The organism is Microcoleus sp. S1D4, assembly GCF_036700765.1.
Classification (GTDB): Bacteria; Cyanobacteriota; Cyanobacteriia; order Cyanobacteriales; family Microcoleaceae; genus Microcoleus.
The window spans coordinates 1-57,671 of record NZ_JAUBPP010000028.1; the positions used below are offsets into that span (position 1 = coordinate 1).

The window sequence follows — 57,671 nt, forward strand, 5'->3', positions numbered from 1 at the left end:
TTTTTGGCTGGCATACACTATAACTAATGATTGCTTATTTTTTTATATTATACAATCTAGCTGCGTCTCAGCTTAGTGAAGAGTTTGATCCGTACATTATTCGGTGTAAAACTAAGGCTGAAGCTGAAAAAATAATTAAAACAATTAATAAGTTTTGTCCGCCCTATATTCAAAGTTGGTGGATAGATACTCAGGATGAATTAGTTCGAGAGGGGACGAATATTCGCGAAAAATTGGCAATAATAATTCAAGAAGATATTCAAGAAATATCAGATGAATTATCTAATTATCTTGGTGATGCTTTAGAAGTAAAACTGAACATAAACCCGATTCAGTTTCCAAGTTTTGATTTTCCCGGAATTGATGCAAGAATTAAAGATGTACAAGTAGCCGTGGTAGAAATAGAAAGGAAAAAAGGTAAAAAAAGTCGTTGTTGTGACTCCGATCAAGTCTATTTTACTGATGAACCTGTTACCAAAAATCGCAATTTCTTTGAAGTTAATTTACGAGAAACATTAGAGTCAATAAATCTAAAAATAGATCGGCAAACTTTTAGAAACAGAGATTTGTTAGAACGAGTTATTAACAAACAGGTTTCTACTGATTTCAGAAGTGCTGAACGCCAAATCAATGATTACATCAACAGGTTTCAAAATGACTTCGATAGCGTTTTGAAGGAACGGGAAACGAAAGAAGCAGAAGCGCCGGAAATTCTGGCTCGTCTTGAGTATCAAAAAGCCAAGCTTATTGAGTACCTCAGTCAATTAAGTTCGATTCGGGAATCTCTCAATAGTTGGAAGCCAGTTACGTAAAGTTAGAGAAAGTACGAGCTCCCTTTTTCCCCGAAACAACCAAAAGGGCTCTCGCCTTTCCCATGCTGAATCCCAAAGTACGCGCGTGCGAAGCTATCGCGTAGGGAATCGCCCTTATTGTCCGTGCATTGCGAGATTCCTCCCCTAATTTACCGCACGTTTGAGAATGTGACCGACAACTCCCTACCTGTCGCCAACCAATCCATCAAGTTCGTGTTCGATATCTTCCAACCAGCCAAGCTTACTCGTCCACTTACCATTAGGCAATTGTCTGGCTGCATGAGTTGGAATACCCTTGGAATCAACATAGAGCCCTATTTTCTGATATCCAACTTCTAATCTATCGCCTTTACAAATTTCATATCCCAGCATTTCATAAGCCTGAATATACGCTTCTAGAGTCTCCTCTTGTGGCACGCCGTCAGGCCAATAAAATTGCTCTCCAGGTATCGGTTGCCACCAACGATCCTCTTCCCCAGCAGCCCCTGCAAAGCAGTTATATTCTTGAGATTTGGGGCTAGTAATTTGATAATCCGTGCGATACAAATTCGGCCACTTAAATTCAAATTCGGGTCTTCTATACATTCTCTTCAATCGCGTAGCCTTGATTTATACCCCACTCAATCCAAGCTGAAGCCATCTGTTTTATCCTTCCCCTTTGTTCTGGTTTAATCGGATTTTCCCCCGTAATTGCACCCAAAGCCGACAACCAGTAAACAGGATTTTTTTTCAATTCTGATAGCAACAGCGGTAGGATTTTAGTTCCCATACTAATAATTTCCTGATAGGCAGGATGCTGAGACATTTGGGCAGTTGAAGACAGTCCAGCAACATCTTCCTCCCAATCCGAGGCTAGTGCATAAAATTTGTTAACTATCTCTGGGGAGATTTCAGCCTTTTTGTTGAGAATATTTTGAGCGGTATTTTGTGAAGAAACTTTTTCCTGTGCGAGTAAGTTTTCTATGCCTATTAAAACTAACTCTTCTATCGAGACATTTAAGTTGTTCGCGAGTTTTTGTAATTTTAGTAGGCGTTCATCTGAAAGGGCGATCGCGATCGTGTTCATCTGATTTACCAACTAGCATTATGCCTAAAGTATAACAAATAAATTATAGTTTCACGTTTTTTTTAGGGCAGCTTTCACAGCAGGATGAATCAATTCTTCGGGAATTCGATTGCGCTCAATATAAGTATTTATTTCTTCCTGCTTATCCAAATAAAAGCTCAATGCGTCAAAAATTTGAGCTAATTTCAGATGAGGTAATTGCATCGGAATTTCTTCAGGAGTAATACCCAAACGCGACAATTCACGGAAGTTCTCGTTCCCGCGATAATTGGTTCCCCTTGCAAGATTTCAGGGTGAGGTGCGACATAACGCGAAGCAGATTGTGTAGTCATGGGAGATTAACCGGACAGATCGATCTTGATTATAACTTACCCTACAACGCCGTCAGACTAATTGTAGTTTAACATGACCTAATATTCACTTTTCAAATGTTAAGCAGATTTTACTATTTGTGGCGAGATCCCTTTTCCCCCAAATAACCAAAAGGGATCTTGGCTTTCCCATGATGAATCCCAAAGTACGCGCGTGCGAAGCTATCCCGTAGGGAATCGCCCTTATTGTCCGTGCATTGCGAGATCCCTTTTCTCCGAAACAACCAAAAGGGATCTCGCCTTTCCTTAAGTTAAAATATAAGTTGTCAGATTAGATAATATAACTTATCAGATTAAACAAGGACAAGTTATGCCTGTAAACTGGAGAGAACATATCGTTAGTACCCCCGATGTACTGCGAGGTAAACCAAGAATCAAAGGAACTAGAATTCCCGTTAGTCTAATTTTAGGATATTTAACATCCAATAACACTGTCGAACAAATCATAGATGAGTTTCCAGATATCGCCAAAGAACAGATAGCTGCTTGTCTTGATTATGCTCGCGATTTGTCGAATTTTGAAACAGTTGCCTAATGAGTTTAAGATTCTTTATTGACCAATGCGTTCCTAAGTCTATTATTCAAATCCTTCGCGATAACGAACATGAAGTTTTTGTAGGGGGAGATTACATTCCAATTGAATCTCCAGATACTATTGTCATTGTCAAAGCTCAGGAATTAAATACCATACTTGTTTCTCTCAATGGAGACTTCGCAGATATTGTGACTTATCCGCCAAGTTCATATTAAGGAATCATTTCTCTTCAACTGAGAAATCACCCGGAAATAATTCCTCAGTTGATGGCAAGGCTAACAGAATACTTATCATTGCACGATAGTGAGGAGCATTATCGAGGTAAATTACTACTGGTAGAAGTTTACAGAATTCGCATTCGAGAGTAAAGATTGATAGCGCTATCCCTTTTTTCCCCAAACAACCAAAAGGGATATCGCCTTTTCCATGTCGAATCCCTGCATTGCGAGATCCCTTATTGTCCGAAAGTGCGAGATCCCTTATCCAACTTTCATTCCCCTCACATTACTAAGCAACTGCAAGTTCATATTGCGGAATTAAAATTTCATATACCTTCAAAATAGCCATAGCATATTCAATCCCTTGACTATCAGCAAATTCCACTAAATACTGACATTCTCTTCCCGTATCATAGACTTCAACAACAGTTTCCACAAGTCCTACTGGCAAACTAGAAAGCAATTCTCTGGACGGGTAAAGCAATGATTTATCGCTTCACTTACCCGCCCCAAACTAAAATTCACGCCCTACTTATACCTTAACTTCCCCCCGCTAAACTCAGAAGCAACAATCATCGAGCCAATCCCCGCATCCGTAAATATTTCTTGCAGCAAAGCATGAGGAATTCGCCCGTCAATAATGTGAGCGCCCTTCACACCCTGAGCCAAACTTCGCACACAACAATTAACCTTCGGAATCATCCCCCCAGACACAACTCCCGACTCAACTAACTGTCTCGCTTCTTGAATATCCAACTTAGCAATCAGACTCTCCGGCTTGTGATAATCCTCCAAAATTCCCGCAGTATCAGTCATCAAAATCAACTTTTCTGCATCCAAACCAGCCGCAATTTCCCCGGCTACGGTGTCAGCATTAATGTTGTAAGATTGACCGCGTTCATCCGCCGCCACGCTCGATACCACGGGAATATAACCGCTGTTCACCAAGGACTCCAAAATGTTGGTGTCCACGCCGCTAACTTCACCAACAAATCCAATTCCCTCGCGGCCATCTGGACGAGCTTGAATCAGATTCGCATCCTTGCCGCACAATCCCACTGCTTTGCCGCCTGCTTGGTTGATTAACGAAACAATTTCCTTATTTACTTTCCCCACTAAAACCATTTCTACGACTTCCATTGTGGCCGCATCAGTTACTCGCAAACCATCCTTAAATTGCGGCTCAATTCCCAATTTTTCCAGCCAAATATTAATTTCTGGGCCGCCGCCGTGAACTACAACCGGACGCATCCCCACGCAAGCTAGGAGCACAATATCCCGAACTACTTTGTCTTTGAGAGTGCTATCTTTCATCGCTGCACCGCCATATTTGACTACAATTGTGCGGCCAGCAAAGTTTTGAATGTAAGGTAGTGCTTCGGAAAGCACCTCTACTCGATTAGTGTCTGGATTCCTAACAAAATCGCTTTGTTTGAGCATGGGTAATTTACAAAAGACTAAAAACTTAATTCTAAACTTTAATGGCTAAAGCAAATATCAACAGCTACAAAAATCACTTTTTCCCTGGAATTTATCGACGATTTGCCCGATCGCCCTTTTTGAGAGCTATCCTCATAATTATCATAGGTTTTTTTAATGATATAGCTTGAAATTTTGTCTTATAACTTATAAAATTCTTGGTAAAGTCAAGAAATGTATCGTTATCCTTGATTTACTGAACCTTATATGTTAACTGCTGTCGCCCCCAATTCCGAAAACCCTCAGTACACGCTACCATCAGAGGCTGACTCGTCCCCCCGAATAACGGTATTTTGCGATTTAGACGGGCCGATTGTCGATGTGTCCGATCGCTACTACAGCACTTACAAACAGGGATTAGCCGACACTCAAGCAGCCTGTAGCGAGCGAGGAATCAGCCTCAACCTGCAAATCCTCAGCAAACAGCAGTTTTGGCAAATGAAACAAAATCGAGTCCCCGATGCTGAAATAGCCAAATCTTCCGGCTTGTCGGGAGAAGAAATTCACGTTTTTCTCGGATGCGTGAGTCGGATTGTCAATCAGCCAGACTTATTGCACCTAGATCGCATCCAGCCGGGAGTGCAATGGGCGATCGCGCTTTTGCACTCCCGCGGCGTGCGGCTGATTTTAGTCACCCTGCGGCCGAGACATCAAGCCGTTCAACTGTTGCAAAATTACGGTTTAGCCAGACTGTTTACCAGCATTCGCGGCACTCAAATGCCGGATGCTGCCTACCACAACTATACAGCCTTAAAAACCGAATTGTTAGCTGAAGTTGCCGAAGAATTTGAGTCATCTCTCGGTTCGGCTTGGATGATCGGAGATACCGAAGCAGATATCCTCGCAGGACAAGCATTGGGAATACCTACAATTGCCGTTACCTGTGGCATTCGCAGCCGCCATCAACTGCAAAAACACCAGCCTAATTTCATTCTCAGCGACTTGATTATTGCCGTTCATCACTTATTAGGAGCGGCCCCAAAGGCGATCGTTGAGTGACAACAGTTAACTGTTGACTGTTAACTGTTGACTGTTAACTGTTGACTGCTGACTGTTAACTGTTGACTGCTGACTGTTGTTAGTTGTCGGATGACTGTTATTAGTTGTCGGTTGCTAGTTATTAGTTTTTAGTTTTTGGTTGTTATTAGCTAATGCTTTCAGACCAACTGCCAACAACCAACTGCCAATGACTAATGACTAATGACCAATGACCAATGACTACTGACTACTGACTACTGACTACTGACTACTGACTACTGACTAAGATTTTTCTAAACTCCTAGTCATTTCCCACAAGTGATTGAGGGGAAAATAAATCACCGGAGCCCAAAGACTGCTGAGAATAGCAGAACACAAAGCCACTCGCTGGTGATCGCTCCAAATTTCTACTAAACCCCGATCGCCCATAGCCAAAAATTGTAGCCCCATTACCGTTTCCGCCACCACCGCCATCGCAAACACAATTAGGGCGATCGGAATCGGATCTCTCTCAACAATATCCGCCGGAATCGACCAGGTTTTGAGCAAAACAACCGTTAAGACTCCTACAATAACTAGACTCACAGCGTGGCTAGGATGAGGAGCAGTCATCGCATCTTGAAGAAACCCCAAAACCACGCCCATGCTAGCGGCTCCCCAAACTGTACGTTTCCGCTTAATGCTCCAAGCTACTAACCAAATTAACAGCCAGTTAGGGCTAATTCCCAGCAATTCCATTCCCGGCATCCGAGCAGGCAATATTAGTAAGCACAGCAGCACAGAAGCAAATGTAACGCCAAAGTTGAGAAATTTGCGCGATCGCCCAAACATTCTAGATAAAGCCTTCATTACTGCTTTTCTCCCCCATCCGGCGTAGAAGATTCACCAGCAGCATTCTTTTGTTCAACTTCCTTAGAGTGAGGGTAAATCACCGCCCATTCCAGAGAATTCATCGGTGCAGAAAACTCAACAATAGCTTCAGGAGCCGGAGTTTTATTCATATCCACGGAAACGATTTTTCCTACCGGCAAACCAGCAGGGAACAACTGACTGAAAGAAGAAGTTGAAACCACATCCCCAGGTTTGACATTGGGAACATTATCAAAAAACTCCATCACAGCCTGATTTCCGCCTTTACCGCGCATAAAACCCATGTTGCGACTGCGAGTAATTCCCACACCCAATTGACTCGTAGGATCGCTGACTAAAAGCACCAAGCTAGTATTAGGAGTAACGCTGACAACTCGACCTACCAAACCGCCAGGGCCCATCACAGTAAAATCTGTTTTTATGCCATCATTACTGCCGCGTCCCAAAGTAATTTGCTGCCACCAGTGGTCAGCGCTGCGGCCGACAATAGGAGCGACAATTCCTTTAGGTTGTTTAGCAGAAACATAACCTAAAAGCTCTTTTAGCTTTTGATTTTGAGCTTCCGATTCTAATAGTCGCGCTTGCAATTCTTGAGTCCGCGCCGAGATGAGTTGCTCTTGTCCTGAGCCGTTGGCTTGAAAAGGACGAGACACCCAATTGTAAACTTCAAACAGTGGAGCACCTTGTGTTTGTCTAACTCCCCAAGCAGCAGTTACAGCTAAACCTAAAAGAGCTATTGGTAGACGCAGATCCCACCACCTGCGGATTGTGTTTTTTAGCATAATCTCAGTAATGTAAAATTGTTATGTCAGGATTTTAGATTTGAGATGGCAGCCCTATTTCTAAATCCAAAATCCCAAATTTGTTAACTACATATTGCGCGACGACTGCCCGCTGAAAACCCGTTCCAATTGTTTGTTTTCCAAGACCCTACCCGTGCCCAAAACCACGCAGCACAGAGGATCGGCTGCCACATGAGTGACAATTCCTGTTTCGTGACTGATCAGAGTATCTAAACCTTTCATCAGCGCCCCGCCGCCGGCCAGCATAATTCCCCTGTCAATAATATCTGCTGCTAATTCCGGGGGGGTGCGTTCCAAAGTACGCTTGACAGCTTCCACAATTACTGAAAGCGGTTCCGACATACTTTCGCGAATTTCTGGGCCTTTGATTGTCACAGTTCGCGGCAGACCGGAGAGCAAGTGCAAGCCCCGCACTTCCATAATTACGTCGTCATCCTCAGTCGTCGGATATGCAGAGCCCACTTGAATTTTAATTTCTTCAGCAGTGCGTTCGCCGATGACCAAATTGTGAACTTTTTTCATGTATTGGACGATCGACTCATTGAGTTCGTCACCCGCTACCCGCACAGACTCGCTGATCACCGTACCTTGCAAGCTCAAAACGGCAACTTCCGTCGTACCCCCGCCGATATCTATAATCATATTGCCAGTCGCCTCAGCAACAGGCAGTCCGGCCCCGATCGCCGCAGCGATAGGTTCATCAATTAAACGTACTTCTCTAGCGCCAGCCTGAGTAGCCGCTTCAATGACCGCCCGCCTCTCCACTCCGGTGACACCGCTGGGGATGCCAATAATTATCCGGGGCGAAACCAAGCTTCGGCCTTCGTGAACCCTGCGGATAAAAGTCTTGAGCATGAGTTCGGCAGTATCGAAGTCTGCGATTACCCCGTCGCGAAGCGGGCGCAGTGCTATAACGTTCCCTGGCGTGCGCCCGAGCATTTTTTTAGCATCTTCTCCGACAGCCAGCGGTATTTTTAAGTCTTGGTCGATCGCCACTACAGACGGTTCTTGCAGAACAATACCTTTGCCGGATACATAAACGAGCGTGTTAGCAGTACCGAGGTCGATACCCATATCTCTAGATAAGGAAAATCGATTGAGAAGACCCACTGATTTGTACCCCCCCCCAAACTAAAATACTAATGTGTGCAATAATGTTGTTACAAAAGTGTAACCGAGGTGGATTCTATTACGTTTTTCATTCTGAGTCTAGTCAGAAACGTACATTGTCGATCGCGAGTTGAGTGAAGACTCGCCAATCATCCACAATCAATATGTTCTGGTAAGTGGGTGTAAAATCAGGATGAAGCCCTGATTCGCGCTGTTACAAGTTAAGCTGGCAGACGATCGCGAGTCCAGGAGAGTTTAACTACACCACCAATCGAGCACATTCCCGAAAAAGTTTATGAGTCTTAATGTTGTGACTTTAGTAGGCCGCGTCGGCGGCGACCCGGACGTAAAATATTTTGAGTCGGGTACAGTTAAGTGTAATTTGACGCTGGCAGTCAATCGCCGAACCAAAAACAGCGATCAGCCAGACTGGTTCAATCTGGAAATCTGGGGTAAAACAGCTCAGATTGCTGCTGACTACGTTCGCAAAGGTTCTCTCATTGGCGTAACAGGCTCTTTGAAGTTCGATCGCTGGCAAGACCGCAATACCGGTTCAAATCGCTCGAAGCCGGTAATTAAGGTAGACCAGTTAGACTTGCTGGGTTCCAAACGGGACAATGAATCGGGTATGTCGCAAAACAACAGCGAATTCTAGTGTTTGGGGCATTTGGGAAGTAATATGTGTCAATTGGGTGGGTGCTGGTGACTTCAGAAAAGTTAGAAATTGTTCAAACTGAGTATAAAGCAGGCCAAGTAGCTTTTGAGAGCGGCCGCTACGCTCAAGCTATCCAGAGTTTAGAAACAGCTACCGGTTTGGTTGATCGCACTTCCCGGTTGGGCGGCGAGGTGCAAATGTGGCTGGTGACGGCCTACGAAGCCTCTGGCGATACAGAAAGGGCGATCGAGCTTTGCCGCAAACTCACCCGCCATCCCCGCCAAGAAACCCGCCAGCAAGCAAAGCGCTTGCTATTCATACTCGAAGCCCCCAAACTCACCATCCCTCCCGAATGGATGGTCAAAATCCCCGATTTAGCAGCTTTGGATGAAAATCAATCAATCAGTTTTCAAGCCAATCCCAAGGCTGATATCAAATACGCCAAACCCAAATTAGTTGCACCGGAACCTGTTGATTTGAGCCAGGTTAATACGAAAGATAATAGGTTTATTTGGGTGGCATTAATTGCAACAATTATAATTTTTTGCTCTTTAGTATGGCTAAGTTAGGCTAACTTCTACTTAATGCAAACAACCCTAACCCAGCCGCGCTTAGCGCATTTCAATACTTGACGATCGTTTACATAGTTCCTTTTTACAGGGCCTATCTACTTAAACGGTGAAAAAATATTAATTTCCAACCCTTAGCAAAGGGTTACTCTTGCTGAGTGTAAAAAATTGTATCAAAATTCAGCATTTCCGATCGTCCATGACAAAATAGGCAGCAACAGTTCGATCTATCGCTCAGGGTTATTTTTTGTCCCGTAATGGCAACATTACTTGCCAAAGCTTGTTAAGGATGCCATTATTACCTGGACTTTTCAGAAAAATTTCCCTACAAATACTGCTAATTGTTCCATTTGTTGTCCAAACAGTTGGAGCAGTGGCTGTTGTTGGTTATCTTTCCTATAGAAACGGTCAAAAAGCAGTAAATGATGTAGCTACTCAGTTGCGGAATGATACTAGCGATCGCATCAAGCAAAATCTAACTTATCTGGTTGCTATTCCCTTTCAATCCTTTGAAACCTATGATGCAGCCCTGCTCCAAAACCGTATCAATCTTAATAATGGGAGAGACGTAGAGAAGTTTCTATGGGGACAACTCCCTGCCTTTCCCCTGATTGCTGCCGCAGCTTTTGTTACCCCAAATCAGGAGTTTTTTGCTGGTGAGCGGCAGGATGATGGCGCGATCGTCATCCGTACTTCGGAGGTAGAAAATAACCACACTTTGACGACCTATACCACCAGTCCTTCAGGGGAACGCCGAGAAATTATCAACGCCGGGAAACCTAACTTTGACCCCCGCAACCGCCCCTACTATAAAATTCCAGTGCAGCAAAAGCAAGCTGTTTGGGCAAAACTGTATCCTCACATTACAGGTAAATACCTATACATTGCCGCTGGGAAACCCATATATACCAAGACTGGAGCTCTCCAAGGAGTGTGGATGGCAAGCTTAAATCTGGTAATGTTTGGGGACTTTTTAAGTAAACTCAAAATTGGTAAAACTGGGCAAAGTTTTATTCTGGAACGTTCTGGAGAAATGATTGCCACCTCTACAGGGGAAAAGCCCTTTCAATATTACCCAGACAAGGTTGTCCAACTGCCAGAACAACGAATTGAACGACTCAACGTTGTCAATAGTAGCAATGCCCTCACCAAAAAAGCGAGTCAAGCTTTGCTAGAGCAGTTTCATGATTTTCAAAATATCCAAGCATCTCATCAACTGAAATTTACCGTCGCTGGTAAAAATTATTTCGTCCAAGTCGATCCTTTTCGAGATGGTAAAGGTATTGACTGGTTGGTGGTGGTGACTATTCCAGAAGCAGACTTTATGAATCAGATTCATGCTAATACTCAGACTACAATCCTGCTCTGTTTAGCAACTTTGATTTTGGCAATTTTGTTGGGTATTCTGACCGCTCGCCGGATTATCCGTCCTGTGGAGCGGATCACCACTGCTTCGGAAGCGATCGCTGGGGGCAATCTCAACCAACAAGTCGAGGTTAGTTCCATCGTTGAACTTGGCAAATTAGCCAACGTTTTTAACGGCATGACCCAACAACTGAAGGATTCTCTAGATGCCCTCCATTTGGCAAATGAAGAGTTGGAAGATAGAGTGGAGCAAAGAACTGGAGAACTGCGCCAAGAAAAAGAAAGGTCAGAACAATTACTTTTGAATATCTTACCTGCAGAAATTGCCGATCGCCTCATGCGAACTAATGAATCCCCTGCTGAACATTTTGAAGAAGCCACGATTTTGTTTGCGGATATCGTAGGTTTTACTGGGATCTCGGCTCGGATAGAGCCGATGCAATTGGTAGCAGGTTTGAACCAAATTTTCTCTGCCTTCGATCAACTCACTGAAAAGTATGGTTTAGAGAAAATTAAAACCATTGGGGATGCCTACATGGTAGTTGGTGGTTTACCCGTTTCTCGAACGGATCATGCCGAAGCGATCGCCAACATGGCGTTGGATATGCACGCCTATATGCAAGAGGTGGAGAATATTTTTGGGGAATCTCTACAAATTCGGATCGGGATTAATACGGGGCCTGTAATTGCGGGAGTAATTGGGATTAAGAAATTTATCTATGACCTCTGGGGTGATGCGGTGAATATCGCCTCAAGGATGGAATCCCACGGTAAACCGGGATACATTCAAGTCTCCGATGCGACTTATCTCAAATTACAGCATAAATACTTACTAGAGCCAAGGGGTACGATCCAGGTCAAGGGAAGAGGAGAAATGATGACCTATTGGCTTTTGGGTCGGGGGGGGATCAATATTAGCCACTAGCATTCGATAGGTGAATAACTGTTAACTTGTTCTTCCAGCCAGGGAAAAGTTTTGGCGCTATAAAATGCTTCGGAAGATGAATTCTATCAAGCGATGGATGGTTTTACGATCCGGTGTCGAGAAACCGGTTTTTTTTTTTTGCGAATCTGTCGGCTACAGCGCGTCTTCTCAGTAAAAACCAGGTTTCTAAGTCTTTGCGAGTTCTGGTCACACCCAAAATCAAACAAACCGGGTTTTTCGCAGTTTTTCGGCGGTGTATCGATATTTTGGGAAAAAACCCGGTTTCTGGCCACATCCAAAATCGCTAAAATAAAACAAAGACCAACCAGAAAGGCGATTATTGTGAGCGATTCCACCATAGAACAGATATTGAAATTGGCCTCTCAGCGAGCCTCGGCCGCTGAAGTATACTACCTGTCGAGTCAAGACACGCCGATCGAATTTGAAAACAATCGCCTCAAATCCCTGCAAACCAAAGCACTGCAAGGCGTAGCACTCCGGCTGATTTACAATGGCAAAATCGGTTTTGCCAGTTCCACAGACTTAACCCGGATAGACGATTTAGTAGATGCAGCCATTCAAACTGCCGAAATCGGCGATCCCGCAGAATTTGAACTCGCCTCCAACTTCCACCTAAAAGGCCCGGAAACCACCTACACTCCGCCCACAACTGCCGAATTAGTCGAAAACGGCAAAAACCTCATCGAGCAAGTTCACGCCTACAATCCCGATATTATGGTAGATGTAGGCTTTCACGTCCGCAGCGGCCGCGTCAAAATTGCCACGACGCGAGATGTGTATGCCGAAAGAAGCAGCCAAATAGTCAGTGGTACTATTGCTGGCAATTTGGTCAAAGGAGAAGACTTTATGCAAGCATACAGTTACGATGTCGCGCGCGATCGGGCGATCGACACCAACAGCATCCTCCAATCACTCCTCGAAAAATACCGCCTCGCCGAACATCCAGCCACCATCGCCAGCGGTTCCTACCCAGTATTGTTCACCCCCAGAGCCGCCGCCAGCACATTAGGAAGTTTGTTTGATACCATCCTTTCAGGTCAAGCAGTCGTCCAAAAAGCCTCTCCCCTAGCCGACAAAATCGGCGAAACCTTATTTGATGAACGCTTCACCTTTTTTGAAGACCCTACTTTAGGCCCTTCCGCCTGTCCCTTCGACGACGAAGGTACGCCCACCACCCGCAAAGTCTTGATAGACAAAGGCACCGTCACCGGATTTTATTGGGATCGCAGGTGGGCCGCTCGCGCCGGTGTACAATCAACCGGCAACGGTTTTCGCGGTGGATTGTCGCGCCCAGGCCCAGATTTGACTAACTTCTGCATTTCCCCAGGAAACACCAGCATCCAAGACTTGATTGCTAGCATGGATGAAGGTCTAATAGTAGAGCAAGTTTTAGGTGCCGGTCAATCCAATCAGTTAGCAGGAGAATTTTCAGTCAATTTAGACTTAGGCTATAAAGTAGAAAAAGGCAAAATTGTCGGTCGCGTCAAGAATACAATGGTGGCAGGCAGCATTTTTGAAGCCTTTAAAAATTTGGCAGATTTGAGCAGCGAAGCCGAATGGGTAGGCGGTGCGGCCTATTTGCCGAGTATGCTGTTTCAACAGTTGGGTGTCGCTTCAAGGCAATAAGTTGAGTGCTCCTAGAAAAACTTTTGCCATAAAAATGTTATGACGCTTGACCCCAAAAACCCGGTTTCTGCCAAAAACCGTCGGTGAAATCGCCAATACTGTTAAGAAACCGGGTTTTTATTCCGCAGTGCGTAATATCGTTTCCCGTTGCATCGGAATGATGTTAACCGTCAACAGTCAACAGTCAACAGTCAACGCCTGAATTTACTATTCCGATCAAGAGAGGATTTGATATAAGTTGAGAGTTGTCAGAAAAAAACAGAAACTGTGTCGGCAAATTATCGCTTTGCTAAGTCATGCAAATAGGAAAAAATAGGGAAAAGGTACAATGAAAGAGCAAAATGTCAAGGATAGAACTGGGAAGAAGAAAAAGCACTTTTTCTTTCTTTTACCTTTTGTTCTTTGCCTTTTAACTCTAGTGACTGGATGTGTTCAGTACGATGTCGGAGTCAACTTTCAAAGTCAAACTCGCGGCGAAATTGTCCAGCACATTAAACTGGGGGAAAAGTTGACCAGCTTCAGCAGCGAAACAGTTGGAGATTGGTTGAACAGCGTAGAACAGCGGGTGAGGTTGCTGAACGGAAAAACTAAACGGCTTTCCGAGACAGAAGTTATGGTGACTATTCCTTTTAATAATGGAGCCGAGTTACAAAACAAGTTCAACAAATTCTACAATCCGATCGCACAAACCACCAAAAATCATCCCGTCGCAAGTAAGCTAGAAACCGATTTACCGAAGTTTGAATCTCACATGGATGTCAAGCAAAATAATTGGTTATTGGTGCTGCGAAATCGGTTGAGTTTGGAATTGGATTTGCGCTCTCTTTCCCTGCTTTCCTCAAACGGCAGTTTGCTACTGAGTCCGGGGGGGCTTTTGGAGCTAGAATTTAGCTTGAACACTCCTTGGGGCGCAGAAAGTATGGAAACTGTCGCCGGTGCGCTCGTACCCGAAATTTACCGCGAAGGAAAGCAGTTAGTTTGGAAGCTGAAACCAGGGGAAATTAACTATTTGGAGGCGACATTCTGGATTCCGAGTCCCGTAGGAATTGGGGCGTTAATTATTGCCTTATTTGTAGTGGCGGGCGTTGCTTTGAAATATCAAATATTGCCAGGACTCGGAATCGGCAAGAAACCGCAAAACCTCGGCCAAGCCTAAAGAGGATATATTTGATCGGGGCGAGTCATATCGTGTCCGGTTGATTACCATAACAAAAACGGTTCGTAGTGCGGACAACCGTCCGCTCTTAAGTTACGGACGCTGACTGATGTACTACGAACTTTATCTAGGAAAATACTTCGGACAGTCTTAGGCCCGATCCAATATCTGAAACCCATGCTGGCTATAGTGTGGACTATTTTTTCAAAGTTTAAGTTGAGCCTTAAGTTTGAAAAAAAGATTAAAAATGTGAAGGCTTGCACTGTAAAGCTTCCAGAGGCTTTAAAAAACTGTCCGAAGTATTGCTTAGGATAGAAAACTTAATAACTTAAGCACCTCCTACAGTTTTATTTCCTGCAAGTTGCGAGATAATAAGGAGGTAGATACTCTGGATTTGCATTACCAGGCTCTTCCTGGTAATGAGCCAATTTAGGATAAAAAAATCGGTTTTTTTGTTGGTAAATGTATCAGTTTAAAATCTAAAACTTGTTCGCTAGCGAAGTCAGATAAATTCCGGTTGCACTCATACATGATGTTAACAGTTAACAGTTAACAGTCAACAGTTAACAGTCAACAGTGAATTTACTATTCCGATGCTAACGGATTTGATATCAAAGAATCTAAAATCTAAAATCGAATGGTTGTTTCCAGAGACCAAAATGGTTTAGAAACGATTTCTGAGGGGATCGCAATTTTAATTGATTTGGCAGAACGGGGAGAAATCAATCCTTGGGACGTGCAAGTCATTGAAGTGTTCGATCGATGTTTGAGCAAACTGACAAACGCCTGCGATGCCGATAGGGGTACGGATTTCTCCGATTTGTCCCACTCGGGTCAAGCGTTTTTGTACGCTTCAATGCTGGTGCTGCTCAAAGCAGAAAGTATCGTTCTCTCTGAACCCCCCGCAAATCCTGAATTCGACGAGGTCGCGCTAGAAGACTCAGAGCATTCGGGAGGGCGACATTTGCCGCAGCATTTGGAGCGACAATTGCGCCGTCGCGGTGTCGCTCAACTCCCACAAAAACGCCCGGTGACTCTCCCGGAACTAATCGAGCAGTTGCAGCTTATGAAAGCAGCAATGGAGCAGACAGTTGCTCCCCGCCGCCGCCCGACCTCAAAAATGCGATCGCAAGCAGCCCAGGCTATTTTTGAGCTAGCTCACCAAGAAAATCTTGTGGAAACTGCTAGCGAACTAGAACGGCTTCTGACAGGGCGCGGGTCTGAAATTGATGAGGGTTGGCTCGACTTGGAAGAACTTCTGGAACTTTGGCGCCATCACGATTTGCACTCTCCTGTTGATGCCGAGTCCCCCCTATCGACTGGGGAAGTTCACTTGCCAAATCATGACCGCGTGGGTGTTTTTTGGGCGTTGTTGTTGCTGTCGGCTCAGTCTAAAGTAGAGTTGCTTCAAGAGGAGTTTTACCAAGACCTCAAAATCCGGCCGCTGTGAACTGAAACGGCATGGTAGTCAACCTGGGAAACCAATAACTCTCCCCCTGCGTCGGTTAAGACTTTAGGCAGAACCTTGCTCGCCGACATTCTAAGGCTGAGTATGAAACGCGGACAGCCCGATTGCGAAGTTCTGGTTAATTCTCGATTCCTGATTTTTTAAATCTAGTAAATAGGGAATAAATCATTAATAGCCTGGTACGATGTCGCCTATAAACAAGTCGGGATTGTGCTGCGATCGCACCGATCGCGATCGCAACCGCTAGCATCTAAGTGTTGAGTTGATATCAATTAATAGAGGGTTGAGGAAGTTAATAATGAAAGCGATGATTCTGGCGGCCGGTAAAGGCACTCGCGTCCGTCCCATTACTCAGACAATACCCAAACCGATGATTCCGATCCTGCAAAAGCCAGTGATGGAATTTTTGGTTGAATTGCTCCGGCAGCACGGGTTCGATCAGATTATGGTCAATGTTTCTCACTTGGCCGACGTGATTGAGAACTATTTCCGAGACGGTCAAAAGTTTGGGGTACAAATTGGCTATTCTTTTGAAGGCCGGATTGAAGACGGAAAAATGATTGGAGAAGCCATCGGTTCGGCTGGCGGCATGAAACGGATTCAGGATTTTTCACCGTTTTTTGATGATACTTTTGTGGTGCTGTGCGGGGACGCTTTGATTGACTTGGACTTGACTGCTGCTGTGAAGTGGCACCGGGAAAAAGGGGCGATCGCTACTATTGTGATGAAATCTGTTCCTCGGGAACAAGTTCCTAGTTACGGAGTGGTGGTGACAGACGATTCTGGCAGAATTAAAGCTTTCCAAGAAAAACCTTCTGTAGAAGAAGCTCTGAGTACCGACATCAATACTGGGATTTATATTTTTGAACCGGAAATATTCAATTACATCCCTTCGGGTAAGGAGTACGATATCGGTTCCGAGTTATTCCCCGCGTTAGTAGAAGCAGGGGCTCCGTTTTACGGAATTAGCATGGACTTTGAGTGGGTGGATATTGGCAAAGTTCCTGACTATTGGCGGGCAATTCAGAGCGTGCTGTTGGGAGAAATTAAAAATGTTTCAATTCCGGGAATTGAAGTGCGCCCCGGCGTTTACGCTGGTTTGAATGTGGCTGTGAACTGGGATAAGGTTGATATTACCGGGCCTGTTTACATTGGCGGGATGACCATTATTGAGGATGGAGCAAAAATTGTGGGCCCGACAATGATCGGCCCAAATTGTTGGGTGTGCAGCGGGGCGACTGTGCAAAACAGTGTGATTTTTGAGTATTCCCGTTTAGGCCCAGAGGTGCGGTTGATTGACAAACTGGTGTTCGGGCGCTATTGCGTTGACAAAACCGGAGCTGCGATCGATTTGCAAGAAGCGGCGCTCGATTGGCTGATTACTGACGCTCGCCAAGTTTTGCCTACTCAACACGGAGAAGAGCGGCGGGCGATCGCAGCAATTCTCGGTAATCTTTAATAATTGGTGTAGCCTTTCGAGCGTAACATGAGGTGCTCTCGTGGGCATAGGCCTCCGTAGCCTCCGTGGGCATACCTCACCACGCGATCGAACCGCTATAGTGGGTATTTTCTAAAGGTAAGGTGCTGGTAACGAATAAAAATCGTTTGTAGTGAGGACTTTAGTCCGTAAAACGCCAACTAAAGTCCGCACTACAAACCTATCGATCGGACGCGATATGACTAATTACGACTGAAGATAGGTGTACTGGCCCAGACTTCGTTCGTAATTTTGCAGCAAAAGTTGGGCTTCAGAAAGAGTAATTTTATTTTGCTGCAAAGCTGCTTCTGTCTGACGGCGGATGCTTTCAACCAAGCTTTCTGAATCGTACTGTACGTAGCTGAGGACTTCTTTCATAGTGTCTCCTTTCACCACGTGTTCGATATGATAGCCAGAAGGCGTTAGCTGAATGTGAACTGTATTTACATCGCCGAATAAGTTGTGAAGGTTGCCCATAATTTCTTGATAAGCACCTCCCAAAAATAGCGCTAAATAGTAAGGTTCTCCCGGCTTGGGAGTATGCAGTTCTAAAACCGACTTGACATCTCGCAAATCGATAAATTGGTCTATTTTGCCGTCGCTGTCGCAGGTTATATCGGCTAAAATACCGCGCGCAGTAGGTTCTTCGTCGAGTCGGTTAAGGGGCATAATTGGGAACAATTGATTGATTGCCCAACTGTCTGGTACTGACTGGAAAACAGATAGGTTGACGTAATAAATAGACGCCATCACCTTTTCTAGGTCTTCCAAATCGTCCGAGACGTATTCTTTTTGCCGCGCGATCGCCTGTATTTTATCGCAGCAAGCCCAGTACAACTGTTCGGTTTTTGCCCGTTCCGCAATTCCCAAATAGCCTAAGTTAAATAAACTGACTGCTTCTTCCTTAAATTGGATCGCATCGTGATAGACTTCTTGGTAATTTTCGGGTGTGATTGATTGGTAAATTTCGTAGAGATTGCGCGGAATAAGATGCGCGTTTTCGTCTACTGGTTCTGGTACTTCTCTGGGGACATCGCTAGTACCGAGTACGTTAAAAACTAAAACTGATTGGTGAGATGCGATCGCCCGCCCGCTTTCGCTGATGATAATTGGTACAGGAATTTTCCGCTCGTCGCAGGCATCTTTCACTCCCGCTACTACGTCGTTTGCGTAGTTTTGCATATTGTAGTTTTTGGAAGTGTGGAAATTTGTTTTAGAGCCGTCGTAGTCAACGCCGAGCCCGCCGCCTACGTCCAAGTAGTTCATATTAGCTCCCAATTTAGCTAATTCTACATAAATGTGGCTGGCTTCTCTAATGGCATCTTTGATGACGCTAATTGAGGAAATTTGAGAGCCGATGTGGAAGTGCAGCAACTGCAAACAGTCGAGCATTCCTGCTTGTTCTAGTTCGCCGACGGCGCGGATAATTTCTGGAATTGTCAAGCCAAATTTTGCCCGATCGCCCGTGGAACCTCCCCAGCGGCCAACGCCTTTGGTAGTGAGTTTGGCTCGCACTCCCAAAACAGGTTTAATTTTTAATGCAATGCTGGCGGCAATTGCGAGTCCTACTTCCTCAATTTGCTCCAGCACAATCACAGAAGTTTGCCCCAGCCGCTGCGCCAAAATTGCGGTTTCTATGTATTCGCGGTCTTTGTAACCGTTGCAAATCAACAAAGCGCCAGGGGTTTTCAAAGTCGCCAAAGCGATCATTAATTCTGGTTTTGAGCCGGCTTCCAGTCCGAAGTGATGGGGTTGACCGAAACGCACCAAATCTTGAACTAACTGTCGGTGCTGGTTGCATTTGACTGGAAAGACGCCGCGATAGACATTTTTGTAACTGTAGCGAGCGATTGCTCTGGCAAAACAGGAATTTAAGCGATCGATCCGATCTTCCAAAATATCGGAAAATCGAATCAGCAGGGGCAAAGCTAAATTGCGCTGTTTGAGCGATTCAACCAGTTCGTACAAGTCGAGGGAACCGCCGCGATCGCCCTTGGGAGACACTGTAACGTGACCGGCGGCATTGATCGAAAAATAGGGTTCGCCCCAGCCTTGAATGCGGTATAGTTTCTCGCTATCTTCTATTGTCCAAGATTTTTGTGGCTGTTCAGCAGCGGCTACCAAAGCACCGTCTGAAGGAACCAAACTCGTGACTGTTGGCGTCTGAGTCGATAGCGACTCGGTATCGGAGGAAGCAACGGTAGCTGGGGAGCTCATCTTATTGAAAACCTCGAAATGAGTGGTCAAATAGATAGTCTATCGCAGATATCGGGTTTCCTGATGCAGTGGAAAATTCACTAGGCCGGAGCCGGCCAAACCGGCCTGCGCCGGGATACCTCACCACGCGATCGAACCGCTATATTCAAGCTGTATGTAGGAATGGATGTAAACTCGCAAATCCGGTTTCCCAGTTTACGTGCGCCACGAGTGCTGTCAGGCGATCGATCGCCCGACACACTCTAACCAAAAATCACCTCCGGCGGTGCCATGTCAGCCCCCACAATCATCGCCCCGTTGTGAGACTTCTTCAAACCCGGCTGAGGCGCTTTTTCTTGGCTCTTAGGAGACGGTGCCACAGAGGCGGGCGGTTTCACCTGCGGCTCAGGTACTGCATTGGCACCCGGTACTACAGGTTGCTGCGACAGCCAACCCACACCCCCGATCGCCCCAGCCATCAAAGCGGTGTAACCGAGGTATAAATGCACGGGACGCATTTGAAAGCCGTCGGCTGAATCCGAGTCAGAAACAGACAAATAGGTGTTAGCAGTTACGAGACTCGGAGCCGGTTTGGGCAAAGCATTTGCCATCGCGGTGCCGTCTAGTCCCAAGGCATCGCCCAACCTGCGGATAAAACCTCTAACGTAAATATCCTGGGGCAGTTTTTCGATTTCCCCATTTTCTATCGACTCAATGTGGTGCAGTGGGACGAGAGTTTGACTGTGGAGTTGTTGGAGAGATAGCGATCGAACTTGTCGCCCCTTGCGTAACTCTATACCCAACTCCCGCAGAGACTCTTCTCGCTGTTCAACTGCGATTGCTACTTCTTCTTCCTTGGTGAGTTTTTTGGTCTTCTTGAGAAAACCGAACCCCGGGAAGGATTTTGCAGGGGCGATGACAGTTGCTGGTGCAGCCGACTCAACTTTAATTTCGTCTTGAGGCGCCGGTTGCTCTTCTTGTGAAGAGTGATTTTCTGTCTCGCCATCTTCAGTCTCGACCTCGGTTTGGGGGGGCGCTTCCACAGCAGCGCTGCGCCAATAGAACACAGGATCGGGTACTGACGGCTCTAATTCTCTAACCGATAGGGCGGCGGAAGTTGCAGCAGCGAAAGTCTCTTCTACAACTTGGATTTCCGTGTTGTTTGGTTTGCCAAACCTGTCAAATGCCAGCTTGACAGCTTCTCTGCTAACGGCTCTAATTAAAATTTCCGCTGCTGATGCTGCTTCACCCAACATGGTTTGCAAGCTAGCTAGAGCGTGGCTGTAGGTGTCGCTACAGAGGAGTTCAGCTTCTATTTGACCGAGGACAGAACGAAAACTTTCTTGAGAAATTTCAATAGTTGCGTGATCTGTCACCCCAAAATAAGCCTCGGGTTTCAGTGCCATGATGTTTGTGTTGTCTTGCTAGAAGGTATCTGAATAAGTTCTTCGACAGCTTGGCATTGATTCCGGAGGGGGATCGGGGGAGAGGTTCGATCGTTCGGACTTGAGTCCGCATCAATTCGGGAGGAGGATCGGGGGAGAAGTTTGATCGTTCGGACTTGAGTCCGCATCAATTTGGGAGGGCGATCGGGGGAGAAAGAAAGAATTCCCAATTACCGATTACCGATTACAATTTTTTAGATCTTGTGGATGCGATCGAGCAACCAAAGAGTCCCGACAATTCCGACAAAGTGGGCCACCGTGGCGTGAGTATTTGCCAATACCACAAATATGTCCAAAGGCTGAATAAATCTGCTGAAATCGACGGCGGCCCCGAACAAAGCTTGCGGCTGAGCTAGAGATTTGGCTAAAAGCGTGCCGCTGATGGCTTCTGCACCGATCAGCGTCAGCAGCAGTCCTGACAAATTGCCGATCAGAGTCAACTGAACTTGTTTGATGGTGTCTGCTTTTTTGGGGCGGACAGCGCCTGCGGGCGATCGCAGTTGTTTCGACAAGCGAGTGAAACCCCAAGCGCGAAATACGCTGTAACCAAGAACTGCCAGCCCGCAAATTGCAAAAAATACACCGCCACCGGTGCCGGCACTGGTTGAACGAGCAGCAGCGGTGGCGCTAGGGATGGCGAAGGGGATGGCAAAGAGCAAAATGATCGCCGCTACCACCGCTAGCACTAATTGCACCCAGAAGCAAATCCAGCCTGCTGTACGAAGGGCAAAGGCAACTCGCTGTACGGCTACAGGAGGCTTATCGGTATCTAACTGATTGGTCATATTTTCAGCGGATATAATTAAGTGGCTTGAGTTAGCAGCAGTTTTTTTTAGCGCGGACGGTTGATGGCGGTTAACCCTCTTTATAATGGAAGCAGAAATGTTTAAGATTTGTAACTGACATTCGATTTCACATTTGAACAGCGTCGATCGCAAGGTATATAAAGCAATGGCACAACTACAACCCACCGTCACTCCCAAACTCGAACAACCAAAGTTTGGCTTTAACAGCTACGCGGAACGCCTTAACGGTCGAGCTGCGATGATCGGTTTTTCCCTAACTGTAATTATCGAGTATGTCACAGGGCAGGGGTTGCTGGCCTGGTTAGGTCTCAACTAATTTTAGCAATGGCGCGGTCAGTCGATTTGAGATTTTAGATACTTCGGCTTCGCTCAGCGCAAGTTTTAGATTTTAGATTTGACTCCACAGATTCATCTGGGAGGAGGAACAAAAGTCTAAAATTTGGGGATTTACCCTGAGCTAGCGTCGGGGGCTGATAGCAGTTTTTGGGCCCCTCAGCCTCACAGTTGGTCTGGACTGTCACTCGCAAGGGTGTCACCCTGCTGACCGCGACCACTTCGGGAATTGATTAGAATATTAATTAGAACAAGCCCAGCGACTTGTCAATCGAGAAACATCGGTTTAGAAAATGCAAGAGCTAGCTTTGGGAGCGATATTTCGGGTGAAATTTTGATTTGACAGGCTTGGCAATTTAGCCTCGCTCCCGTACAATTCCCCACAGGGGAGCAGATTAATTTAGGTGAAGCTAGTCTCAGCTAGAAATCTCGATCGCACCGCCCACTCTAAGTTTTAGAGATTGTAAATAAATATAGAACAGAGTAAAACCACATGAATGCTTCATGGACGCGACTTTTGAGGTCTGCTTACCGTAAAGAGCCAATTACCAGCTTTATTGTGACGGTGGGCGTTGTCGATGCAGCGATCGGCAGCATCGGCGCTAGCGGTTCTTTGTTGGCTTTTGGGCTGGGTACTGCTGGGGTGGCGATGGCCCTCCGCTGGTGGCAAATTTACCGCTCTGGAGCCGAACAATCCGCCCCTGCTACCGAATACTACCTTCCTCCTCAGTCTTCTCGATCTCAGTTACCCACGCTCAACAGCGTGTCTAAGAAAAATCCTCCTTATTAAGTCGATCGCGCAATGGCACTCTGGAATGTGGCGATCGACTTTCTAGGGCTGAGGCCGTATCGAGATCTGACCAGAAAAGTCTTTCGATGCTCGATTTTTGAGGCTTGGTTGATGAATATTTCTGTGGCCGAGAAATTATACCAAATTGGCTCCGTAGCTGCCTGTAGCGGTTTGTCGGTGAAAACTGTTCGCTACTATGAGCAAATGGGCTTGCTGTCTCCGGCGGTAAAACGATCGCCCGCTGGTTATCGGTTGTTTGGCGAGGCAGTATTCAACAGATTGGCGTTTATTAAACGATCTAAAACTCTGGGTTTGAGCCTTCAGGAGATTAAGGATATTTTACAAGTTCGCGATCGGGGAGACTTGCCTTGCTCTGAAGCAAAACAGCGTCTAATTTTGAAGGTAGAGGAAATTTCCGGGCAAATTGCAGCTTTAGAAACTTTGAAAGGGGAGTTGCAAGGTATTCTCAACCGCTGGGAAGAGCAACCCTCGCGCGATCGGATTAGTAGCACGATTTGTCCGAACATTCAGCGGGATTGAGCAACGGCAAAAAGATACAAAAAAAGGGAAGGAATTATGGGTTTCCTTCCCTTGCTTGTTTGGTGGGTGGTTTGTTTGGTGTTTCGATCGCTTTGAGCTTTTAACTGTTTTCGCAGAGTTTGCCGTTGCTTTTTGAGCTGTCGAGCCCTGGCTGATCCGCCTTTACCTTTGGAGTTTCTGCCCTCGCTGCGGGGAGACTCCCAACTTTTTAGTCTCATGTTGTTATTTTGTTACACTACTTTTATAATACACCGCCACAATTTCAGTGTCAAGTATTTTTTAGACAGATGTTTGCTAGTATTGATCGTTAACTGATTGGACTTGCTACTTGCTATAGCGATGCTGCACAAACACAAGCAGCCGGATGCGTTATATCAAATCCGGTAGCATCGGAATGATTCAGATATGTATTCTCTCCCTCTGTGTACTCTGCGTACTAATAAGGTTAAATCATTCCGATGCCAGCGGAAACGATATTATAAGCTGTTGTGCATCGCAATTGTGTATGGTGATTGAGGGGGAGAGGGGAGAAGATTTTGGATCGAGCGTCCAAATATACAATTTAAATGCACAACAGCTTAGTGCAAGTTGCACACCCTGCAATTAAAGTTGTTTGCGTGCAATTATTAATCGAAATATTCCGCCGGAATTGCAGCATCGGTAAAAATTGGCAAGGTATCCCAACTGTTTACCCATTCTGGCAATTGCGCTACTTTTTTGAGTTGAAGCGACAATTCTATTAAGGAAAATTCTAAATTATAAAAATCTTGAATAATTTCGGCTTTCAAAAAGATTTCATTTTGAGTTAAATCTGGAGCATTAGTCGCAATCGCAATAGTGTTACCCTGATCTAAATTGAATAAATAAACTTGTGCAAACACAGTTTGAATAGTTTTCACCGCCGCCGCATTAAACTTTTGCTTGTGAAACAAATTGACTACTACAACACCCGCACTTGACAAGCGAGTTTTGCAAAGTTGGTAAAATTCTTGTGTCACCAATTTATAGGGCATATAGCCGCTACCAAAACCAGCATCCACAATAATTATATCATTTTTGACGGTGGTATTTTGTCCGGCAAGATATTCGCGACCATCTTGAATGGTTACTTTTAGTTTGTCGTCTAATTTAATTCCAAAAAACTTTTGAGCAACTTCGACTACTATGGGGTCAATATCGGTACATTCGACGATCGCGTGAGGGAAGTAGTGGTGAAAATAGTTGGGAATGCTACCGCCACCAAAGCCGATTATATATATTTTTTGGGGTGAATTTTTCCAGACTAATGCTAGCATCATTGCTCTGGCATAGGGAAAGATTAAGTTTAGTGGATTGTTGAGATCTAGAATTGATTGAGCTACCTTGGTAGTTAAGGTTTCTGTGTCTGCTAAAAGTAGGAGTAGAAATGAATTAATTTTTTTGACTGCGATGCAGTTTTCGCCGTAATTTTTTTGAAATAGAGTGCCGTCTGGTTGTTGCAGCCAATTGATTTGTTGGCGAATAGCTGCTACTTTGCTATTTTGCCGATCGCCTAAATAATCACTCATACGATTTTAGATTTTAGATTTTAGATTTTAGATTGGGGAATCACTGATGACTATCATGGTTGGGAGCCGACCTACAGTTTCATTCTTTTTGGGAAGTGGTATCAAATCTAAAATCTTAAATCTCTCTTATCACATTTAATCATTTCAAACTTAATAATAACGCAATTCCAGCGATCGCCCCAACGACCCCCAAAACTGCCCGAAAGCTGACTTTTTCGCCTGCTACCACGGCTAAAGGCAGTACAAACAGGGGACTGGTAGAACTGAGTGCTTGGGCGATCGCTGCGGGCGCATATTTCAGCGAAGTTTGTTGCAGGAAAATTCCGAGATAGGTTCCTAAAAAAGCTGCTAAAATTATTGCACCTAATATTTTGGGCGCTGTTAATTGTTTGCAAGTCCCAGGGTTTTTTGGGTTTAAAAAGCATAACATAACTGCAATTCCCCCGCTCAAACGCAAAGCCGCTGTCCATAAGGGATCGATATCTATTTGATTGAAGGCGGCGCGGGATAAAATTGCTCCGGCGGCGTGGGCTGTTTGTCCTAATAAACTAATGCCTAATCCCAGCCAAAGCTGTTTTGATGGTAAGGTAGTTTCGGCTGTTCGTTCGGCAATTACCCAAGCTACGCCGCAGATTGTTAAAAGTATGCCCGTACAAGCAATGGGCGATAGGTTTTCTTGCAAAAATATCAAGCCGAATAAAGCTGTTAAAGGAGGAGATAGGGTTTCTAAAAGCAGCGTTCGCCTCGCACCTAAATATTTTAATACGATAAAGAAAGCAGTGTCTCCGAGGCCAATTCCTAATGCGCCGCTGATCAGCAGCATTGCTAAAATATTGGGGTTGACGGCGGGGAAGGATTTTCCTAAAATTATTACAGTGACTAAAATCATGAAAAGGGCGATCGCGCCTTTGAGGAAGTTTAGCACCACTGCGGGGATTTGCTGTCCTACTCGCTGCCAGATGGTGGAAGATAAAGCCCAGACAAATGCAGCGCCTAAAGCGGCGATTTCACCCATAAAATTTGTTGATTTTTGACTGTTGATTTTTGACTGTTAAGAGGGCGGGCACGGGGGCACCGCCCCTACTGAGTGTTGACTGTTGTCATTAGTTACCGATGCCCAATTCCCAATTCCCAATTCCCAATTCCCAATTCCCAATTCCCAATTCCCAATTCCCAACATAAATTAGGGTTCCAGACTTATCATCTGAAACCCTATATTTATTAAGCTTTTTTATTAGTGGGCAGGGAGAGAATCGAACTCTCATACCTTTCGGTGTCAGATTTTGAGTCTGATGCGTCTACCAATTTCGCCACCCGCCCTTTTTATCGGTTTCACCATCATAAAGCGCCGATCGATTTTTGTCAAGCAAAGATTCATAATCTTTTGAACTGGCCCAGCGATCGATCTCTCTGGCGCGCAATACTGGTACAGGATGCGACAACTGAGCCGTTTGAGCTTGTTTGAGCATTTCTCCCAGTTCCGTGCTGCTGAGGTCGTCGTAGGCTCGCGCCTGTGCCAAAAACTCATCGACATTCAGTTTCGGAGCTAAAGTCGGCGAACCTCCTGCCAGTTTCATCAACAACGATGCTACCACTCTTGGGTCTTGGGTGGCGAGCAAGGCGGCGCGATCGCACGTAAATTCTGCACACCGCAACCATTCCAACATTTGCGCCTGCAAACCCTGGGCGAGAACGGTTCCCAGAGGGGAAATTTGACCGGCGGCCAATACAATTAAATTAGCCAGAGTCAGGTAAACTCCGTGTTCGCACTTCAAATGCCCCAACTCGTGAGCGATTACTGCTTTAACTTCTTCGTCTGTGAGCAAATCAATCAGCGAAGTGTGCATCACCACAAAAGGCTGTTTTCCCCGCATCGCAAAGGTGTAAGCATTCGGCATCGGATGCTGGCGGACATAAAGCTGCGGCACTTCCAAATCTAGAGTTTTGCAGGCATCCAACAGCAATTGATGCAGGTGGGGCAATTGATTTTCGCCGACTTGGACGCTGGAAGCCAGATTTTCGAGCCTGAAAAACTGTTCGCCCAGTTGTCCCAGCAACTGCCGCACCATCAAATCTAGTCCGGGGAGTTGTTTGAGAGAGTTGGTGGCTGCCAAGTCTAGCGGGTGGCGAAACTGGTCTGCTTTTAAACCTCGGAGCGGTATGTTTGACATTTTAGTTGTGAGTCAGTTGGCAGTTGGCAGGAAAGCAGTTGGCAGTTGGTATTTGGCAGTTGGCAGTTGGTAGTTGTCATTCATTCCTTAATGATTAGCGAAGAATTGCTAAGGAAGAACCACAAGACTGACGCAAAAAGGGTTTGACACACTACCACTGACAACTGCTTTCCTGACAACTGCCCACTACCAACTGACTGCTGACTAACTAACAGTTTAAGCTCGATCGCACGGGATTGACAGGAGCCTCAGCCTTAGTTTGGTCTTCTCCCTCCTTGAGACGCCGCATTTTCGCTCCCAATTTTTGCAGCTTCACCTCCAATTGCTCGTAGCCGCGGTCTAAATGCTGCAAGCTGCTGATTGTGGTTACGCCGTCGGCCGCAAGTCCCGCCACCACCAAAGCCGCTGAAGCCCGCAAATCTGTTGCTACTACCGGCGCTCCTGAGAGCATCGAGACTCCGCGCACTACGGCGACATTGCCTTTAACGCGAATGTCTGCGCCCATGCGGTTGAGTTCTGCTACGTGGCGCAAGCGGTTCTCAAATACTGTTTCTTTGATGATGCTGTCTCCTTCGCTCAGAGTCAGCAAAGCCATAAACTGAGCTTGCATATCTGTGGGGAAACCAGGATAAGGCAAAGTTTCGATGTCTGTGGCGGTGTGAATTTTGCCGGGAATTATTCGCAGAATGTCGGGGGATTCGGCAATAATTTTCGCCCCCATTGTCTGCAATTTGGCAATCACTGCAGTCAGGTGGTCGGGAATGACCGGCGACAAACTGATTTCTGAGTGGGTGATGGCTCCTGCGATTAAAAATGTTCCGGCTTCGATGCGATCGGGAATAATTGAATAGTCTACCGCGTGCAGTCTCGGAACTCCCGAAATGACGATCGTATTTGTACCTGCGCCTTGAATTTTGGCTCCCATCGCGCGGCAGAAATTTGCCAAATCGATGACTTCCGGCTCTTGGGCCGCATTTTCAAGGACGGTTTCTCCTTCGGCCAGAGTCGCCGCCATCATCAAAGTTTCGGTTGCGCCGACGCTGGGGTAGTCCAAATAAATTTTGGCTCCTTTGAGGCGGCGGTTGGGCCCTTTGACGTAAGCGTGCACTGTACCGTGGTCGATGTGGACTTCAGCGCCTAGGGCTTGCAGGCCGCGAACGTGGAGTTCTACAGGCCGCGCGCCGATGGCGCAACCTCCGGGTAAAGGCACTTTAGCAAATCCCAAACGGGCTAGCAGCGGCCCGATAATGAAAAAGCTCGCCCGCAGTTGGCTGACTAATTCGTAGGGGGCTTGAGCGTCTATGAGGTGGCTGGCGTTGATGTCTAGAACGTCGCCATTTTGCTCTAATTTGACTCCTACAGCCGAGAGAATTTGCCTCATGCGGGCGACGTCGGCTAGACCGGGAACGTTGCGGAGACGGCAATCGTCGGGGCACAGTATCGCTCCCGCCATCACGACTAAGGCTGAGTTTTTCGCGCCGCTGATTTTGACGTGTCCTTTCAAGGGCTGGCGACCCCAAATTTGTAATAGTTCTTGGTCGCTTTCGGGTGAAGCTGACAGGTTAGACGAGTTCTGAGCTGGTGTAATGGGTTTGCCCTCCATATGTGGTTTGTTACTTTATACATTATTAATTTTGGTTCGATTTTACCGGAAAGTTTTTAGATGTCCAGGGGGGATGTTAGAAATTTCAGGTATTTTTTTTGCTAGCATTCCCTCTGGACAAGGATTTCAGGTGCGATCGCACAAATAATCTCGATATATCATAATTTAATTATTTGTATCAAAATTGACTTGAGGTGGCTTTCGGTGTGGTTACAAATGTGGCACCGTTCTCAACCAGTTTTTTGGGTAGCGCGTGACTGGGGTTGTTGACAAAAGTCTCAACAACCTGTTCGATCGACAATGCTGGAAAATTAACATATTGTCGATCGCACCAATGCCTGTGTTACTCTGTGACAACAACCTAGATAGAGCCAAAGCTAGTCCTAGCATATGGTTCACATTAAACGGATCGAATTAACTAACTTTAAATCTTTTGGCGGCACAACGTCCATTCCCGTGCTGCCCGGTTTTACCGTGGTTTCCGGGCCCAACGGTTCTGGGAAGTCCAATATCCTCGATGCTTTGCTGTTTTGTCTGGGACTTTCCACTTCTAAGGGAATGCGCGCTGAACGTTTGCCGGATTTGGTCAACAGCGGCCAAAACAAGCGCGGTACCATCGAAACTAGCGTGACTGCGACTTTTGCGCTGGAAGATGTGGGCGATGAATGGTTCACCCAAGCTGAAGATGAGGATGGGGAAGAAAATGCAGGCGATGATTTGTCTGTTGAGTCTGTTGAAGCAACAGACGTAGAAGCAATCGAAATTCCCGAAACTGAAGACAACAACGGACAATCATCCAATTTAAAATCTCAAATTCAAAATCCAAAATTGCCCGATGATTTATCTGCTGAAGAAGTCGCAGAAATTGAAATTGCGGCAACTCAAAACAACGGCCAATCATCCAATCTCAAATCTAAAATCCAAAATCTAAAATCGGATGAGTGGAGCGTGACGCGCCGACTCCGAGTAACTCGTCAAGGAACTTACACTTCAACTTATTACATTAATGGCGCACCTTGCACGCTGACTCAACTCCACGAACAACTAAACCGTTTACGAATTTATCCCGAAGGTTATAATGTTGTTTTGCAAGGAGACGTTACTAGCATTATTTCGATGAATGCTAAGGAACGCCGAGAAATTATTGACGAATTGGCGGGAGTGGCTCAGTTCGATCGCAAAATATCCTTAGCTAGGCAAAAGTTGGATGAAGTTAAGGATGTGGAAGAACGCAGCCAAATTGTGGAAAAAGAGCTGATTTCTCAGCGCGACAGGCTGGCTTCCGATCGCACAAAAGCGGAAAAATATCAAAGGTTGCGGGCGGAATTTCAAGAAAAGTCGCAGTGGGAAATTGTGCTGAGATTCCGCCAGTTGCAAAAACAAGAATGGAAACTGCGGGAACAAATCGAATCGGGCGATCGCAATATTGCTTCTCTCACCGAACAACTGGAAACAATCAGCACCCAAATTCAAGAATCAACTACCGAACTTGACGCGCTGAATGCCCGTGTTAAAGCTTTGGGCGAGTCGGAATTGTTGGCTTTGCAAGCAAGTATTGCGACTCAGGAAGCCCAGCGGCGACAATTGCAAAATCGCCAACAGGATTTGGAAGCAACCGCCGGACAAATGGCGGCTAACATAGCACAAACCGAGGAAGAAGTTAGACAATTTCGGCAAAGTTTGGAGCAAATTGAGGTTGAAATATCTTATATTCAGTCTCAAATAGGAGTTTTGGAGGAACAGCGAGACGCAGCGCGGGAAAATTTAGATCGGAATAGAGATGTTGCAAATGCGATCGCCTCTACTGCAGAAGCTTGGGTGCAGCAGCAAACGGAACTGCACCGCCAAATCGAAACAATTCAACAAACTTTGGAACCCCAGCGTACAGAACAAGCTACTATTGACGAAAGAGCCGATCGCCTGCAAAACCAAATTCAAGAACAAAACCAATCGCTGCAAGTATTGGAACAGGAAATTGCAGCGAAAAAAGAGCAGCAATCTCGCCTTGTGGAAACCAAAGGCGTGGCATCTTTGCAAGTAGAATCGCTGAATCAGATTTTAGTTGAATCCGAACAAGAATTGCAACTGCAACAGGAAACTCAAACTCGCTTGCTGGAAGAACAGCGCGAAAGACAGCGCAAGTTAGACAAGCTAGAAGTGCAGTTTCAAGCACTGCAAGAAGCGACAGGCACGTTTACTGCAAAAATTGTCGCGCAAAGCGGAATTGGCGGAGTTTGCGGCTTGGTGGCTCAACTGGGCAGGGTGGAGCCGCGCTTTCAGTTGGCGCTGGAAATTGCTGCGGGCGGCCGCATGGGTAATATGGTGGTGGAAAATGACAGTGTGGGGGCTGCGGCGATCGAATTGTTGAAGCAAAAACGGGCGGGAAGGATGACGTTTTTGCCTTTGAATAAGATTCGAGGCGGCCGGTTTTCGGTGAATGAAAATTTGCGGCGCGCGGCGGGGTTTGTGGATGCGGCGGTGAATTTGATTGATTGCGATACGCGCTATCAGGAAATTTTTGCTTATGTTTTTGGCAGTACGGTTGTGTTTAGCAATCTCACTGATGCCCGCCGCTATTTGGGACAGTACCGGATTGTTACTTTGGATGGGGAAATTCTGGAAAGTAGCGGGGCGATGACTGGGGGAAGTTCTAGTAATAGGTCAACTTTGCATTTTGGCACGGTTGATGCTAGTGTGGCGGCGGATGAAGCCCGGACGATCGCCTTTTTGCAAGAACGTCTAGAGGAAATTGAGCGGATTTTGGAACGGTGCAAAATTGCGATCGATCGCGCTGCTGTTGCTGTCAAAACTCGCAGTCAAGAATTGATGGAGGCGAAACAGAATTTGCGCGAAAATCAGTTGCGGTGGGAACAGTTGGATTCGGAAATTAAGAAGTTGCAAGCGCAGCAGGAACAAGTGCGATCGCAAATTGCTAAAAATACTCAGGAATTAACTGATTCGCAATCTAGGTTGCAGTTGTTGGAGAGGGAATTGCCCGTCCAAGAAACTCAATTGCAGCAGTACCGCCAAACTTTGGCGCAGTTGGAAGAGTCCAACAGTCACAGCGAATGGCAGCAAATGCAGTCGGGTTTGCGCGCTTTGGAAGCACAACTGCAAGAGCGAGAATTGGCTCTCAGAACCGCCCAGCAGCGCCAAGGAGACTTGAAAAATCAATTCGGGCGTTTGGAAGAGAAAATTAAGGAAGGCAGCGAGAAATTGCAGGAATGGCAAGTGCAGCAAAATTCGGGGGCGGATGCGATCGCTGCTATTGTTTCGCAGCAGTTGGAACTCGATCGCCAAATTGCTGAATCTAAGGCTGCTTTGGCTCAAATTGAGGAAAAGTTGGGGGTGGAAAAGGGCGATCGCGATCGGGCGGAATCTCAACTGCGAGAGCAGCATTTAGCCAAACAGCAGTTGCAGTGGCAGTTGCAAAAACTCCACGAAACCCAGCAAGAACGCCGGGAACAATTAGCCGCCGCCCGCACTCTATTGGACGCGCAGCGGGCGGAAATGCCAGATCCGGTGCCGTCTATTCCCGAAGATGTCGAGAAAGCCAATTTGACGGAATTGCAGCAGGAAGTAAAGGCGATCGCCAAACGCATTCAAGCCCTAGAACCGGTGAATATGCTAGCCTTGGAAGAGTACAACCGCACTCAAGAACGCCTCCAAGAATTGAGTCAAAAATTGACAACATTGGCCGGAGAACGCACTGAACTGCTGTTGAGAATTGAAAACTTTACCACGCTAAGGCGGCGCGCTTTTAAAGAAGCTTTTGATGCTGTTAACGAAAACTTCCAGACTATCTTTGCGGAACTTTCCGAAGGCGACGGCTATCTCCAGCTAGATGACCAGGAAGACCCCTTTAGCAGCGGTTTGAATTTGGTTGCTCACCCGAAGGGGAAACCCGTACAGCGGCTGGCTTCTATGTCTGGAGGCGAAAAATCGCTGACGGCGCTGAGTTTTATTTTTGCGCTACAACGCTACCGCCCGTCTACGTTTTACGCTTTTGATGAAGTGGATATGTTTCTGGATGGGGCAAATGTGGAGCGATTAGCTAGAATGATAAAACGACAGTCTGAACAAGCCCAGTTTATTGTTGTGAGTTTGCGGCGACCTATGATTCAATCAGCAGAGCGTACAATTGGTGTTACTCAAGCGCGGGGAGCTTATACTCAAGTCATCGGACTTAAGTTGTAGTCCCGGAGTATCTGTTGATGACCGTGTTCAGTGATATATATACTTGATAAATCAGGATTAAAGTTATAATGACATCCGAACAAATCTGCCAACGCTCCGATATTCTAGGCACTCAAGTCATCACCCGCGACAGAGGTAAGCGCTTGGGTGTAGTCAGTCAATTGTGGGTGGACATCGATCGGCGAGAGGTTGTGGCGATCGGTCTGCGTGATAATATATTTGCGGTCGCTGGAATGCCGAAGTTTATGTTCCTCAGCAATGTCAGCGAAATCGGCGACGTGCTGTTGGTGGAAGATGAGAGCGCGATCGAAGATGATGTTGATGTTGAAGTCTACAGCATTTTGATTAACAGCGAAGTTATTACCGAAACCGGCGAACTTTTGGGTAGAGTGCGCGGCTTTAGGTTCGACCCCGAAGACGGTAAGTTAGTTTCTATAATTATCGCTTCCCTAGGAATCCCCCAAATCCCCGACCAAGTTCTCAGCACTTACGAGTTAGGGATTGAAGAAATTGTCAGCAGCGGCCCGAACCGCTTGATTGTGTTTGAAGGTTCCGAAGAAAGGCTCAGGCAGCTTAGCGTAGGCTTGCTAGAGCGCGTAGGTTTGGGCCAAGCACCTTGGGAACGCGAAGAGGACGAGCAAGGGTATTATCCGAAACCCGTTGCTACGGAATATCAATTAGGGCCGGGCGTGCGGATACCTGCACCGGAAATGCGTAGCAAGGTAGCTGCGCCTGCATTGGAGGAAGTTCCTTGGGACGACGATTCGCAGTGGAACCGGCCGCCGGTGCGACAGCAGATGCGCGCAGTAGCACAACCCCAGTCGGCGATCGACGATTATGATGATTACGAAGAGGATAATTGGGGCGGCGAAGACGATTACGAGGAAGAAGAGTACGAAGAAAAGCAGTACCTTCGCCCGGAGGTTTCTCGCCCGAAGCAGCCTGTGGTTGAGTACGAGTATGAAGATGATGTGGAGGCCGATGCTTGGGCTGACGATGAAGCGCCGAAGCCTTACAATGCTCCTCGGGTGAATATCCCTGAGAAAACTAAGACTCCTGAGTACGAGGAGGAAGCGAATTATTAGAACTCACCACAGAAGTAGTAACACACCGGTTTTAACCGGTGGTTACAGATATAGCAATCCTTGCAGGATTTATACATATCTAGGGGTGGTGGATGGTGTGGGCCTACCCCCATTTCTTCCTGGTAACGAGTAGCCACCATCTAATATCATGTTCGGTTGATTATCATAACAAAAAGGGTTCGTAGTGTTGACTTTAGTCCGCAGCATGAAAGCGGACTAAAGTCCGCACTACGAACCTTACTGCAGTTAATCGATCGGACATAATATAAAACATGAAAAAAGGCAGACTCAAAAATTTTACATTCCGATTAATAACCTATCTAATTTTTCCAATATTGCTCTCTGCAACCACCGCTGAAATTGTCTTGCGAGTTGCCGGATACAAACCCTGGCAAATAGAAAATGTCGATGTGGCCGTGGAACCGAAAGGTAACTTTTTCACTAAAGATTCGCAACTCGGTTACAAGCATTTACCCGGAAAATTCAAAGTCACGCTTAACGGCAACTACTCATTTAACGCCACTCATCTCAATAATAGTTTAAGAATAACACACCCGCTCAACACCTACAATCAATCGTCAAACAAGCCGGAAATATGGATATTTGGCTGTTCTTTTACCTACGGTTGGTCATTGAATGACAGCGAAACTTATGCGTGGTTGTTACAAGAAAAATTACCTAAATATGAAATAGTAAATTTTGGCGTTAACGGCTACGGCACGCTGCACTCGTTTATTCAATTTAAAGAAGCACTAAAACAAGGAAATAAACCCAAAATTGCCGTAATTGCCTATGCCGGATTTCACGATAGGCGCAATACTTTATTGAGGGCGAGAAGCAAACAAATGGTTGCTTGGAATAAACTCGGAATTCTGTTGCAGCCCGATGCTAGGCTGAATGGAGAAAATAATTTTACCTACAGCATGAAAAAACTTGAATATCGCGAGTGGCCGCTGATGCGGGTTTCGGCTTTAGTGAATTTGCTGGAGGTTAATTACAATCAATTTGAGGAACAATTGTACAAAAGTCACGATGTTTCTAAGGCAATTATTGAAGAATTTAACCGAGTGGCTGAGGCTAATAATATTAAGTTAGTTGTAGCGGGAATTAATGCGGGTTCTGCTAAGATGTTGGATGAGTTAAGTCAGGATGGAATTGCGACAGTAGATATTTCGGTTGATTTGAAAGTACCGGGAAATAATAATTTACCCCATGATATTCATCCGAGTGCGACGGCGAACCGGCAATATGCGGAAAAGTTGGATGTTTTTTTGCAAGAGTTAATGAACCGCGAAGGCGCGAAGGGCGCTAAGGAAGAATGAGGAAGTTTTGGAGTTAATTAGGTTTTTTAGAGTGATGGGATTATTTGATTTAAAATTGCGTCGCAAGTTTCTGATTGATGGACTTTTTCTGTTTTTAGTTGTTCTGGTAACAGTTGGAGTAACGTCAATTTATGTATCTAGCGAACGTACTTTTTATTGGTGGGATTACGCGGGATACAACACCGCTACAGTCAATACGGCTAATTTATTTCGAGACTCGCCACAGAAAGCATTGGCTGGAGTTATAGAATCACTGGCTAAGGAAAAGAATCTATTAATTTCTCTGCCGTTAGTGCCGTTTATTCTGTTATTTGGTGACTCTCGATTGAGTTACATTCTCAGCATTTCGCTGATTTATGTGCTGCCTTTTCGCTTGTTGTTGGGGGCAATTTCTGCAAGGCTGATTCCAGTTTATCCGCAGCGGGTTTTTTGGTCAACTGTGCTGCTAAGTTTATTAATTCCGATGAGTTGGATTCCGACTTTGCGGGGATATTTGGATACGGGGGGCTGCGTATTTGTAGGGTTGGCGATTTGGGTTTATTTGCAGGATGTTAAGCTGAAATCTTGGTGGAAAATTCCGTTAATTGGGGTTTGTCTGGCGGTGGCGATTCTGTTGCGGAGACATTTTGCTTATAGTGCGATCGCCTTTTTGGGTGCGGCTAGTTTACAGGCTTTGATAGAGTTTATCGTACAAATATACCGTAGAGATTCGGCATTGCCATCTCCCTACCGAGATTTGGTTGAATCTGGGATCAAATTGGGTTTGATAGCTGGGACTACTTTTAGTGTTTTAATGTTGGTAGCGGGAGATTTTACTCGCAGTGCTCTGACAGTTAACTATCGCAATTTATATGTGGCTTGGAGTTTGCCGGTTGATGATATTTTAATTCGTTATGCGTCTTTTTACGGTTTGGGAACTTGGCTGTTGGTACTGATTGGTTTTTCGGCGGGGATTGTGACGCGGATTCTGGTTCCTAGGGCGACTATTTTTGTTTGTTTGTTTGGGGTTTTGTCGCTGGTTGAATGGCTTTTGGTGTTGCGTTACGGCTACTTACACTATACAATTCACGTCACACCGATCGCACTTTTGGGTTTGTCCGCATTTTTCTGGACAACTTGGCTGACACTCAAGGGAAAAGTCCGCTATTTGATGCTGGGCGCGGCGGGTTTTTACTTAATTGTGAATGCAGCCGTGGGGTTGATTCCTGTCAATGTTGATTTGTCAAGACTGTTTGTGAGTAATTTTGGGCCGTTAGTGCGATCGGACTACGGCGAAGTTGTAAAATTAGTAGAGTTTCTGCAAAAATTAGCACCGGATGAAGAACCAATTTATATTGCAGGTGCTTCTAACAGTTTTAATGCTAATATACTCAGACAAGCTAATCGCCAATTAAACCCGCCGGAGGGTTGGTGGAAGTTAAACACCATCGGGAGGCCGCAAATTGACTCCCGCGATAGTTACCCGCTACCGGAGTTGTTACAGGCGCAATATGTGGCGGTTGCTACACCTTTTCAGCAGGTGTTACCGGGTGACGAACAAGTTTTGCGATCGCACGAGCAAGATGTTGTTAAAGTTATCTATGATGTCTTTACTCAAAACTGGGAAATTTCCCGCGATTTCCAGTTGTTACCACAACAGTTTAAGTTAGAAAACGGCGTGACTGTAAGCATTTATCGGAGAATTCGTCCCACGGATACAGGCACAGCAGTTCGCACTTTATACGCGATGCAGCAACAAATAGTCGATCGACCGGGCGGGCAGTTAGATTGGATTAGTTTGCGTCAGTCAATTTACACAAGTGCCAATTATTCAGTCAGTCGAGAATCGGATAACCTATATAAAATTGTAACTCCTCCCATTAAAAATAGCACGAAACTCGATACATCTTTTCTGTATTTAGGTGCTATTTCTGACAGGGCGCAAGTTAGCGGCAAACTCGCTTTACTTAACCAGCAATGTCCGGGAGTTGCCCTGCGCTTGACTTTGTGGAACAAACAAGGTAAGTTGATAGACTCTGCGAAGATGGAGTATGGTGGCAAAAGTGCGATCGATTTAAATCTATCTGTTGGCGGTAAAAATCCAATTTATTTGCTGCTTGAAGTATTGAGTAGCGACAAACAGGAATTAACAAACCAATGCCCGCTAGAAATTAACAATTTATCTGTAGGCAGCAAGCCTAAATAATATCATCTTCCTTCGATTGAAATACAATTCCTGCTTAATTCGTCAACAGAGCACCCAACTCCGAACGGTCGAACCTAATATCTGCTAAAAAAAATCAACTATTAATGCAGAATAATCAAAAATCCCACAGGTATTTTAATCTATCTCTCTATACTTTTGTCATCATCGGTTCCCTGATGGCAACTGGCTACATTTTTCCCATTGGCGGCAATTTTCCCGAAGTGCCACCAATTGAATTTATGCTAAATCCTGAACTGTACAAAAACGATTATTACGTTCAGGAAATGGTTAAGTTTAATCCCAGATACTACTATTATTATATCATCTATTTACTAGCCAACTTCGGAACAAGCATTCCCCTAGCGCATTTTATTTATCAATTCCTAGCCTTCGGTTCATTTGTCCTAGCCTGCTACGCAATTATCAAGATTTATACTGATTCCAAACTGCCCGCAGCAGCGATGACTTTTTTATGTATAGCCGCTTCATTTACAGATGTTGGCAACACCCTGATATTTTCCACCAAATCAGTACCGAGTACCTTCGCGATGGCCTTCGCAATTTGGGGAATTTACTTTAGTTTGCGTCAAAAATGGTTAACAGGATATTTCTTTTTTGGACTAGCTTGTTTGCTGCAATTCTTAGTGGGTTTGCTACCGGGATTGATGATGGTTCCGGTTTTAATGATTGAATCCGTAAGGCGGCGCAAGATTAAAACGTTGATTTTGTCGATCGCACTTTTAGCCACAATGGCAAGTATAGTATACGTACCCATGTTATTAACTGGTACTACGAGCACTCACACTATCGACAACGCCGAGTTTGTCTTCATTCACGCCCAAGTCCGCAATCCCCACCACATCCTCCCGTCAAGTTGGGCTGTCGGGAATTGGTTCAACTTTATCTGTTTTATTCTTGGCGGCTTGCTTTGCATCAAAAAAACAAATTTACTACCACAAGAAGACAAAATAAAGTTTTACGTAATTCTCGGAACCTCAATTTTTGCACTGTTCCTAAATTACATATTTGTCGAAGTTTACCCGCTGGCTTTTATTGCCAAACTACAACTAGCTAGAACTGTACCTTTTGCTCAAATAATTATATTTATTGCGGTTACTTTGACGCTAGATGAAGTTGACTCGCAAAAACAAGCACCTGTTAGCTTGCTAATACTCTCTGTAATGACTTTGCCTTTTCGAGGTATCATTTTCTTAGGATTAGCAGTTTGGCAAAATAAAAACTACATACTTCCCCAAAAGTACAATATATTCTTGTGGATTTTGGCAGTAGGAACGTTTGTTTTTAGCTTAACATATCCGCTGACTAATTCATGGGAAATAATAGGCGATCGAATAATCACCCTCCCAGTCTTTTTCTCAATCCTCGCTTTTCCATTCATCCTCCAAAAAACATCATTTGCTACATCTATAAAACAGACTATAACTCATATTTTAGCTTTGCTAGCCACGGCAATTTTAGTTCTGGGAGTAGCCGGAATTCTACCAAAACCCATATTAAATGTATTTCAAACAAGAATTAATATCAATGCCGTTCCCCAAGACGATTTAAGCCGATTAGCTGTGCGATTTTCGCAAATTAGCAGCCCAGACGCACTCGTATTAATTCCACCATCAGTTACCAGTTTCCAATTTTTATCCCAAAGAGCGATTGTCGTCAACTTCAAGAACTTTCCTTTTACCGACAAAGGCATTAAACAGTGGAAAAATCGCATGGAAGCTATTTTAGGAGTTGCCTTAAACCCGCAAATGATTTGGGGAGGAAATGACTTATTTATCCGCCGCAGCAGTGCGGATTTAGTCAAAGTAGCCATAAACTATCATGCCGATTATATCCTGACTCGCAGCGATTGGCATCCAAATCTTGACGGAAAAATAGTAGATAGACAAGGTAAATGGATACTGTTTAAAATCAGGTAATACTATTGCTTAAAATTTGAAATTAGTAACATACCCCCTTGATGATTCGGCGGTTGAAACCGCTTCTACACAAACGATGTCGGCCTGCACCGACTGGTTCATAAAGGTGCTCCCAAACCCGGATTTACTATGAGATATTTCTCTAGTCTGCCTCGGTCGATTTTGTTTAAATTTTTGGCAGTTTCAACTGTTTAAAATTAGATAATACTATTCCTTAAAATTTCAACTGAGCAAACAGCAGCGCCTTTTCCCTACAGATATAAGATATTTCTTTAGTCGGCCTGCGCCGACTTTGTTTGTGTAGATGCGGTTTCAACCGCCGAATCTTATTTGCTTTGTTTAACTGGGCGGTTTCAACCGCCAAATCTTATTTGCGGTTAAACATCAAAACCCGAATCATCAATAATTTCACAAATCTGCTTATCCACATAATCAGCAGCCACATTCCGCGCAATCAACTCAGCTAAAATCCCTAAAGAAATCAACTGCACCGACAGAATTGTACACAAAATCCCAAAAAATAACAAAGGTCGATTCCCGATCGGCCCAAAACCCATCCCCGCCAAATTCAGAAACCAAATAACAATCAAATAACCAAGCGAAATACTTCCCACTAAGCCAAAAGACAATCCCAATCCCCCAAACAAATGACCCGGTTTGTGCAAATAGTGCGTTGTGGCTAACACCGTCAACAAATCAATAAAACCACGCGCATAACGTTCCCAACCATAATTAGATTTTCCATGTTTTCGCGGATGGTGTTCGACGACTACTTCACCAATTTTAAAACCCAAATTGTTGGCTAAAGCGGGAATGTAGCGGTGCAATTCCCCGTACAATTTAATCGACTGCAAAACTTCCCGGCGATAAGCTTTAAAACCGCAATTCATGTCGTGCATTTTTACCCCAGTCATCAAACACGCCACGGCATTAAACAGCTTGGAAGGTAAGGTTTTAGAAAGCGGGTCGTTCCGCTGTTTGCGCCAACCGGAAACTAAATCGAATCCCAATTCTAAACCATCTAAAAATTTGGGAATCTCGGCTGGGTCGTCCTGCAAATCGGCATCGAGAGTAAAGATAATTCTCCCTGCTGCATTGCGAAACCCTGCTGAAAGTGCCGCGGATTTACCAAAGTTGCGGCGCATTTTTATGGCCTTAATGAATTTAGGATATTGGCTGGCTAAATCTGCAATTTCTCGCCAAGAAGCATCGCGACTGCCGTCGTCTATGAAAATGACTTCGTAACTGTCAATCTCTGCTTGGGACATGACAATTTTTATTTTTTCAAACAGCAATTTGAGGGTGGCTTCTTCGTTGTGAACGGGGATTACGAAACTGAGGTCTTTTGGCATAAAGCTATTCTATTTCATTTGTGTTGTAAATGAGATTTTTTTATTAACCGCAGAGGGCGCAGAGAAGGAGAAAGAGAGGTGTTTTAGTTTTTATCGAGAACTTGGGAGTTTCGCAAAGCTACCCAGCCTTGACGGTTTTTAAAGGAGGCATAGGCTGTCAATAATGTATCTGTTGGCGATGTTTGAACGTATCCTCTCCAAGCTGCAAATTGATAGGCTGTGCCAAACAATTTCACTAAGTCGGGACGCGGAAATCCTGACATTGCGAAACCTCGAACGACATTTTCTTGGTTGAGAATTGCAATACATTTTACATTATTTTCGGGGTCTCCCACCCAGCCAATTACTCTGGCGGCGGCTGGTGCGAGGGTAGTTAGTGTATCAAAATATCCGGGTACTCCGTCTTTGGGTGCTGAAAGTAAATTGGAATCGATTTGTGTGTCTAATACTGCACAGAAATTATGTTTTTTGATGTTGCGATTGAATGGTACTAAGTTGTTAGTTTTTAAAGCATCGATTAATCCGACAAATGCCGCCGGTTTGTTGCCTACTTTGTCTTTAATTAATGTTATGTCGGTGATGCCTAATTGCAATGAAAGTGATACTAATGGTTGATAGGTTGCTCTGCGGGCGATCGCCATTGCAGTTTCGCCTCCCACCCCGTACATTAAAATCACGGCGGCTGTGGTGACTGCAAACAGCAGTGTCAGCCAACGTTTTTGGATTCTCGGTGCCGCTTGAAACTCCCGCACGCACAAGACTGCGAGAACAATTGTGCTCATCCAAAACAAAGCGGGGAGTGTCGCGTAGCGGGAAGCGGTGGCCTGTTCGATGCCAAATCCCGATCGGCTAACAGCGGCCATTAACGCCGTTTGTAGCGCGTACAATTGAATTGACAGCCAAGGCAGCCAATTTAGGCGCTCTACTTTTTTTACAAATAGCCAATAACTGATAAAACCCGTTACAGCAATCAAACCAATTATACCAAAAATTGATGCGATAATCACATCTTCGCTAAAAATTCCACCGAGATAAATCGGAATATATTCGAGAGCTTTGAGCGGGTTAACTTTAGTTAAAGAAGGGTGATTTGCAGGAGTTTTATAAGTTAAAAAATAAAGACCAACCACTGCAATCGAAGCACCGAAATACCAATAAGTTATTCGCCGAGGAAACCGCAGCACAACCGCAGCAGCACACAATATCGGCCACAAACCCAAAGGAGTGCTGTAACTAACACAGCCTAAAATTCCAAACACAATACTACCAATTACCCAGTTATTTGATTTCCATCCCTTGTTTCCAGGCTCTGCCTGGGAATGAATATTCAGGGGTTGCGCCTCTTTTTTTTCTAACAAAAACTTCGCATAAAATTGTAAACAAAATATTGAACAAATTACAAATAAATTAGCAATTATCCAGTGAACACCGCTGAATCCCCGCATCCAATTGTGAGCCGCCGCCGGTGTAAAACTAAAAATAGAAATACTAAGGACAATTAATATAAACAGCAGAGGATCGCGCCTCAAATTTAATGGCAGCAAAGCAATTAATACGTGGCACTGAATCAAAGCTAAAAACCAGGCAACTAAGCACAAACCAATATTTGATCCTTTGGTGACAGCGATATTCAAGGCATAGATAATTGCCGGAATGAAGACAAAATGCTCGTTTGCCCGAAATATCCAATTAAAAGGATTTGTCGAAAAACCATCTACTGAATAAAAATTCCATGTCATCCACCAATAATCAAAATTAGACAAGTCTCCCGCTTGCGATATCAGGTACAAAATATAGGAGGCTGGTATCAAAATCGCGATAACTGATGCCGCAATTAAAATAGATTTTTGTTTTAATTTCATGGATTTGGGGAAGATGTTTAATTGATGGGCAGGTTTTGCTCAATAAAGTTCAGTTAAGCCAGAGCCCCTAGATGTTGTACAGCTTGCAACAGATAATTTTTGAACAAAACCCGCCCTCACGTTTTGAGGTTGACTTCAGTTTTTTATTTGACTTCTTTTGCGAGCATTTGTCTGAGTCCTTGCCGCCAGTGGGGAGGATGCGCGCCCAGAAGTGCTGATATTTTCACCGTAGAAAGAACCGAAAAAGCGGGACGTTTTGCGGGTGTCGGATATTCGGCGGTAGTGATGGGAATTACGCGCTTAATTTTGAGGGGAAAGCCCAGTTTTTCTGCTTCTTCAAAAATGGCGATCGCAAAATCGTACCAACTACAAACACCACTGTTAGTATAGTGGTAAGTTCCAAAAGTTTCTGGCCCTAGATTCGGGATAATTTGGGCAGTCGCCGCAGCCAAATCGCCTGTCCAAGTTGGACTGCCGATCTGATCTGCTACTACTCGAATCTCTTCTCTTTCCTTTCCCAACCTCAGCATAGTTTTGACAAAATTACCTTTGCCGCCGTTGCCGTAAACCCACGCGGTTCTAATAATAATATGTCGGTTTCCCGCTTGCCGAATTGCTTCCTCGCCGGCTAATTTTGACTTTCCGTAAGTTCCCAGCGGGTTAGTAGAATCTGTTTCGAGATAAGCAGAACCGCTGCTGCCATCAAAGACGTAATCGGTGGAAAAGTGAATCAAAGTTGCTCCCAGTTTTTCGCATTCTTCTGCGAAAATTCCCGGTGCAATGCCGTTGACTGTTTGTGCTAATTCTGGTTCGCTTTCGGCTTTGTCTACCGCAGTATAAGCGCCGGAATTGAGCACTAAATTTGGTTGAATTTCTGCCATTGCTTGGCGGATGGTTTCGGGTTGGGACAAATCGACGCGAGTGCGATCGACCGCAATAACCTCTCCTGAAGATAATAAAATCGACTGCAATTCTTGAGCTAGCTGTCCGCTGCCGCCTGCGAGTAAAATTTTCACGATTAAAACACTTGAGCTTTTTTCAACGTTTGTCCGGCTTTGTCTTTAGCTGATAAGATTGGTTGGGCACCATCTAGCGGCCAGTCGATCGCCAAATCCGGGTCATTCCATACAATACACCGTTCGTGTCCGGGTGCATAGTAATCTGTAGTTTTGTACAAAACTTCAGCAATGTCTGATACTACTAAAAAACCGTGAGCAAAACCTGCGGGCACCCAAAGTTGCCGTTTATTTTCTGCACTCAATAAACAGCCTACGGACTTCCCAAAAGTTGGCGAACTTTTTCTAATATCCACCGCTACGTCAAATATTTCGCCCGCAATTACCCGCAGCAATTTACCTTGAGGCTGCTGCATTTGGTAGTGCAAACCGCGCAGGACATTTTTAGAAGACTTGGAATGATTGTCTTGAACAAATTCTGTCGTTACGCCTGTTTTTTCTACGAAAGCTTGGTGATTGAAACTCTCGAAAAAGAAACCGCGATCGTCTCCAAAAATTTTCGGCTCAATTATCAAAACTTCAGGTATTTCGGTAGATATAACGTTCATAGTTGCCTGTCTCGCGTGATAAACTCATACTTAGTCTATGGTATCTTACTATGAAAACTGACACATATCTCAAAAAGTTGTACGCTAACCGATTTGATTCCCGCCAAATGCAAGCCAAGGTGGCACTCTGGAAAGTTCTCATTGATGAGTTTTTACAAGATTATGTTCCTCCAGAGTCAGCCGTTTTAGATATTGGCGGAGGCTACTGCGAGTTTATCAATCAAATTTTGGCTGACAAAAAATGCTTGATCGATCTCAATCCCGATTCAAAGTTATTTGCAAATTCCGATGTAAAAATACTGAATATCGATATTTTAAGCTGTGGAGACAAATCCGTTTTTTCCGAACAATTTGACCGGATATTTATCTCTAATTTTTTTGAACATCTCCGCAACAAAGAGGAACTTGTAGAAATTATCTCGTTTTGCTTTTATGCGCTGAAGCCTAGCGGCTCACTTTTGGTGATTCAGCCTAATTTTAAATACTCTTACAAGGAATACTACGATTTTATAGACCATCAATTACCGATTACGCACTTATCGTTGCAAGAACTTTTACAAACTGTCGGGTTTGATGTTGAGGTGATGATACCGAGATTTTTACCGTTTTCGACGAAAGGGCGCCCGGCTTCGCCGCTGCTGTTAAAAATTTACTTAAAATTGCCTTTTTTGTGGCGGTTTTTGGGAGGTCAAATGTTTGTCAAAGCATCGAAGCATAGTTATAATTTATATTGATCAGATGATCAGAGTCGGCGCTTGAAACCGCGTCTATACACACGAAGTCAGCCCGATCGGACTGAAGAAAGTACGATTCTCTGCGAGGGCTTCGCTAAGGCAATTCTCGACTCACTACCCAATTCAATTTTCTATAAAATCTGTTAAAAACCAGATTTTTTTGAGCTTTGTAAGTCCATAATCAATTCAAAAATTAATGAATTATCGCAAGCTGATACCGCTAATATTCACAGCACTCATCCCAATTTATAGTGCAAATGCCCCCTCCGGCGCCCAAAGTATCCCAACGCAAAAACAAAACATCGCCCAATCCGAAACCAAAGGCAATATACCGCGTCAAGCAACCGTACCTGCATACTGTGCGCCTGATGAATACAAACAATTTTTTGAGAATTTCGTGAGGGGAAAAGACTATCAAGGGACGGATATGCGATCGACTTACACAGCAAATCGCATTGAAGTGCGGAATTATGAAAATCCCAGCCAACTGCTGGAAATGATGCGCCGCCAAGACGATGAATTTAGTATTAGCTTACGGGATTATCGTTGGGTTATCCTTGTCCCTTCTAGTGTCGATAATAGTCCTTATACGAGGCTAAAAATTGATTTTAGGCGCGTCTCTAAAGACAGGTTTCGAGTGGATTATATCAAGGCTCAATATAAGTACACTGGAAATATAACTGGTACGGAGTCAGAAGATTTAGTCAAAACCTATGGACAACCGGGGGCTTATGTTTTTCAGCATCGTAATGGCTGCTGGAATTTGACGCAAAAATTGCGATCGACCAGGCGATAGAAAATTTCGTTTCTATCTGATATCTTCCACAATAGTCATAAACCGGGAATAGAAGCAAAAATTCAACGCCAAAACGTATATCTTTCGTGATAATTATCGATAAAAATCAAATAATAGTTGATATTAACCTGGGGATAATAGCCTCTTCACCTTCAGAAATTCCCATCATCGAAAACCTCGACCTCAACGGCAATAATGAGGGCTTGCTGAAAATGGCGTTATACCCGAAGGGATGAAACAGGACAGGGTACTGCCGTTTCCTTAGCGCAGAATAAATGGTTTTATTACCGAATTCCACAAAACATCTGCGGTGCAAAAAATCCCTACAAAATCGAACTTAAAACCGCCTCATTAGCAGCAATCCAATCATAAATATCCTGCAAAGCGGCTTCCGGGCCAATCATAGGCTGCCATCCGGTTTTCTCCATCACCCTAGAAGAATCGGTAATAAAAATCGGAATATCCCCCGCCCGTTCTTCCAAAACAGGATGAATCGGAATCGATTTCCCGGTAATTTTTTGGCACAAATCAGTTGTCTCAACCAAAGAAAGACTGTTGCTCAAACCGCCGCCTACATTAAAAACTTCGCCGTCAAATTTAGCAAAATTTTCTAACTGATAATTAACTAATCTCAACAAATCTTCAACGTGCAGCAAATCTCTAACTTGCTTCCCGCTGCCGCCAAAACCGATATAATTCAGCGACTTTTGGAAATAGTGAGCGGCTACCCACAAACCGCAAACTCCCTGATCGACTTTACCCATTTGCCAAGCACCAGTAATTAACCCGCAACGGTTAATAATTGCCTGCAGGTTGTATGCTTCTCTGTATTCCTCAATCAGCAATTCCGAAGCTAATTTAGTTGCTCCGTAAAGCGAACGGTGTCCTTTTAATGGGAAGTCTTCTGATATGCCCAACTCGGATATACCGGGTAATGCTTGCTCAGGGGCGATCGCAAATCTCTCATCCAACTCCAACAGCTTAACAGATTTCACGCTGGCGATCGGATAAACCCGACTCGTAGACAAAAACAACAAACTCGCACCAGTCTGTCTCGCCAACTCCAAAACATTCACAGTACCCAGTAAATTCGTCTGCAAAACGTACTGAGGCGAACTAAAACCAGCCAGCACAGAAGGCTCCGCAGCACAATCGATAATGCAATCAGGGTTGAGTGCAACTGGCTCTAAATCAGCCGCCGTGCGAATATCCCCGTAAACAAACTGAATTCCGCAACTTTTCAGCCTCGGAATATTCAATTCTGAGCCCCGGCGACGCAGGTTATCCAAACAAATTATTTGCCATTCCGGGTGCAGTTTCTTCAGGCCAATTGCCAAACAACTGCCGATAAAACCCGCACCGCCAACAATTAAAATTCTTTCAGGCATTGACTCAACTTTCTTAGAGGATTAATTACTGCTGTTAAATTATTGCAAAATTGTGTTGAGGTATGCCTCGCATTAAAATTGAGTCATCTTGTCAATGAATTTTGACAACTATTCTGGTTCAATTCCCAAAGCCCGCAACTGATTCGCTAATCGCTCAGCCCGCTCTTGGGCTTGTGCAGCTTGTTGCTGTGCTTGCAGTGCAGCTTCCTCTGGTGTAGCAACTAACTCACCATCTGGGGTAAAATAACGCAATTTTCCATCATGAACTCCCAGATATAATTCTAGTACCTCACTCCACAATCTACCAAATTCATTGGCAACAATAGCTTGATATTCTTGACCGATTAAACGAAAACCACTAAACTCTAAATCTTCTGGATCGAACCAAAAGTATTCGGGAGTTCTAAACCGATTCTGATATAATATTTTTTTTTCCTTGCGATCGACTCTGGCGGTAGAACTAGAGAGTAATTCTATAATTATATCGGGGTATTTACCATCTTCTTCCCAAACTACCCAGGAACGACGCGGACGTTTTTCTGTGCTTGCGATCAGAAAAAAATCCGGGCCGCGAAAATCTCGATTCCGCAATTGTTGCTGGCTGTAGTAAACCGTGAGGTTGGCTCCAATGAAAAAATCGTTGCGTCCGCGCCATTGCCATTCTAAACAGGCCACTAATAATGCTAATTGAATATAATGCAGGGAACTTTCCATTTCTGGCTCATCACTTTCAAGTTGACTGGCATCTGGCATCAATCTTGCCATTTCTTGGGCTGTAAAAACCATGACTTAATCCTCCCAATTTAGTATATCTTTTCAAGAAAATTTCCCCATAGCCTCCTAAGTTAAATTTTATCGCGCGATCGCACTTTTGAGCCATTTGACCATTTTTTCGTAACCATTCCGCAGGTTGCGCCCATTACCTAAGTTGCAGTCCCGATTTTGGTACGCAGTAGTATCGCCATCAAAGTATCAATGGCGGCGCTGCCAAAATCATTAGTCATCATTCCTTCGCAGTCAGCACTTCAGTCTTTGACTTTGACAATAAATCTAATTTTAACTCATTCATCTTTCGAGTCCTGTGATAGTCGCCGCGAGAAAGATGTTTTTCCAGCCACACATACAAGACAATAAATAAATATCGGCTGCCCATTTCTTTGATTTTCAATTTAGAAATACCAGCAGTCCGATTGTACCACCTCAGAGGAATCACCGTATAGGAAAAACCCCGAACAATTGCTTTCAAAGGCAGTTCCACAGTTAAATTAAAATGATGGCTTAAAATCGGGTGCACGCCTTCAATCACTTCTCGGCGGTAGAGTTTAAAAGCATTGGTAATATCGTTGTAGCGCAAGCCGAAAATACTTTTGACAAACCAGTTTGCTAAGCGGTTAATTGCTAATTTGTGAATTGGATAATCAACAACAAAGCCACCTTTGATAAATCTGGAACCGAAAACGCAGTCATATCCTTCTTGCAATTTGCGGTATCCTGCTACCAAATCTATGGGATCGTCGGAAGCATCCGCCATCACAATTGCTACAGCATCGCCGTCAAATTCTGCTAAACCCCGGCGCACCGCAAATCCGAAACCGTTGGGAGGCTGATTGTTGATGTATCTAACTGTGGGGAAAGTCTCTGACAATTCCTGGCAAATGTCAAGGGTTCGATCGGTGCTATTGTCATTCACAATCAAAATTTCGTGCGGAATCCCTTCTAAATCGAGCGTCTGGGCTAAAGCCCGTACAGTACCGTACAAACAGCCCTCTTCATTGTGGGCTGGTACAATCACCGAAATTTTCACTTTTCATCCTCCGCGCAACTGGACAAACTGGTTGTCAACAGGATTATACACCCAAGCTTTGATATAGGTTTGGTCGATCGACAAATCGCGATCGGACAAATCAACCGCCCACCTCGCATTATGGTACAACTGCGATTTCAAAATCTTAGCAATATCGGGACTGTCCAAATTTACATAAGCGTTAGCAAAAAAAGCTTGTTTGTCACCGACAGATAGCAGTACAATCTTCGGCTGTTGCAAATTTTCTGGCAAAATTGCCCAACCAGCAGCCTTGAAAGATTTTTCGCCCGTTGGGGGTTTGTCTAAATAGCCGTAAACTTTCTCTGGATTAGCAATAAATTCTACATTTTTAGGGAACTTTCTCCAACCTATTCGATCAAGAATTGCAGCGCCTTCTCTCACCAGCCAAGTTTTTTTGCTCAGCACCCTCAAACAGCTTTCTGGCGAATTCTTGAAAAAGTCCGACGGTTCCAAATAGTTAATTAATTGCAAACAATTTTGAGCGCCTTGCTTGTAAAGAAGTGCCGAGCTAGTTTGGGCGATCGCCTGTTGATAATTAACAATAATTATCCCAATTAACAGCCCTGCCAATCCCCTATAAATAAATTTATAGTTGCGATTTATGGTAGCAATATTACCTCGGACAAACAATTGTCCGAGCTGAACCAGAGCAATCAACAGCAAAATCGAATTAGTCGTATATCTTGAAGATTCGATCGCCTGAATCGCCCCAAATTCTGCCCTCCCAGCGGTAATAAACAAAGACGCTAAAACCGAAAACCAACCTATTGACAGCCAAGGTAAGGCCTCACGATTCTCGGTAATTTTTCTCCCAAAATGCCATACAAAAAATATAAAACTTGTGAATATTACCAATCCTACCACTGCAGAAACTCCGGGCGATCGCACAATTGGCGAACCCAACAAACTTAAAAAATAATCAATCACCACCAGCGGCTTATTCAACAATGAAATAATACTTGTTTTCCGGCTCGGATGATAATCTATTGAGTAAATAGCACAAGTTGCCACAAACAGCAACATCCATACAATTAATTTGATTTTTTTATGTACTATTTTTCCTTCTAAAGCCATCACAGCCGGAATTGCCACCAACCAAGAAAGCAAACCTTGAGCCAGGGAAAAACTAGCAATAAAGCAGAATATAGCAGCAAGAGATATTCTAATTTTAGGCGAAAAATTGTTATTTGAAACCAGCACATTAACCGCTGATACAAAACACAAATTTACCAAAAACCAGGCTAATTGAAATCCCCAAAGCCAGTTTTCGTGCTGAACCAGGGAGAACACCAATATACAAGTTAAAATATTAGCTAAATGCCACAAATTATCTCCATTTTTAGCTTGTAGAGAAGATAACTTGTAGGTGGCGATAAAAGTTAGCCCCGCCAAACCTATACTGAGACACAACGGATAATTAATATTCCATCTAGAAGCAAAAGCCAGCAGCGAAATAATTATTTTCGGGAACACTATGCGGTGATTGCTGTGCAAGGCCCAAAAATCGTTAAAAGTTATATTTCCCTGAGCGATTTTTTCAAACAAGGGGGCTAATCTCCACTCGTCATCGATGGGAACGTTGATGCTAAAATGCGCTACAAATCCGATTAATATAACAACAGGAATTAGGTATAGACTAAATAAAATATATTTTTTCATTAACATCAAATCCGGTAGCATCGGAAGTGTAAAATCCAGTCATCAGCTTTTCGACTGACAATTAACAGTCAACCGTCAACAGTCAACCGTCAACCGTCAACCGTCAACAGTCAACAGTCAACAGTCAACAGCTCGCTACTTAACAGTCTTGAACGTATCCAGTTTGCCAGTAAATCGGTTGATAAACATCTGCAAAACAGTCCGCTTGCCGATGTTGATATTAGAACTTACAGCCATTCCCGACTGCAAGTTAACTTCCTGTTGATTTGGTTTGCCCTTGTTCAACAAAAACTTTTGATTCTTGAGCTTGATTTTGGTTTTGAAAGAGTAGTATTTCCGCAATTCGGTAGGAGGCTCAGCATCCTTGCTAATCTCTTTCACTTCACCCTCAGCAGTACCAAACTCCAAGGCCGGGAAAGCTTCAACATTGACTTCTACAGGCACGCAGGCGTATTTCGTCAGACCCAATTTCTCTCTGTTAACTTCCTTCTCTGGACACACGCAACTTTTACCTTTTTCGCAATCAATTTTTTCTCCATCTAATTGTTTGCCGTGATACGGCTCCAATTTCTCGCGCTTCTGTCTCATGGCATCCAATACCAGAGCTACGTTGCTGTTTTCGAGGTAAACAACTGCTTCCAGACCGTTTTCGTCGTCCAAAACCTTGAGCAGCTTCTCGGTTTGCTGCGCTTCATAATAAGCTTCTTCGCAGCGTTTCGGGCGGGGATCCCCAGGTTTTACCACTGAGTTAATGATGGATTGGCAAATCGGATCTTTCGTTATATCCAACTTCGCATCCTGCTTCTTAGAAGGTTTCAAATCAAAGATTACCCCCGAGACTGGAGACTTCAGCACTTGAGTATCGCGGTTTTGCTGCGCTTTTTCTAGCTGAGCATTTACCTCGGACAGCTTTTTGAGGTTTTCTACTTTTAAGCGGCTAAGCTGAGAATCGCTGCTGGCAATTTGTTTCTGGTTTTCAGCAATTTTGGTGTACAGTTCTCTAGCCCAGGCATCCTTAGTGTTTTTTAACTGTTCTTCGGCGCGGGCTATAGACTCCTGAATGCGCGCTTGTTCTCCTTGCTGGCGCTCTATTTCTGCGGCAATTTTTTCGATGTCACCTTGACGGGCGTTAATTTCACCCCGGCGGGTATTGAGTTCGCCTCGGCGCGTGTTAATTTCGCCTTTGCGGGAGTTGATTTCACCTTCGCGCTGCTTGATTTGATCTTGCTGTTTAAGAACGTCGCTTTGGCCTCTGAAAACATCTTGTTCTTGCTTTTCTTTTTGCAGTTCGGCGATCGCTCCTTGCTCTACCAGCGGGCCTAGTCTACCCAGAATGGCTTGATTAGACTTCAAGACTTGTTGGGATTTTGCTAACTGTTCGTCAGCCAAATCTTTTTGAGCCAGGGCTGATTTGACTTGCTCTTGCGAAGAAGCTAACTGCTGTTGAGAATAATTTAATTGGTTCTGAGCAAAACCCAATTGTTGCTGTGCGACGGTCATTTGAGCGCCGGCAGCTTTTTCAGCATTCTCAGCTTGCTTGAGTTGTTTGTCCAACTCCTGAACTTGACCTTGGGCTGCGGCTACGCGAGAGAGAAATTCCGATCGATAATTAACATACAGTCCTTGCTGACTGGCATCAAAATTTCCGCTCGATCCCCTGTTGAGGTACAGCTCGTCAATCAGAGCTTGCAGCACTTGATTTTGTGCCACGAGGCTCTGTCTGTCCTTGATTGTGGATTCTAAATTAGAAGGAATCGGGCCTTGAAGTTTGCCGTTAACAACATCTTCGTAAAATTTATTTTCTTTTTCCAGGGCCTCTTTAGTTTTCTGGACCGACGTTAAATCTGCTGCGGGTGCTAGGGGGTTGAAAGTGAGCAGAGGCTGGTTTTTTTCCACGCGATCGCCATTTTCAACGTGAAGTCTCACCACCGCCCCTGTAGCGGGTGCTTGGATCTCTCTAGCACCATCTTTTAGTTCCAATTGGCCCACAGCCGGGACAGCTTGTTCTACGCTAGCAAAATAAGCCCAAACTACACCCGAAGTGGTCATCAGCATGATCATCCACAAAAACAAGTGGGACCAAATCGCTGGTTTTTCGAGAATGATTGGTTGCTCAGAAAGCGTGATCGATTTCATAGCCATTTGTTACTTCCCAAATTATTAATTGTTCGTTATCGGTTGTAAGTTGTCAGTTGTGAGATATCAAGTATTCGATGACTCTTGTTGTTGGAAGAGGCAATAGTAACGTCCTCTAAGAGCCATTAATTCTTTGTGAGTTCCCTGCTCGACTACAGAGCCTTGATCCATCATAATAATTATGTCGGCGTTTTGGATGGTAGTCAGGCGGTGAGTGATAAAAAACACCGTGCGGCCGGCAAAAGCTTCTGCTAAGTTATTGCAAACTTGGCGTTCGGAATGATAGTCGAGGGCGCTTGTAGCTTCGTCTAAAATCAGCAATTTCGGGTTTTGCAAAATCGTGCGGGCGATCGCCAAACGCTGTCTTTGACCCCCAGAAAGCGACGCACCCCGCTCTCCGACTATCGTATTGTAGCCAGCAGGCAAGCCCATGATAAAGTCGTGAGCCACAGCTAATTTTGCCGCCCGCACAATCTCATCCGTACTCGCATCGGGATTGCTCAGGGCAATATTTTCCTGTACCGAGCAGTTAAACAGCAAAGTATCTTGCAGCACCACCCCAAGCTGACTGCGGAGCGAATATAATTCCACCTTGGCAATGTCGTAACCATCAATAAAAATCCGGCCCGAAAGCGGGGCATAAAGACGCTGCAACAGCTTCATCGCCGTACTTTTACCGGAACCGCTTCCCCCCACAATTCCCACAAAACTGCCAGCGGGAAAATCCAAATTCACATTCGCCAATTGCAGAGCCCCGCTTTCTAGAAATCGGAACGAAACCTCCTCATACTTAACATCCCCTTGAATTGCCGGCAGCGGGATATTGCTCCTGTCTTCCTCGCTGGTTTCCGTGGGTTTATCGACAATATCCTTGAGCATATCGATCGACATCGAGACTTCTTGGAAACTCTGCCAAACGCTCACAAAACGCAGCAGCGAACCAGTCACGTTCCCCGAAATAATTCGGAAAGCAATCAACTGACCCAAAGTCATGTCATTGCTCAGTACCAAATAAGCTCCCACCCACAACTGAGCCAAGTTACCCACCTGGTTTAAAAAGCTGCTAATCGTACCTGCAGTAGTCCCCGTGATAATTGTTTTAAAACTGGCTGTAATGTATTTTGCGTAGCGGCTCGACCACTCCCAGCGAGATTTCAATTCAATATTTTGAGCTTTAACAGTTTGAATTCCGCTGACTACTTCTACTAGATAAGATTGAGAGTCAGCAAAACGCATATTTCTTTGTTTGATAAGGCGCAGCACCAGCGGATTAATCAGAATAATCATCAGCGCCAGTATCGGTACCACTGCCAAAGATACGAAGGTTAGCTTCACGCTGTAGGAAAGCATCACCGCGACGTAGACCACCGAGAATACTGCATCGAGAACAACTGTTAAAGCTGTACTCGTCATGAATTCCCGAATCTGGCCCATCATGCTGAATTTGTAAACCAAATCTCCGACGCGCCGGTTGTCAAAGTAATTCTGGGGCAGCCGGAGTAAGTGGTCGATAATTTCCGCACTCAATTTGACATCGATACGGTTGGAAGTATCTATAAATAAGAAGGTACGCAAACCATTTAGCAGTCCTTCAAACAGGGCAACACCTAACAAAAACGCCCCCAAAATATCCAGGGTGTCGATGCTGCGCTGACCTAATACTTTATCAATAATTACTTGGCTGATTAATGGGTTAGCCAAACCGAATAACTGTACAAAAAATGAGGCTAACAGCACTTCAAAAAACACTGTTTTGTGTTCCATCAGCGCCGGCACAAACCACCAGAAGCTGAACTGCTCTTTTTGCTCGACTTGGGGAGCTTGCAGCAGCAGGACTTCTCCTAGTTCTCCCCAGATTTCTTTAAACTGAGGTATCCGCTTCCGCATCAGCCCCTTTTCAGGAGTTGCCATCACCAATTCTTGCTCGGTGATGCTGTAAATAATGGCAAAGCTATCTTCCCATTTAATCATTACGGGAGCTTTGATGCGGTTGATGGCTTCGGCTGGGACTTGCGCTAATTGGGGCGTGAGGCCGATGCTTTGGGCGATCGCCCCGCAGGCTTGCAAGTTGATCGCACCAGCGGTTTTTAACTGATTTTCTAGAACTTTGCGGATGATATCCCGACGAAATTTGATGCCGAAATACTTGCTCAACATTTGGAAGCAAGCTAGGGGCGCATCTATGGTTCCTTTGGCGCGGAAAACCGGATATTTCGTATCCTTTGGTACTTCGGCTCGCGGGTCTGCAGGAGGTGGTGCGGGCTTAATCACCAGCGATTTTTCACCACTAAGCGACCTCACGCCTGGGTCTTGTATCGAAGTTTCGATTTGTGACTCTGGTTGCGGTTCTGGGGGTTCGCGGAAGCCGACCAAGCGCGCGCCAGCGTGGCCTTCTACTTTTAAGGATTTGGCTGCGGTTTCCACAGAGAAACGGCTACCGGTGGGAAAATCGCCCAAGACGCCGCTGCTGACGAGCCAAATGCGATCGGCCTCTAACTCTTGGGCGAGCTCTTGGGTTTTTTTGTTGCCCTTTGGCACGTTGACAACTGTCGCGTCTTCCCAAGCTTGCAGGGTGAGTTCCTTGAGATTGGAAGTACCGTCGGCTTGGCGCTGCAATTCCAGGCTCAACAGTTCAAATACTTCGCTCAAGGAAGAGTGAGCGCGAAAGGCTTCTCCGAATGTGGGTTGTTTTTCCACTACACTCAGGAAATCTTCAGCAGGTATGACGATCGCGATTACATCTGTAGAGGCGATCGCCGTTTCGCAGGGAATTCCCCTGAGCAAGCCAGCCCAACCTATAATTTCCTGTGACTGCACCAAGCGCAAACTGACGTGGCGCTGCGATCGCTGGTCAAACCCCAGCAGCCGAGCCTGGCCTTGATAAATAATTGCCACCTGAGCCGGCATTTTTTCCCGTTCAAACAGGGGTTGCCCGGTGCTGTAGCCTAGGAGTTGGCATTTAGCCACCAACGCTAGAAGAGCCGTCTCAGAGAGTCGGTCAAAGGGAGGTGTTTTAGCTAAGAAATCCTGAATCTGGGAGAGGGAAACAGCGGCAGAAGTCATCCGATTTTAGATTTTAGATTTTAGATTTTAGATTTTAGATTGAATCCACAGATGAATCCGGAGGCTTTTTGTCAGGATGCTACGCTTTTAAAGTTTCCACGGATAAATCCGGGGCCCCAGACAAAATTGCTTTCGGTCACGATATTGAAGACACCGAAGACAGGGGTTGTAGCGGGCCAATCTTCGATACCTGTTCGGCGACCCAGCTTTCAAAAAGTTCGTTAATCAAGCGCAGCCGCATCGATTCGTCGAGCTGGGCCGGCATGAACTGTTCTAGTCGAATAATTACCATCCATTCTGCCAGAGGACGCGGCGTCCAGAGTTGATTTGGCTTGCTGACAGACAAAAGTTTGCTGATTGCCGGGTGTGGCTGGCTCAGGGGTACAGGGCCCAACACGCCGTCGGACTTGGACTCTGGGCCTTCGGAAAAGTTGCGGGCCACTTCGGCAAAGGTTTGTTCGCCTTCGAGGATGCGAAAGTAAAGTTCGTTTGCTAGTGCTGGATTTTTGGTGCGAACCAGGGAATAGACTACGTGGTCTAGGCTGGCTTTGCGGGTTAAAAAATAATTATCAACTTTAGGTCTCCAAGTCTCTTGCTTAAATTTTTCGATCAGCAAGGGTCTGACGGCCATGTCTTGAAGTTCTGCTGCAGTCATGTTTTGGCTGCGGAGCCAAGCTTCTCGGGCTTCCGGCGCTGTCAGTTGGTGCTGTGCCAGAAAGTTTTCGACGGCTCCCTGTCGTTCTTCGTCGCTGCAACTAAAGGATGCGATCGCTTGGTCTATGATTACACCCCGCAAAAATTGGGGCATCAACTGATACCGCTTCAGGAGCGATGGCATATCCTGAGCTTGAAGCAATTTATCGCCTATTTGAAAAAGTCCTGTCATTTTTTTATCTCCAACTGACTTGCGCTTTCCCTTTTAATTTAGCTGTGGCAGGAAAAGAGCGACAACCACTAACCTCTCAATCTCCCGATGATAGCAGAGCGTTAAGAAAGCTAGCGCTATTGCTGTCTATTTCTTGACGCTTTACCGGGCTACGGGTTCCTTTCAAATAGTTTGCCTATCAGGGAGGAGTAAGCGAGGCTATCAAGAATTTTGGGGTTTGTCGCCATTGTTTGCTGGACTCGATCCCGATAGTGCCGGCGCAGTTTTGGGTTGGTTCCCAGTGCTGTACTTAGCTCTATATAAGAGTTCTCGCTGTTTACTACAAGTTCCGGAAGTTGTAGCTCTTCGAGGACTGCTGCTGATGGGCGCGATCGAATTTTTTGCCCTTTTCTTGCCACTACTGGCAACCCTACCAACAGCGCTTCTGAACCGGAGCCGGCATCGCTGTATGGATAGGCTTCTAAATATATATCAGCTAATTTCAGACATTTTATGCAATCTGCGCGATTTTTTAGCGCCCTTATCACAACTATCCGCTGTTTGTCAAGACCAAATTCCCTGAATGTCGATCGAATTTGGTTGTAAAAAGGCACCGCCGCGTAGTTTTCTCGGCCCGAACCAAAGGGATACAAAACTAAAATAGAATTCGGCACAGCAGCAATAATTTTTGCCCAAGTCGATCGCAATTCTGGGATAATTGTCCAAACCGGGGCACCGGAGATGAACACTACAGATTCATCAGTGG

Annotated in this window: 49 protein-coding genes and 1 tRNA gene (1 of these 50 running past the window's edge); 22 read left to right on the forward strand and 28 right to left on the reverse strand. The window is 45.1% G+C overall.

The features are described from left to right. Window positions 1-26 precede the first annotated feature (26 nt). The gene (locus QT998_RS23185) at window positions 27-812 is read left to right on the forward strand and encodes a hypothetical protein (protein ID WP_333118033.1); all 786 of its coding nucleotides are present in this window, start codon (window positions 27-29) and stop codon (window positions 810-812) included. A gap of 183 nt (window positions 813-995) precedes the next feature. Here the strand turns inward: QT998_RS23185 and QT998_RS23190 are convergent, their stop codons facing one another. From QT998_RS23190 to QT998_RS23200, 3 genes are read right to left on the reverse strand one after another with little or no spacing between them, the layout of a single operon-like run. Next, window positions 996-1,397 carry a DUF7689 domain-containing protein gene (locus tag QT998_RS23190; protein WP_333118031.1) on the reverse strand — a complete coding sequence of 134 codons (402 nt, stop codon included), beginning with the start codon at window positions 1,395-1,397 and terminating at the stop codon, window positions 996-998. Continuing rightward, window positions 1,390-1,890 carry a hypothetical protein gene (locus QT998_RS23195; RefSeq protein WP_333118029.1) on the reverse strand — a complete coding sequence of 167 codons (501 nt, stop codon included), beginning with the start codon at window positions 1,888-1,890 and terminating at the stop codon, window positions 1,390-1,392. The genes QT998_RS23190 and QT998_RS23195 overlap by 8 nt, the downstream gene beginning before the upstream one ends. 39 nt (window positions 1,891-1,929) lie before the next feature. Then, window positions 1,930-2,082: a hypothetical protein gene (locus QT998_RS23200; RefSeq protein WP_333118028.1), complete on the reverse strand. Its 153-nt coding sequence runs from the start codon at window positions 2,080-2,082 to the stop codon at window positions 1,930-1,932. Between the two features lie 477 nt (window positions 2,083-2,559). Between QT998_RS23200 and QT998_RS23205 the strand changes: the two genes are divergently transcribed. Together QT998_RS23205 and QT998_RS27585 are read left to right on the forward strand one after the other, a co-directional pair. Further along, the gene (locus QT998_RS23205) at window positions 2,560-2,784 is read left to right on the forward strand and encodes a DUF433 domain-containing protein (RefSeq protein ID WP_333118026.1); all 225 of its coding nucleotides are present in this window, start codon (window positions 2,560-2,562) and stop codon (window positions 2,782-2,784) included. Continuing rightward, entirely contained in the window at window positions 2,784-2,999 is a 216-nt protein-coding gene (locus tag QT998_RS27585; RefSeq protein ID WP_333207949.1) for a DUF5615 family PIN-like protein, read from the forward strand. Before QT998_RS23205 ends, QT998_RS27585 begins: the two co-directional genes overlap by 1 nt. Before the next feature lie 292 nt (window positions 3,000-3,291). Here QT998_RS27585 and QT998_RS23210 read toward each other — a convergent pair whose 3' ends face one another. Together QT998_RS23210 and argB are read right to left on the reverse strand one after the other, a co-directional pair. Further along, window positions 3,292-3,486: a DUF4926 domain-containing protein gene (locus tag QT998_RS23210; RefSeq protein ID WP_442921544.1), complete on the reverse strand. Its 195-nt coding sequence runs from the start codon at window positions 3,484-3,486 to the stop codon at window positions 3,292-3,294. A gap of 44 nt (window positions 3,487-3,530) precedes the next feature. Next, window positions 3,531-4,442 (reverse strand): acetylglutamate kinase, encoded by a 912-nt coding sequence (gene argB / locus QT998_RS23215; protein WP_333089610.1) that lies wholly within the window; start codon window positions 4,440-4,442, stop codon window positions 3,531-3,533. Window positions 4,443-4,688: 246 nt separating this feature from the next. Between argB and QT998_RS23220 the strand changes: the two genes are divergently transcribed. Further along, on the forward strand, window positions 4,689-5,480 hold the full coding sequence (locus QT998_RS23220) for an HAD family hydrolase (RefSeq protein WP_333089611.1): 792 nt from the start codon (window positions 4,689-4,691) through the stop codon (window positions 5,478-5,480). 261 nt (window positions 5,481-5,741) lie between these two features. Here QT998_RS23220 and mreD read toward each other — a convergent pair whose 3' ends face one another. From mreD to QT998_RS23235, 3 genes are all read right to left on the reverse strand, one after another. Beyond that, window positions 5,742-6,308: a rod shape-determining protein MreD gene (gene mreD / locus QT998_RS23225; RefSeq protein ID WP_333089613.1), complete on the reverse strand. Its 567-nt coding sequence runs from the start codon at window positions 6,306-6,308 to the stop codon at window positions 5,742-5,744. Continuing rightward, entirely contained in the window at window positions 6,308-7,111 is an 804-nt protein-coding gene (gene mreC / locus QT998_RS23230; RefSeq protein WP_333089615.1) for a rod shape-determining protein MreC, read from the reverse strand. The genes mreD and mreC overlap by 1 nt, the downstream gene beginning before the upstream one ends. An 87-nt stretch (window positions 7,112-7,198) precedes the next feature. Next, window positions 7,199-8,206 (reverse strand): rod shape-determining protein, encoded by a 1,008-nt coding sequence (locus tag QT998_RS23235; protein WP_194009048.1) that lies wholly within the window; start codon window positions 8,204-8,206, stop codon window positions 7,199-7,201. Window positions 8,207-8,537: 331 nt separating this feature from the next. Here QT998_RS23235 and QT998_RS23240 point away from each other — a divergent pair, with 331 nt between their 5' ends. The 7 genes from QT998_RS23240 (at window position 8,538) to QT998_RS23270 (ending at window position 17,486) form a co-directional block, all read left to right on the forward strand. Then, a complete protein-coding gene (locus QT998_RS23240; RefSeq protein ID WP_333089616.1) occupies window positions 8,538-8,897 on the forward strand; it encodes a single-stranded DNA-binding protein in 360 nt (119 codons plus the stop codon). Window positions 8,898-8,944: 47 nt separating this feature from the next. Continuing rightward, the gene (locus QT998_RS23245; protein WP_333089824.1) at window positions 8,945-9,466 is read left to right on the forward strand and encodes a tetratricopeptide repeat protein; all 522 of its coding nucleotides are present in this window, start codon (window positions 8,945-8,947) and stop codon (window positions 9,464-9,466) included. A gap of 289 nt (window positions 9,467-9,755) precedes the next feature. Then, entirely contained in the window at window positions 9,756-11,756 is a 2,001-nt protein-coding gene (locus QT998_RS23250; RefSeq protein ID WP_333089618.1) for an adenylate/guanylate cyclase domain-containing protein, read from the forward strand. Window positions 11,757-12,098: 342 nt separating this feature from the next. Beyond that, on the forward strand, window positions 12,099-13,403 hold the full coding sequence (locus QT998_RS23255; protein WP_333089619.1) for a TldD/PmbA family protein: 1,305 nt from the start codon (window positions 12,099-12,101) through the stop codon (window positions 13,401-13,403). A 328-nt stretch (window positions 13,404-13,731) separates the two neighbouring features. Beyond that, window positions 13,732-14,559: a DUF3153 domain-containing protein gene (locus QT998_RS23260; RefSeq protein WP_333218163.1), complete on the forward strand. Its 828-nt coding sequence runs from the start codon at window positions 13,732-13,734 to the stop codon at window positions 14,557-14,559. A gap of 637 nt (window positions 14,560-15,196) precedes the next feature. Next, the gene (locus tag QT998_RS23265; RefSeq protein ID WP_333089624.1) at window positions 15,197-16,009 is read left to right on the forward strand and encodes a segregation/condensation protein A; all 813 of its coding nucleotides are present in this window, start codon (window positions 15,197-15,199) and stop codon (window positions 16,007-16,009) included. 316 nt (window positions 16,010-16,325) lie between these two features. After that, window positions 16,326-17,486, forward strand: a complete 1,161-nt coding sequence (locus QT998_RS23270) for a sugar phosphate nucleotidyltransferase (RefSeq protein ID WP_194009059.1) — start codon at window positions 16,326-16,328, stop codon at window positions 17,484-17,486. A 225-nt stretch (window positions 17,487-17,711) separates the two neighbouring features. On the opposite strand, the gene speA is transcribed toward QT998_RS23270, so the two are convergent. The 3 genes from speA to QT998_RS23285 form a co-directional block, all read right to left on the reverse strand. Next, complete coding sequence (gene speA / locus QT998_RS23275; protein ID WP_333118023.1) at window positions 17,712-19,721, reverse strand: biosynthetic arginine decarboxylase; 2,010 nt, start codon at window positions 19,719-19,721, stop codon at window positions 17,712-17,714. A 242-nt stretch (window positions 19,722-19,963) separates the two neighbouring features. Next, window positions 19,964-21,106: a helix-turn-helix domain-containing protein gene (locus tag QT998_RS23280; RefSeq protein ID WP_333118022.1), complete on the reverse strand. Its 1,143-nt coding sequence runs from the start codon at window positions 21,104-21,106 to the stop codon at window positions 19,964-19,966. 233 nt (window positions 21,107-21,339) lie between these two features. Beyond that, window positions 21,340-21,930, reverse strand: a complete 591-nt coding sequence (locus QT998_RS23285; RefSeq protein WP_194070357.1) for a DUF3611 family protein — start codon at window positions 21,928-21,930, stop codon at window positions 21,340-21,342. Between the two features lie 166 nt (window positions 21,931-22,096). Here QT998_RS23285 and QT998_RS23290 point away from each other — a divergent pair, with 166 nt between their 5' ends. The 3 genes from QT998_RS23290 (at window position 22,097) to QT998_RS23300 (ending at window position 23,614) form a co-directional block, all read left to right on the forward strand. Next, entirely contained in the window at window positions 22,097-22,267 is a 171-nt protein-coding gene (locus tag QT998_RS23290; RefSeq protein ID WP_194070356.1) for a hypothetical protein, read from the forward strand. A 510-nt stretch (window positions 22,268-22,777) separates the two neighbouring features. Continuing rightward, window positions 22,778-23,074 carry a hypothetical protein gene (locus QT998_RS23295; RefSeq protein ID WP_333089634.1) on the forward strand — a complete coding sequence of 99 codons (297 nt, stop codon included), beginning with the start codon at window positions 22,778-22,780 and terminating at the stop codon, window positions 23,072-23,074. A 12-nt stretch (window positions 23,075-23,086) separates the two neighbouring features. Further along, window positions 23,087-23,614, forward strand: a complete 528-nt coding sequence (locus QT998_RS23300; RefSeq protein ID WP_333089636.1) for a heavy metal-responsive transcriptional regulator — start codon at window positions 23,087-23,089, stop codon at window positions 23,612-23,614. Between the two features lie 626 nt (window positions 23,615-24,240). Here QT998_RS23300 and QT998_RS23305 read toward each other — a convergent pair. The 5 genes from QT998_RS23305 to murA all read right to left on the reverse strand — a co-directional run bounded on the left by QT998_RS23305 (window position 24,241) and on the right by murA (window position 28,935). Then, window positions 24,241-25,161 carry a spermidine synthase gene (locus QT998_RS23305; RefSeq protein ID WP_333118020.1) on the reverse strand — a complete coding sequence of 307 codons (921 nt, stop codon included), beginning with the start codon at window positions 25,159-25,161 and terminating at the stop codon, window positions 24,241-24,243. Window positions 25,162-25,300: 139 nt separating this feature from the next. Beyond that, window positions 25,301-26,176, reverse strand: a complete 876-nt coding sequence (locus tag QT998_RS23310) for a DMT family transporter (protein ID WP_333118018.1) — start codon at window positions 26,174-26,176, stop codon at window positions 25,301-25,303. Between the two features lie 223 nt (window positions 26,177-26,399). Next, window positions 26,400-26,481 (reverse strand) — tRNA-Leu (locus tag QT998_RS23315). Then, a complete protein-coding gene (locus tag QT998_RS23320) occupies window positions 26,460-27,332 on the reverse strand; it encodes a M48 family metallopeptidase (RefSeq protein ID WP_333089643.1) in 873 nt (290 codons plus the stop codon). Before QT998_RS23320 ends, QT998_RS23315 begins: the two co-directional genes overlap by 22 nt. 208 nt (window positions 27,333-27,540) lie before the next feature. Continuing rightward, window positions 27,541-28,935: a UDP-N-acetylglucosamine 1-carboxyvinyltransferase gene (gene murA, locus QT998_RS23325; protein ID WP_194009068.1), complete on the reverse strand. Its 1,395-nt coding sequence runs from the start codon at window positions 28,933-28,935 to the stop codon at window positions 27,541-27,543. 390 nt (window positions 28,936-29,325) lie between these two features. On the opposite strand from murA, the gene smc reads away from it, so the two are divergent. The 5 genes from smc (at window position 29,326) to QT998_RS23350 (ending at window position 39,661) form a co-directional block, all read left to right on the forward strand. Continuing rightward, complete coding sequence (smc, locus tag QT998_RS23330; protein WP_333118016.1) at window positions 29,326-33,132, forward strand: chromosome segregation protein SMC; 3,807 nt, start codon at window positions 29,326-29,328, stop codon at window positions 33,130-33,132. A 68-nt stretch (window positions 33,133-33,200) separates the two neighbouring features. Beyond that, window positions 33,201-34,217: a PRC-barrel domain-containing protein gene (locus QT998_RS23335; protein WP_333089650.1), complete on the forward strand. Its 1,017-nt coding sequence runs from the start codon at window positions 33,201-33,203 to the stop codon at window positions 34,215-34,217. A gap of 272 nt (window positions 34,218-34,489) precedes the next feature. Next, window positions 34,490-35,539, forward strand: a complete 1,050-nt coding sequence (locus QT998_RS23340; protein WP_333218165.1) for an SGNH/GDSL hydrolase family protein — start codon at window positions 34,490-34,492, stop codon at window positions 35,537-35,539. A 34-nt stretch (window positions 35,540-35,573) separates the two neighbouring features. Further along, window positions 35,574-37,724 (forward strand): hypothetical protein, encoded by a 2,151-nt coding sequence (locus QT998_RS23345; protein WP_333118013.1) that lies wholly within the window; start codon window positions 35,574-35,576, stop codon window positions 37,722-37,724. Window positions 37,725-37,828: 104 nt separating this feature from the next. After that, on the forward strand, window positions 37,829-39,661 hold the full coding sequence (locus tag QT998_RS23350; protein WP_333118011.1) for a DUF6798 domain-containing protein: 1,833 nt from the start codon (window positions 37,829-37,831) through the stop codon (window positions 39,659-39,661). A gap of 377 nt (window positions 39,662-40,038) precedes the next feature. On the opposite strand, the gene QT998_RS23355 is transcribed toward QT998_RS23350, so the two are convergent. The 4 genes from QT998_RS23355 to rfbC all read right to left on the reverse strand — a co-directional run bounded on the left by QT998_RS23355 (window position 40,039) and on the right by rfbC (window position 44,439). Next, window positions 40,039-41,013 (reverse strand): glycosyltransferase family 2 protein, encoded by a 975-nt coding sequence (locus QT998_RS23355; RefSeq protein WP_333089657.1) that lies wholly within the window; start codon window positions 41,011-41,013, stop codon window positions 40,039-40,041. 83 nt (window positions 41,014-41,096) lie between these two features. Next, the gene (locus QT998_RS23360) at window positions 41,097-42,875 is read right to left on the reverse strand and encodes a hypothetical protein (RefSeq protein ID WP_333118009.1); all 1,779 of its coding nucleotides are present in this window, start codon (window positions 42,873-42,875) and stop codon (window positions 41,097-41,099) included. A 143-nt stretch (window positions 42,876-43,018) separates the two neighbouring features. Continuing rightward, entirely contained in the window at window positions 43,019-43,891 is an 873-nt protein-coding gene (gene rfbD / locus QT998_RS23365) for a dTDP-4-dehydrorhamnose reductase (RefSeq protein WP_333089661.1), read from the reverse strand. A 2-nt stretch (window positions 43,892-43,893) separates the two neighbouring features. Then, on the reverse strand, window positions 43,894-44,439 hold the full coding sequence (rfbC, locus tag QT998_RS23370; RefSeq protein WP_194009709.1) for a dTDP-4-dehydrorhamnose 3,5-epimerase: 546 nt from the start codon (window positions 44,437-44,439) through the stop codon (window positions 43,894-43,896). Between the two features lie 50 nt (window positions 44,440-44,489). Here rfbC and QT998_RS23375 point away from each other — a divergent pair, with 50 nt between their 5' ends. The 3 genes from QT998_RS23375 (at window position 44,490) to QT998_RS23385 (ending at window position 46,205) form a co-directional block, all read left to right on the forward strand. Then, window positions 44,490-45,173 carry a class I SAM-dependent methyltransferase gene (locus QT998_RS23375; RefSeq protein ID WP_333089663.1) on the forward strand — a complete coding sequence of 228 codons (684 nt, stop codon included), beginning with the start codon at window positions 44,490-44,492 and terminating at the stop codon, window positions 45,171-45,173. A 196-nt stretch (window positions 45,174-45,369) separates the two neighbouring features. Next, window positions 45,370-45,969 carry a hypothetical protein gene (locus QT998_RS23380; protein WP_333118007.1) on the forward strand — a complete coding sequence of 200 codons (600 nt, stop codon included), beginning with the start codon at window positions 45,370-45,372 and terminating at the stop codon, window positions 45,967-45,969. 86 nt (window positions 45,970-46,055) lie between these two features. Continuing rightward, window positions 46,056-46,205, forward strand: coding sequence for a hypothetical protein (locus tag QT998_RS23385; protein ID WP_333118005.1), 150 nt, complete (start codon window positions 46,056-46,058; stop codon window positions 46,203-46,205). Between the two features lie 87 nt (window positions 46,206-46,292). Here QT998_RS23385 and QT998_RS23390 read toward each other — a convergent pair whose 3' ends face one another. The 8 genes from QT998_RS23390 to QT998_RS23425 form a co-directional block, all read right to left on the reverse strand. Then, window positions 46,293-47,357: an NAD-dependent epimerase/dehydratase family protein gene (locus QT998_RS23390; RefSeq protein ID WP_333118003.1), complete on the reverse strand. Its 1,065-nt coding sequence runs from the start codon at window positions 47,355-47,357 to the stop codon at window positions 46,293-46,295. Window positions 47,358-47,465: 108 nt separating this feature from the next. Next, window positions 47,466-48,143, reverse strand: a complete 678-nt coding sequence (locus tag QT998_RS23395) for a Uma2 family endonuclease (RefSeq protein ID WP_333118000.1) — start codon at window positions 48,141-48,143, stop codon at window positions 47,466-47,468. 217 nt (window positions 48,144-48,360) lie between these two features. Continuing rightward, window positions 48,361-49,161 (reverse strand): glycosyltransferase family 2 protein, encoded by an 801-nt coding sequence (locus QT998_RS23400; RefSeq protein WP_333089668.1) that lies wholly within the window; start codon window positions 49,159-49,161, stop codon window positions 48,361-48,363. Window positions 49,162-49,164: 3 nt separating this feature from the next. Then, complete coding sequence (locus QT998_RS23405; protein ID WP_333117997.1) at window positions 49,165-50,841, reverse strand: hypothetical protein; 1,677 nt, start codon at window positions 50,839-50,841, stop codon at window positions 49,165-49,167. A 135-nt stretch (window positions 50,842-50,976) separates the two neighbouring features. Next, window positions 50,977-52,983 (reverse strand): chromosome partitioning protein ParA, encoded by a 2,007-nt coding sequence (locus tag QT998_RS23410; RefSeq protein ID WP_333117994.1) that lies wholly within the window; start codon window positions 52,981-52,983, stop codon window positions 50,977-50,979. Between the two features lie 60 nt (window positions 52,984-53,043). After that, window positions 53,044-56,040, reverse strand: a complete 2,997-nt coding sequence (locus tag QT998_RS23415) for a peptidase domain-containing ABC transporter (protein WP_333117991.1) — start codon at window positions 56,038-56,040, stop codon at window positions 53,044-53,046. A gap of 136 nt (window positions 56,041-56,176) precedes the next feature. Continuing rightward, entirely contained in the window at window positions 56,177-56,926 is a 750-nt protein-coding gene (locus tag QT998_RS23420) for a peptidylprolyl isomerase (protein WP_194009725.1), read from the reverse strand. A gap of 149 nt (window positions 56,927-57,075) precedes the next feature. Further along, on the reverse strand, window positions 57,076-57,671 hold the 3' end of the coding sequence (locus QT998_RS23425; protein ID WP_333117988.1) for a glycosyltransferase. Its footprint extends 3,250 nt past the window's final position; only the last 596 of its 3,846 coding nucleotides appear in the window; its start codon lies beyond the right edge, outside the window; its stop codon occupies window positions 57,076-57,078.

Bases quoted from the DNA above. Each gene is read 5' to 3' on its own strand.
- QT998_RS23375 (WP_333089663.1), top strand. From the start codon at position 44,490: ATGAAAACTGACACATATCTCAAAAAGTTGTACGCTAACCGATTTGAT.
- QT998_RS23405 (WP_333117997.1), bottom strand. From the start codon at position 50,841: ATGAAAAAATATATTTTATTTAGTCTATACCTAATTCCTGTTGTTATA.
- QT998_RS23310 (WP_333118018.1), bottom strand. From the start codon at position 26,176: ATGGGTGAAATCGCCGCTTTAGGCGCTGCATTTGTCTGGGCTTTATCT.
- QT998_RS23285 (WP_194070357.1), bottom strand. From the start codon at position 21,930: ATGACCAATCAGTTAGATACCGATAAGCCTCCTGTAGCCGTACAGCGA.
- argB (WP_333089610.1), bottom strand. From the start codon at position 4,442: ATGCTCAAACAAAGCGATTTTGTTAGGAATCCAGACACTAATCGAGTA.
- mreD (WP_333089613.1), bottom strand. From the start codon at position 6,308: ATGAAGGCTTTATCTAGAATGTTTGGGCGATCGCGCAAATTTCTCAAC.
- QT998_RS23295 (WP_333089634.1), top strand. From the start codon at position 22,778: ATGAATGCTTCATGGACGCGACTTTTGAGGTCTGCTTACCGTAAAGAG.
- QT998_RS23415 (WP_333117991.1), bottom strand. From the start codon at position 56,040: ATGACTTCTGCCGCTGTTTCCCTCTCCCAGATTCAGGATTTCTTAGCT.
- QT998_RS23200 (WP_333118028.1), bottom strand. From the start codon at position 2,082: ATGCAATTACCTCATCTGAAATTAGCTCAAATTTTTGACGCATTGAGC.
- QT998_RS23265 (WP_333089624.1), top strand. From the start codon at position 15,197: ATGGTTGTTTCCAGAGACCAAAATGGTTTAGAAACGATTTCTGAGGGG.
- QT998_RS23300 (WP_333089636.1), top strand. From the start codon at position 23,087: ATGGCACTCTGGAATGTGGCGATCGACTTTCTAGGGCTGAGGCCGTAT.
- QT998_RS23185 (WP_333118033.1), top strand. From the start codon at position 27: ATGATTGCTTATTTTTTTATATTATACAATCTAGCTGCGTCTCAGCTT.
- QT998_RS23235 (WP_194009048.1), bottom strand. From the start codon at position 8,206: ATGGGTATCGACCTCGGTACTGCTAACACGCTCGTTTATGTATCCGGC.
- QT998_RS23290 (WP_194070356.1), top strand. From the start codon at position 22,097: ATGGCACAACTACAACCCACCGTCACTCCCAAACTCGAACAACCAAAG.
- QT998_RS23280 (WP_333118022.1), bottom strand. From the start codon at position 21,106: ATGGCACTGAAACCCGAGGCTTATTTTGGGGTGACAGATCACGCAACT.
- speA (WP_333118023.1), bottom strand. From the start codon at position 19,721: ATGAGCTCCCCAGCTACCGTTGCTTCCTCCGATACCGAGTCGCTATCG.
- QT998_RS23320 (WP_333089643.1), bottom strand. From the start codon at position 27,332: ATGTCAAACATACCGCTCCGAGGTTTAAAAGCAGACCAGTTTCGCCAC.
- mreC (WP_333089615.1), bottom strand. From the start codon at position 7,111: ATGCTAAAAAACACAATCCGCAGGTGGTGGGATCTGCGTCTACCAATA.
- QT998_RS23260 (WP_333218163.1), top strand. From the start codon at position 13,732: ATGAAAGAGCAAAATGTCAAGGATAGAACTGGGAAGAAGAAAAAGCAC.
- QT998_RS23220 (WP_333089611.1), top strand. From the start codon at position 4,689: ATGTTAACTGCTGTCGCCCCCAATTCCGAAAACCCTCAGTACACGCTA.
- smc (WP_333118016.1), top strand. From the start codon at position 29,326: ATGGTTCACATTAAACGGATCGAATTAACTAACTTTAAATCTTTTGGC.
- QT998_RS23395 (WP_333118000.1), bottom strand. From the start codon at position 48,143: ATGGTTTTTACAGCCCAAGAAATGGCAAGATTGATGCCAGATGCCAGT.
- murA (WP_194009068.1), bottom strand. From the start codon at position 28,935: ATGGAGGGCAAACCCATTACACCAGCTCAGAACTCGTCTAACCTGTCA.
- QT998_RS23360 (WP_333118009.1), bottom strand. From the start codon at position 42,875: ATGAAATTAAAACAAAAATCTATTTTAATTGCGGCATCAGTTATCGCG.
- QT998_RS23240 (WP_333089616.1), top strand. From the start codon at position 8,538: ATGAGTCTTAATGTTGTGACTTTAGTAGGCCGCGTCGGCGGCGACCCG.
- QT998_RS23190 (WP_333118031.1), bottom strand. From the start codon at position 1,397: ATGTATAGAAGACCCGAATTTGAATTTAAGTGGCCGAATTTGTATCGC.
- QT998_RS23380 (WP_333118007.1), top strand. From the start codon at position 45,370: ATGAATTATCGCAAGCTGATACCGCTAATATTCACAGCACTCATCCCA.
- rfbC (WP_194009709.1), bottom strand. From the start codon at position 44,439: ATGAACGTTATATCTACCGAAATACCTGAAGTTTTGATAATTGAGCCG.
- QT998_RS23350 (WP_333118011.1), top strand. From the start codon at position 37,829: ATGCAGAATAATCAAAAATCCCACAGGTATTTTAATCTATCTCTCTAT.
- QT998_RS23205 (WP_333118026.1), top strand. From the start codon at position 2,560: ATGCCTGTAAACTGGAGAGAACATATCGTTAGTACCCCCGATGTACTG.
- QT998_RS23390 (WP_333118003.1), bottom strand. From the start codon at position 47,357: ATGCCTGAAAGAATTTTAATTGTTGGCGGTGCGGGTTTTATCGGCAGT.
- QT998_RS23345 (WP_333118013.1), top strand. From the start codon at position 35,574: ATGGGATTATTTGATTTAAAATTGCGTCGCAAGTTTCTGATTGATGGA.
- QT998_RS23250 (WP_333089618.1), top strand. From the start codon at position 9,756: ATGCCATTATTACCTGGACTTTTCAGAAAAATTTCCCTACAAATACTG.
- QT998_RS23270 (WP_194009059.1), top strand. From the start codon at position 16,326: ATGAAAGCGATGATTCTGGCGGCCGGTAAAGGCACTCGCGTCCGTCCC.
- QT998_RS23335 (WP_333089650.1), top strand. From the start codon at position 33,201: ATGACATCCGAACAAATCTGCCAACGCTCCGATATTCTAGGCACTCAA.
- QT998_RS23420 (WP_194009725.1), bottom strand. From the start codon at position 56,926: ATGACAGGACTTTTTCAAATAGGCGATAAATTGCTTCAAGCTCAGGAT.
- QT998_RS23355 (WP_333089657.1), bottom strand. From the start codon at position 41,013: ATGCCAAAAGACCTCAGTTTCGTAATCCCCGTTCACAACGAAGAAGCC.
- QT998_RS23305 (WP_333118020.1), bottom strand. From the start codon at position 25,161: ATGAGTGATTATTTAGGCGATCGGCAAAATAGCAAAGTAGCAGCTATT.
- QT998_RS27585 (WP_333207949.1), top strand. From the start codon at position 2,784: ATGAGTTTAAGATTCTTTATTGACCAATGCGTTCCTAAGTCTATTATT.
- QT998_RS23410 (WP_333117994.1), bottom strand. From the start codon at position 52,983: ATGGCTATGAAATCGATCACGCTTTCTGAGCAACCAATCATTCTCGAA.
- QT998_RS23340 (WP_333218165.1), top strand. From the start codon at position 34,490: ATGAAAAAAGGCAGACTCAAAAATTTTACATTCCGATTAATAACCTAT.